This is a genomic window from Halalkalibacter oceani (genome assembly GCF_023715705.1).
GTDB lineage: Bacteria > Bacillota > Bacilli > Bacillales > Bacillaceae_D > Halalkalibacter > Halalkalibacter oceani_A.
The window spans coordinates 1-57,671 of record NZ_JAMBOS010000014.1; the positions used below are offsets into that span (position 1 = coordinate 1).

Here is a 57,671-nt window from a genome sequence, read left to right on the forward strand (position 1 = left end):
GCCTTTGAGGTCTGGCCAGTAGAAGAAGTACAAATGGCGAACCGTTCAGTGGCCCTTTAGGGTCTGGTCAGCAACAAAGGCTTCCAGCCGTAGAACAAACCACCCGTTCTCACGGGTGGTTTTGATTGTCGGGAAAAGAAATGAATAATTAATGATATGTATGGATGATTATTCATTTTGTGTTTTTCACTCGCAAAGCTTACATACAAGAAATGGATAGTTATACATCTTATAAAATCGTAAATAAATAAAAAAATGTTCAGATAATAATATTGTGTTATCGTGGTAATCGTCCGCTCGTTCTCCGGGAATACTACGATACACTCTTCATGCATATGGAATAACAGGAGGTGAGGGAAAGTGGACGATCAGCTGACGACAGCGACTTGGATTTTGTTATTTGTACCGATGCCATTATTAATCGTCTTATCACTTATCACATTACGAAGAGGAGGGAGAGAATAAGATGGAACTGGCAACGCTGTTAACCTTTATTGTTTATTTGGCCGGTATGCTGCTAATTGGCTTCATTGCTTACCGGATGACGAATAATTTATCAGATTATGTACTTGGGGGACGGCGTCTTGGCGGAAGTGTGGCGGCGTTAAGCGCGGGCGCTTCCGATATGAGCAGCTGGCTTTTGCTCGGCTTGCCGGGGGCGATGTATCTCGGCGGCATGACGGAAATTTGGATCGCCGTCGGACTGGCGATTGGGGCGTATTTGAATTGGCAGTTTCTTGCGGCACGCCTCCGTCAATATACGGCTGTCGCCAAAGATTCAATCACCTTGCCTGAATTTCTTGAAAACCGTTTCCATGATCGTACGAAGGCATTGCGGATTATTTCGGCACTCGTCATCCTCGTGTTCTTTGCTTTTTACACATCCTCGGGACTCGTCGGTGGCGCGCTCCTGTTTGAAGCTTCCTTCGACATGCCTTATACGCAGGCGTTATGGATTGGGGCGCTCGTCATTATTTCCTACACCTTTTTAGGCGGCTTTTTAGCGGTGAGCTGGACCGACTTCTTTCAAGGGATTTTAATGTTTCTCGCTCTCATTATCGTTCCGCTGCGGGCGATGGCTGAGATGGGTGGCTGGAATGAAACCGTTCAGGCCGTTGGCGCAATCGATCCATCGTATTTAGATGCCTTTCAAGGCACGACGGTGATCGGAATTGTTTCCCTGCTTGCCTGGGGGCTTGGCTACTTCGGACAGCCGCATATCGTTACCCGCTTTATGGCGGTGAAATCGGTACGCGAAATTCCGAAGGCGCGGGCTGTCGGGATGACGTGGATGGTGCTTTCCCTGTTTGGCGCCATTTTCACCGGCTTTGTCGGGATCGCTTATTTTTCAGCAAATGGCATCGCCGGTCAACCGCTTGCTGAAGGCAGTCATGAGACGGTTTTTATTGTATTTAGTCAGCTTTTATTTGATCCGTGGGTGTCCGGCTTTTTATTAGCGGCGATTTTGTCGGCGATCATGAGTACGATTGATTCGCAGCTGCTCGTATCATCGAGCGCGCTGGCGGAGGATGTTTATAAAGGATTTGTACGCAAAAATGCCTCCCAGCAGGAGCTTGTTTGGATCGGCCGCTTCGGCGTCGTGTTCATCGCCCTTGTAGCAGTCTGGCTTGCCTATCATCCCGAGAGTTCAGTGCTCGATCTCGTTGGCTATGCGTGGGCCGGCTTCGGAGCCGCCTTCGGTCCGGTGCTGCTGCTGGCGTTATTTTGGAAGCGAATGACGCGTAATGGAGCACTGGCGGGAATGATTGTCGGCGGTATGACGGTTATTATTTGGGCCGAGCTTGACACCTGGTTTAGAATTGAACGCGCCCACTATCCGCTGCTAGAGCTGTATGAAATCATTCCTGGCTTCGTCTTCGCCTCGCTCGCGATTATTCTTTTCAGCCTGCTCGACAAAGCGCCTTCTAAAGAAATCGAGGCAGAATACGAGCAAGCAAAAACACCGATTATTTAAGTCAGGGCTGGGACAAACAGAATCGTTCGAGAGGAACAAAAACTGTTCCCTGTTTTTTAATTTATGTAATGACTCAACGTATACCTGAGTCAAACAGCGTACTGAATTCCGGCCTCCTCTACTGGGCTTTGTTGCCTAGAGGGGCGGAATTTGGTATCATTAATGATATTGTCAATACGTTCGAATTTACGCGGAGGTGAATGAAGAAATGTCCCGAATCCAAGCAGATCAAGTAAAGCATGTAGCGCATCTGGCACGACTTGCGATTACTGATGAAGAAGCAGAAATGTTCACAAAGCAGCTTGATGCAATTATCTCATTTGCGGAGCAGCTGAATGAGCTTGATACCACTGGTGTTGAGCCGACTTCACATGTTCTCGATATGAAGAATGTCCTTCGTGAGGACAAGCCGGAAAAAGGCTTGCCGGTTGAAGAGGTATTAAAGAATGCACCAGACCATGAGGATGGCCAAGTACGGGTGCCGTCAATTATAGAATAGGTGGGGGGAAAAGCAAGATGGCATTATTTGACCATAAGATGTCAGAGCTTCATACGATGCTTCAAAAGAAAGAAGTGAAAGTCTCTGATCTTGTTGATGAATCATACAAGCGCATCACAGAAGTCGATGATAAAGTGAAAGCGTTTGTCACATTAAACGAAGAAAAGGCGCGCGCTTATGCTGCAGAGCTGGACGAGGCACTTAGCTCAGGCGGTGAACGTGGGCTTTTATTTGGTATGCCGATCGGTGTGAAGGACAACATCGTCACAAAAGGTTTGCGGACAACATGCTCCAGCCGCATTTTGGAAAACTTTGACCCGATTTACGATGCGACCGTTGTTCAAAAGCTTGCTGACGCTCAGGCGATCACGATTGGAAAGCTGAATATGGATGAATTTGCAATGGGTTCTTCAACGGAGAATTCCGCTTTCCAGGAAACGAAAAACCCTTGGAATCTCGATTATGTACCAGGCGGCTCAAGCGGCGGCTCGGCGGCGACCGTCGCCGCCGGAGAAGTGCCATTTGCCCTTGGTTCGGATACGGGCGGATCGATTCGCCAACCGGCAGCCTACTGTGGTGTCGTCGGCTTAAAACCTACATATGGACGTGTCTCGCGTTACGGGTTAGTAGCGTTTGCTTCCTCCCTTGATCAAATTGGACCGATTACCCGTACTGTAGAGGATAACGCTTATTTGCTGCAAGCCATCACTGGAATTGATCCGATGGATTCAACATCGGCGAATGTCGAAGTGCCTGATTTCCTTTCGGCTCTCACCGGCGATGTAAAAGGCTTGAAGATTGCCGTTCCTAAAGAATATTTAGGTGAAGGTGTTCAGGAATCCGTGAAGCAGTCGGTGCTCGATGCACTTAAAGTGCTTGAAGCTCAGGGCGCGACATGGGAAGAGGTTTCCCTTCCGCACTCGAAGTACGCGCTGGCCACCTATTATTTGCTGTCTTCCTCTGAGGCTTCCGCCAACCTGTCCCGCTTTGACGGGGTACGTTACGGCTATCGTACCGACAATGCAACGAATCTGATGGAAATGTACAAGCAGACGCGCGCCGAAGGCTTCGGTAATGAAGTGAAGCGCCGGATCATGCTCGGAACATTTGCCTTAAGCTCAGGCTACTATGATGCCTATTATAAAAAAGCCCAGCAAGTCCGGACGTTGATTAAAAAGGACTTTGAGGATGTATTTGAAAAGTACGATGTCATCGTTGGACCAACGACGCCGACACCTGCCTTTAAAATCGGTGAAAAGACAGATGATCCACTAACGATGTATGCCAATGATATTTTGACGATTCCGGTTAACCTTGCCGGTGTACCGGGAATTTCGATTCCATGCGGCTTCCAGGATGGACTTCCGCTCGGCCTGCAAATTATCGGCAAGCATTTTGATGAAAGCACCGTCTACCGCGTCGCCCATGCGTTTGAACAAGCGACAGACTATCATAAACAAAAACCGGCATTGTAAGGGGGGATAACGATGAATTTTGAAACGATTATTGGACTTGAAGTTCACGTTGAGCTAAAAACAGAATCAAAGATTTTCTCAGCCAGTCCGAACCATTTCGGTTCAGAGCCGAACACGAATACAAGTGTCATTGATCTTGGTTATCCAGGCGTATTGCCTGTATTAAACAAATCGGCAGTTGAATTTGCGATGAAAGCGGCGATGGCATTGAATTGTGAAGTCGCAACCGACACGAAGTTCGACCGTAAAAACTATTTTTACCCGGATAACCCGAAGGCCTACCAAATTTCCCAGTTTGATAAGCCGATTGGCGAGCATGGCTGGATTGAAATTGAGGTTGACGGTCAGAAGAAGCGCATCGGAATTACGCGGCTTCATCTGGAAGAGGATGCCGGCAAGCTGACTCACTCCGGTAACGGCTACTCACTGGTTGACTTTAACCGTCAAGGAACACCGCTCATTGAAATCGTCTCCGAGCCGGACATTCGCACTCCAAACGAGGCTTATGCTTACTTAGAGAAGCTGAAGTCGATCATTCAATATACGGGTGTGTCCGATTGTAAAATGGAGGAAGGCTCGCTGCGCTGTGACGCGAATATTTCTCTGCGCCCGGTCGGACAGGAGAAGTTCGGCACGAAGACGGAGCTGAAGAACCTTAACTCGTTTAACTTCGTCCGCAAAGGGCTTGAATATGAAGAAAAACGTCAGGAACAGGTCCTTCTTTCCGGTGGAATCATCGAGCAGGAAACGCGTCGCTACGATGAAGCCGGGAATAAAACGGTATTAATGCGCGTCAAGGAAGGCTCCGATGATTATCGCTATTTCCCTGAGCCTGATCTCGTGGCGCTTCACATCGACGAGGAGTGGAAGGAGCGCATTCGTGCCGAGATTCCTGAGCTTCCGGACGAGCGCAAGCAGCGTTATGTCGAACAGCTTGGTCTGCCGGCCTATGATGCGATGGTACTCACACTGACAAAGGAAATGTCTGATTTCTTCGAAGAGACGATCGCCAAAGGAGCGGATGCGAAGCTTGCCTCGAACTGGCTGATGGGTGAAGTTTCCGCCTACTTGAACGCTGAACAAAAGGAGCTTGCCGATGTCGCGCTCACGCCGGAAGGCTTGGCAAAAATGATTCAGCTGATCGAAAAAGGAACGATTTCATCGAAGATCGCGAAGAAGGTCTTTAAGGACCTGATTGAAGAAGGTGGAGATCCTGAACAAATCGTCAAGGATAAAGGCCTTGTTCAAATCTCAGATGAAGGCGAACTGCGCAAAATGGTCATCGAGGTTCTCGACCAGAATCAGCAGTCGATCGACGACTATAAGAACGGGAAGGACCGGGCAATTGGCTTCTTAGTCGGCCAGATTATGAAAGCCTCCAAAGGAAAAGCCAACCCGCCAATGGTCAACAAGCTGCTGCTTGAAGAAATCGCGAAACGATAAGAGAAAAGAAGGAGGCTGGGACAAAAGGTTGTTTTTTTACCTTTTTCCCAGCCTCTCTAAGCAATGAGCGGAACCGCCACGCTCTTTTAAAGCCCGTTGTGAGTGGGTTTCTCACAACGGGCTTGTGGCGTGTGAAGCCATTGCCAGTAGGTCCAAAGCTAGTTTTGTCTCAGGATCTTTTTTAAACGATAAGAAAGGATAAGATTTTTGGGCTGATTCGAGGAAGGGCGGCGGCTTCGCGCGTTACGCGGAGGGCTGAAGAAATCCCGTTTTCAACCCTCCGTAAAAGATGGTAACGGCTCCGCACGCCGCTTCTAAGAAAAGCCGCTCTGCGGTTTTCTTATTCATTTGTCGTTCCTCGTGAAAAGCGGTACAATAAGGACAGAAAAATAATGACAAAAAGTGGATCATGTTAACTTTTTGTAAGTAGGGGATGCGACATGAAACGAGCTAGGCTCATTTACAATCCAACCTCAGGGCGGGAACAGATCCGTAAAAATCTCGCCTATGTTCTTGACCGGCTTGAAGGAGCCGGCTATGAAACATCAGCTCACGCGACGACCGGGGAAGGCTGCGCCAAAAGGGCCGCCCGCAAAGCCGGTGAAAACGGCTATGACCTTGTCGTCGCAGCCGGTGGGGACGGAACAATGTTTGAAGTCGTCAACGGGTTGGCCGATTTAGAGGAGCGCCCGCTGCTTGGCCTCATTCCGGCCGGCACGACAAATGATTTTGCACGCGCTCTCGGCATTCCGCGCGATATTGAGAAAGCGTGTGATGTGCTGGCCGGCGAGCATATCGAACCGATTGATGTCGGGAGGATTGATGACCGCTACTTTATTAATATTGCTGCCGGCGGAACGCTGACAGAGCTGACCTATGAAGTGCCGAGCAAGCTGAAAACCGCGATCGGGCAGCTTGCCTACTATATTAAAGGGATCGAGAAACTGCCGCAAATCGCGCCGACAAATGTCCGGATCGAATATGACGGCAAGCTATACGAGGGTGAAATTATGATTTTTCTCGTATCCAATACGAATTCTGTCGGCGGATTTGAAAAGCTCGCCCCCGACGCCTCCCTTCAGGACGGGATGTTTGACTTTATTATCGTGGAGAAACTATCCTTTCCAGATCTCTTACGCCTCGCAACCTTAACTTTACGGGGAGAGCATCTTCATCATCCAAAAGTAAAATATGTCCAGGCTAACAGAATTAAGATTCAGGTTGAAGGAAAAATGCAGTTGAATTTGGACGGCGAATATGGTGGTATTTTACCTGCTGAATTCGTCAACATGTATCACCATTTTCACATGCTCACCCCTAAGGAAAGAAAGCTGAAGAAAAAGTAACCTGTTGCTTTCCTGCTTCTTTGAGTGATGGGCTGACTCCAAACCCCCGTTTTCCGGATTGCTGAAAGGAAAAATACCTTTTGGCAAAATGAAACGCAGCGGGGAAGCTGTCTGTAGAATAACGACTGGCGACCTTTTCGGGATAATTCGGGGCGTCTGCTTCGCGCGTTACACGGATGGCTGAAAGCGGGGTTCTTTCAAGCGATCCTTAAATGATTGTAGCGTCCCGAAAGCCACTTCTAAGAAAGGATGCTACGCGCTTTTCTTACGTGGTTATTTCATCAGGGATCGGAGTGGAGAAGAGGTAGCGTCCTTTACACGGGGCGACAGCTTTTTTCTTCTCCGGCCTATAAGCTGGAAAATAAAGCTGTGCAGCCTTCCAATGTAGCCTCGGGGATCAATGAGATGGAGAAACGCCAGTGCACCAATCCCTATCATATCAATGTCGAAACGAATAACATTTAATTGAAAATGGAGGGGGAGTATCATGGAGATTCAAGTAGTGACGCTAGAAAATCTTTATGTAGTCGGCTTCGCGTGGAGTGGTCCATATGCGAATTCGTCTGAAATTCCGCTTTTATTCTCGCAATTTGAGCAGCGTCTTGCTGAAATCGAAGCTCCTGTCACTATGGAATGGATTTATGCGCCATTTCATAGCCGTGAAACGGAATTCACCTATTACGTCACCTTGGCAGTTGATGAACTGCGGACGATGCCAAGCGGGATGACAGGCTTTCAGATTCCGGGAAAATCGTACGCGAAAGCAACGCATCAAGGCCCGGCTGCTGAAGTCACCGCCACTTACCGCACAATGTTTTCCTGGATAAGGGAGAACGGCTATCGGCAGAACCCGAGCGCATTAACGATAGAACGCTATGACCGCAGCAGAGACAACGCCTCGAAAGAATATCTTCAGTACGACATTTATCTTCCATTGCAGAAAAAAGACTAAAACCGGCAGGAAAGAAACCGCTCCTTGATTTGTGGTACAATAATGAGCAGAAATTTGACCAAAAAGGACGGACAAACATGATAAAACAACAGCCACCTGTACAAAAGAATCAACAGCTTACAGTGAAAATAGAAGATCTCACCCACGAAGGCGCGGGAGTAGCCAAGGTTGAGGGCTACACGCTCTTTGTTCCAAAAGCGCTCCCTGGTGAGGTCGTGCAAATAAAAGTTATCAAAACAAACAAAGGCTACGGCTTTGCCCGCCTGCTCAGCATCGAAACAGCCAGTCCGGATCGCGTCGAACCCTCCTGTCCCATCTATCAACAATGCGGCGGCTGTCAGCTTCAGCATCTGAGCTACGAGGCTCAGCTTCGCGTCAAGCAAAAGCAGGTCAAGGATGTGCTGGAACGGATTGGTGGGATTACCGGCATTCCAGTTCATCCGACGCTCGGCATGGACGAGCCATGGCGCTACCGCAACAAATCACAGGTTCCTGTCGGAGAACGGGAAGGCGGACTGATTGCCGGCTTCTATCAGGAGCGCAGCCATCGGATCATTGATATGGATGAATGCTTGATTCAGCATGAAGAAAATGACGCCATCATCCGTACAGTGAAGCAGATCGCCAAGGAGCTCGGCATTCGCGGCTATGACGAAGACAAGCACCGCGGTACGTTGCGCCATGTCGTCGCCCGCTACGGCAAACAGACCGGGGACATCATGGTCGTCCTCATTACGAGAGGCAAAGAGCTGCCAAAACAACAGCAGCTGATTGAGGCGATTAAAAGCAAAATCCCTAATCTGAAATCAATTGTTCACAACATCAATTCAAAGCGGACCAACGTCATTTTTGGCGACGAAACACGCGTCCTCTGGGGCGACGAATACATTTACGATTCGATCGGCGAGATCAAATTCGCGATTTCAGCGCGCTCCTTCTATCAGGTCAATCCCGAGCAAACAAAGGTGCTCTACGACAAAGCGCTCGAATACGCCGACTTAAGCGGCAGCGAAACCGTCATCGACGCCTACTGCGGCATCGGCACGATTTCCCTTTTCCTCGCCCAGCGCGCCAAGCACGTCTACGGCGTCGAAATCGTACCCGACGCCATTGCCGACGCCAAGCGCAACGCCCGGCTCAACGGCATCACCAACGCCGAATTTGCCGTCGGCGAAGCGGAGAAGATCATGCCCTGGTGGTACGCCCAAGGCATCCGGCCCGACGTCATCGTCGTCGACCCGCCGCGCAAAGGCTGCGACCCGGCCCTGCTTGAGACAATCCTCAACATGAAGCCGAAGCGCGTCGTCTACGTCTCCTGCAACCCCGCCACTCTCGCCCGCGACCTGAAGGTGCTCGAAGAAGGCGGCTACACGACGAAGGAAGTACAGCCGGTTGATATGTTTCCTCAGAGTACGCATGTGGAGTGCGTGGCGTTGTTAAGTTGGAATGGTACAAAAGGCGAGAGTGCTTGATGTACAAGGGGTTTTAGCGTGATACAGATTTGTGGGAATAGGTGTAACAGAGGCGGTTTTAGAGGGTTGCCGTAAATTTGCCGTAAATCTGCAAGGGAAGACAAGGTAATAGAGCAGAGGGAAAATGTCGAAATGCGTTTATGCGATGATATAAGTGCTCACACTCTGCACTCTTTCCTCAAAATATGTGTATTCTTGATTGGATTAATTTTAAAAGGGTAGTGAAAAGAGGATGAGAATACTTGTTTGCGAAGAACTGACTAATGACCTTCGTGTAAACATTGAAAAAATTAAAGATATGTCTGAACAATTGGAGAAAAATAACTACGAAGCATTTTTTGTCTACTCATTTGCTTTATTTGAAAGTAGTATTTGTGAGGCTTTACGGCGAATATTGGCTGCCTTTCCCGAAAAGCTAACGGATGAAAAACAGCCTAAACTTAAAAATTCTGATATTTTTAATAATATGTATTCTTCTAATTACATACTCGAAACTATCATTAATGCCGAAATCAAATCTATCTCTAAAGGTAATGCCCTTGCTCTCTTACAAACAGCACAAAATCTCATGGCTATTGAATTAACGTTTGATAGAGGAGCATTAGAGGATGTTTCGAAGTATAGGAATAGACTTGCACATGATAATACAATTTCTAACAGAGAGTATCTCCTAGGTAGAAAAACTGTGAAAGGTAACACCTTCTCTTTTGAGATAGCCAAAATCCTTATTGATACATTAACGCAAGTTTTGTCAGATTTCGAGGTATGCCTAAAAACAAAATACAAGAAATATACAAAGTTTAAACTTATTAAAGATTTATGGGAAGAAATCTTTAATACCCCTTTACTAAAGTTTGAAGATTGTATAGTCATTAGACAAGACGTATTTGATAAGAATAAAAGCGTAGTCGGAATAAATTTTGACCATCTAAAAACTGTAGTGAAGTCAATTTCTTCAGGTGAAAAATTCTTTTTATCTCTTTTATTACAGCAATATTCAAGTAATATAAACGATCAATACTTCAAGTTTAAAGATATACCAAGTCTAGCATCAAAATCTTCCAATACCAGAATTAATAAAATATTGCGCGTATTTGATATTTACCCCAACTTGTTTAACGGAGTAAGAATCGATGGTGCTACATAGTGTGTAGTCAACCGTTTTAGTTATGCGAAGTTCTGATTGTTGCGATATAGCTTGCTCGGGCCACACTTACCTATCAGTCGAATCTAGAGCGTCTTCGGCGATGGGGATTTGATTTGTTTGGGAGCGTGCATCGTTCACTGTTTGCTCGATGAAAAGCAGCGTATTGGTTGCTTAATTACTCGTTAAAGTAAAAGGGCATCATGGGGGCATAGATTTCATTTGAATAATGCATGATCGGCTATAATATTTGTGGTCTGATGCAAGATAAGAGGTCTCATCTCATATAAGTAAGTCTTCGGGAGGAAAGAATGATGCTGGTAAGAGGTAGTTTGGATAAGTATGATAGGGAGACTTCGCAGCATATTGTTGCGTACTTGGATATACTAGGAATTGCGGCAAGAATGAAAGAAGGGTACGATCGTCAAAAGCTTGCGATGAACAAGCTTCATAATCTGTATACTTTTTCTATGGATATATCGAGAGAAATTAAAATGGAAGGATACCGTGATATTCAGTTCAAGATATTTTCCGACAATATTATTATTGTTAAGAAGCTGTCGGAGCAGTTTGATAAACGATTGCTCGATATAAGAGCTTTACTGTCTTGTGTTTCAAATTTCCAATGCTTGGCGGTTAGTGATAGTGTCGGATGGCTCGTACGTGGTGGAATTACAATAGGCGAACTATTCGTAGATGAAACTATGGTGTGGGGTGAAGCGCTTCTTAAAGCATACGATCTTGAAAGCAATTCAGCAATATATCCTAGAATACTATTGGATTCAAAATTGCTTCAACATATCGGTTCAGATGAAGAATTGACCGAGTTCGTTCAACAAGACTTCGACAACTTACACTACTTGAATTATTTGTATATTCAGCATTTTGGAGGTCAGTTTCTGAAGAATGGCTTTCAAATGATGCTTGATGAACTAAATGGGAGATATTCGGAACGTATATATCAGAAACTGTGTTGGCATATGAATTACGTTAATAGAGAACTGGACAAGAAGAATGAGAAAAAGGATAAGAAGTGCCGGTTGCGTATTGAGTCATTGCATGAGGAGGCTAGGAATTGACTACTTCGCATTGGCACGGTCAAGAGACGCTGAGTCTTGATAAAGCAGAATAGTTGCGCTTACTTCAAGATAAAGATATCTTCGATGGGATGGGTTTCAAAATGGTTAATTTTGTATACACGCAGCCTAATTGCCAGTCAAACGCAACTGAAATAGGTAAAGCTTTGGGAGGAGTCTCACAGCAACAAGTGTGACTGCTTGGAATCGCAAAATTGCCAGAAGAATATATAATCAGAACAGTATGATGAAGTTTTAAAAAAATATAATGTAGCTGATATAAATCAATTGGCAAATATCCTTGCATCTCATCCATCTGCCGAGAGCGAAACTATCAGCATTTCAAAAGAACTGCTTGCTCAGTGGGGCATAGCATCAGAAGAAGAACTTCGCAAGGGGATGTCAAAAAATGTATTTGGATCTGGCCAAATTCATCACTCGACAAATAGAGGCGGACTACATGTTTGATATTAAGTTCAATTCGAAAACAGAAACCGTGGAATTAGTATATCCAAATGGAAATACAGAAGTTCTTGCTGAGGATTCTCCAACAGAACCAGTAGTGTCAGCCGATAAGAAAAAGGCAGTTTACATTTCCCCGTTAGAATGGGAAGAAAGGGGAAATTTATATATCGTCGATCTGCAAAGCGGAGAACAAGAAGTACTGGTTGCTCCAGAAGGAGATTACATTCCTAAAAATGCTATTTGGCAAGATAACAAACGAGTTTTAGTAATTATTGGGTATGGATCTGGAACTGTAAGGGTTGGTGGAAATATCTTTAGCGTAAACATTGAGACGAAAGAAAAAGTGAAAATAACTGATTATAACGATGGTCGTGTTCAAATCCTTGATTTTGAAATTAAAGACGGAATTTTAACGTACACTGGAATTCAATACACAGATAATGACTTTCAGGTAACGAAAACCTATTCAAATAGCATTTCGTTAGACTCATTAATGAGCTATTGACCATTCATGAAAGGTACAAGTAACTTGAAGCGTTTTTATTGTGTAATATACTTGTAAAGCAAGTTCGCACTTCATGTGAGTGCGTGGATTGAAATGATGAATTTGAGATTATCGTTTTATTTATAGGACCAAACTGTTGCGAGTTTCTCGGCAGTGTGGTTAATTTTTTTGTGGATTATTAATTTATTTGAATGAAAATTCAAACTATTTATTGCGGAAAGTAGAATCTTATAATGAATATGATGTTATGCTAGACTGTATAAAAATCATAAAAACTTAATCAATAGACACCATCTTCATTTAATTTTAATTTTATTCCTGTTGTACTATAATGTCACTATATGAGTACATACTAGAAAAGATGGGATGGTGTTATGAGAAACAAATTACTATCAACCCTTGAACTGGCTAAAAAATCGACGGTACCGCTTAGTGAATTGGAAGAGGCAGTCGATACTAGAAATACGTACGATGACTTTGCTGCCACGGTTCAAACATTAATTGATGAAGGGTTTTTGGCTGCTGTAAAAAGTCATGGCGTCAATTGGAAAGGGTTGCCGAATCGTTTCCGTATTCAAAAAGGAAAGCTGAAGCAGCCGTTAATTGAAGACATTCAAGAGGTGCAGTTTAAAGTGCATCCTGTCATAGATTTAAGACCTTACTTCTCTTCATCAAAAAAGAAATGGATGGAGGATAAGCCTGCGATATTGAAGATTGATCAGTATTTATCAAAGAATGGGCTGCCTGCTGCCTATGCGAACAGTTCGGAACGTTCCTATGAAATAATGAAGGATGAGAAATGGATTGATGAGAAGGGTGGGAGAGTGCTATTAGAAAAAATTAATATATTTGATAAGTTGAAAATTATGAAAACCCCAGATCCTCTCATGTTTGCGTTACATCCAAACGAACTACTCGCTAATAAACGTGGTCATAAACACTTCATCGTAGAAAATAAAGCTACTTACTCCAGTTTAGTAGATTCATTAACAAAGACCCATTTCACAACTCTTATCTACGGCTCAGGCTGGAAAATAGCTTCGAGTTTAGGTCAGTTTTCCTTACAGCTGGGCCTTACGGATAGGGAGATTCAACATGACTTCTATTATTTCGGCGATTTAGATTATGAAGGAATTCGGATCTTTTATCACCTTTATGAAAAATACAACGTGAAGCTTGCCACGGGTTTTTATGAAAGTTTGCTCCGTAAGCCTTTCTACAAAGGGAAAGGAACTCAAACTAGAAATGAAGCGGCGGTTCAGCACTTTTTGCAATATTTCAGGAAGGCTGACCAGAAGAAAATTGCAGCTATGTTCCAGGAAAATGGTTATTATCCTCAAGAAGCTCTAACGAAAGAAGAGTTACATCATATTTGGAGGAACTCGTTATGAACACACAATTGAAAGGGATAACGGAAAATTACCGTGAACGTATGCAGCGATTAGCGTTATTTGAACCATTATTCCGACTGGAAAATAAGCGGGAGAAGGATGAAAATAATCAACAGGTTGATTACTTCGGTTATGGTCTATTAACCCTTTTATTTTTCTTTGAAAATATGCTAATTCGAAATAAAAAAACGAGTATACAGGATTTGGCCCAGTATTTATATGAATTAAATCAAGGGAAACAGGCCCTCTCCCTTGAAGGCTTTGAAAAAATTGCCCGAAACGTAGTTGAAACGTTTCGACCACCTAGTGGAAAGCGCAATGAAAAATCTTTTTATAATTGGGAAACAAGGGAATATGAAAACGTACATTACTCGATCTTGAAAGCCGATCGAGCAGATGTGAACACGAATACTCAATATTATAAACTCGATGAACAAGGACTGGAACTCGTTTTTGCCACGAAAGAGTACTTTACTGAGTTTCAGCTATCTATTAATCAATTAGTCTTAAGGAAACAGCTTGAAAAAGGGGAATTTGTAGGAGCATTAAGGCAAATCGATGAAATGCATATCGATGTGGAATCGTTAAGAAATCGGATGACTGTCATCAAACATGAAATTCAAAGAAATATCATTTCAGATGAAACATATGAACGTTATAAACAAATGGTAGAGGATATAAATGCCCGTTTAACGAGAGAGAACGAAGAGTTTCGTGAATTACATACATTTGTAAAAGATACGAAGAACCGGTTAGCATACGATATGAACTCGGAAAAAGATCGAAAAGCATATGAACTGATTTTACAGATCGACCGTGAGCTAGGCGAAGTTCACCATATCCATACAATGCTTTTGAAGGAAAGCATTGATTTAAAAACGACAGCTCTGCATGCTGCACAAGAAGCATTGTATTATGTAGGGATTGACTCCTTTAACTTTAAGCAAGAGATCACCGCACCACTTGCAAGCAAGCCTTTACCGTTAGCCGCATCCAAACGCTTAATGGAACCATTTCTCACGATCGAGCAAAATGAGACATGGTCTCCCCTCGTTATTTTTTCAGAGCAACGAATAGAAACACAAGACGGGGTTGAGCGTACTGCCAGCTTTGATGATCTTTCAGATGAGGAGCTGCAGGAACTGGAAAATGCCAAGATTCGAAAACGATTTGGGGAGATTATGACTCTCGTACTAAAGGCAATGGAAGGGAAAGAAACGATAACATTAAAAGAAGTGGTTGAACGGATACGTGAAGAAGAGTTGGACTGGTTAAACAATCCGATTTTTTACCAATTATGGTATGTGATGCATCAACGCTCCCCAATCACCTATGAAAAAACAGAAGATCGGAATGAATCATTATTTGAAGAGGTTTTCGAATTAATTAAATATCAATATTCCTGTATCGAAGTAGAAGAATTACAAGAAATTATAAAAGCGACGGAGCGCTTTTCCATTCAAAACATGGTACTGCGTCTAAGAGTAGGTGGAAATGATGGATTATAGAGAAGAAGATGTGATAAAGGCCTTTCAGATATACGCAAAAATTAGTCGAAAGGGATATAGTGAGGGCGATGAGCTTAGACTGTATTTAGCAGAAGACAAAGTGCGGGGGTTGGTGGATCAATTTGCTAAAGAAGTCGATTGTACAATTTTCTCTGTTGGCGAACGTCTTTATTTTGTTCCTTTAGCACGTAATTCTCCTTTTCATATTTCTAATGACACGTTGAAGAAAACCTATTTTACGGGAAGAACAGTCAACGCAGATATTTATTTTATGTATGTGACGATCATTATCCTTGTTGGAGAGTTCTATGATAGCTACCAAACAACAGAGCCGACACGTGATTTCATTTCCATGAGTGACTGGTTGGAGCAAGTCAATGAGCGGCTGGAAACATTACAAACTATTGATGAAGAGGAATTAAAAGAGCTGGAAAAAGAATATGAATACAACTGGAGTGCGATTATTGAGAAATGGGCAGATATGGATGATTTAAAAGAGACTGCCAAGGCACAGACAGGAAGAACGATTAGTCGACTAAGCTTTCTCCATACAGTGAAACGTTTTTTAGTGGCCCAGGAATTAGTTCAAGAGATCGGAAATGATGAATTACAATTAACAGAAAAAGCGAAAGTGATCGTGCAAAGATATTTTATGGAGCTGGAGTATAACCGGGGAATTTTGGAGTTTATTTATTCGTTTGATCAACGAAAGGAGGAAATGTAGATGCCCTCGATTTCAAAAATCAGATTCACCAATGTTGTCTATGAAGGTGGAGCAAAACGTTATAATGACGATATTTTCCTTTTTGATAGCCATAATGGAGCGATTTTACTTGAAAATGGTGGAGGAAAGACGGTATTTATACAGACCGCGATTCAGGCCATTCTCCCTAATGCTGAACTTGCAGAACGTAAAATGAAGGATACTCTTTCCTTAGAATCATCGAGTGCCCATATTGCGATTGAATGGATTATCAATGAAAAGCCGAGGCGCTATGGACTCACCGCTGTTACCTTATTTATGGCGAAAGAAGGAGTAAAATCATATCGGTACACTTATGAGTATGAAGAAGGGGACAAGCATCGAATCGAGGAGCTGCCGTTTGTTAGACAGAGTGTAGATGGCAAGGTACGCCCGGCAAATCGGGATGAGATGAATGAATATTACACTACGATGAAGTCCTCTCATCCATTGAAAGCAAATACATTTGATACGGTAAAGGGCTATCATCAATATTTAGAGGAACGATTTAAAATCATTGCTTCGGAATGGAAAAAAATTGCGGTTATTAATAGCTCAGAAGGGGGAGTGGAGAGCTTTTTTGATGGCTGTAAAACGACTTCCCAGCTTGTTGACCAGCTGCTGATCCCGACAGTAGAAGAAGCGATTGCTGGCAAAGGCTCTATTGATTTTGTTCAAACCTTTGAGAAACAGCGTGAGCATTTTAAAGCACATAAACGGTTAAGACGAGTGATCGAAGAGAATAAACAAGTTGAAAAGCAAATTGCAAATTATGTCTCTTCCTTTAAACAATTAGATGAAGTTGAAAGACAACTAGAAGAACAAAAGGTAAATGCGAAAGCTCTATATCTTCATACGAAGCAAGAACAAGGAGAGACGAAAGCAACTTTATCAAAAATACAAACGAACATGGAAGAGTGGCAAGCTGAGAAGAAAGAGTGGGAACGAAGGGAGAAATCCTATAAAATCACACTTTTAGAGCAAAAAAGAGATGAAGCCTTTGAAAAATATAAAATGGACCAGGATGAATTAGAACAGCTGGGACAGGACCTAAAAGAAAAGAAAGCGCGACTAGCACAGCTTAGAGTTTCGAAGGTGAATGCGGAAATAACAAGAAATGAACAATTGCAAAGCCATTTTGTAGAGCAGTTAAGCTCGCTCGAAAGAGATGAAGAAACGCTCGATCTAGAAGAGCAATTAGCGGACAATACCGCTTATTTGAAAGGGTATTTCCTTAATGAGGAAGAGAAAATTCAAGAACATATAAAGCAAATAGAGTTGCAGCAAGGGAGGAAAAAGGATGAAATTGCTATAGAAGAAAAGGGATTACGTAGTCTCGAAAAGGAAGCAAGAAGCTGGCAACTAAAAGAAACGGATTACAATGGGAAGAAAGAGTTAGTCGAAAAAGATATGAAAGAGATTGCAAAAGAGATTTTGTCTAATCCTCTAAAAGAAAGAGTAGAGGATGAATTTCCAAAATGGGAGCATGATTATCAAAATTACGATAAAGAGATCATCTCTTTTGAAAGCCATATAAAAGATCTGGAGCAAACAAAACGTGAGCTTAAAAATACTTTGCCAAATGTCCAAGCTGAATACGAACATTTCCGCCAAGAAGCAATCACGTACAAACAACAAATAAACGTAATTGAAGACCAGCAAAACGAGATTTTATCTGAAGTGATTGTTCAAATACCTCAATGGCAGCATTACAATTCGATTTATGAAAAAGAAGAAACGATGATTGCTCAGCTTGAGGAAAAAGTTGAGAAGTTGTCAAGAGAAAAAGAAGAGCTGTTATTTAGAGAAAGACAAGCAACAAGGTTTGCAGATGACTATGCAAACAATACAACATTTACTGCTGACCCGAAACTCGAAATTTGGAAAAAACGTTGGCGAAATCAGTTTGCATATCTTGAACTGGGGGCTGATTTTGTTCAGCAGGCTGCCCGTTCGTTGGGAGGTGCGGTGGAGGATTATCATTCTATTTATCCGTATTGGGCAATTACGTTTATTGTAACTCAATCAGAAAAGACGAAATTACGAGAGAAGCTACTTTCCGTTGAAAGGGAGATGACCCATCCAGTCTATATTTGCACCGAGGAAGAAGCCCGGCTGCTCATTCGTGGTGAGAAAGAACCCAGTGACCAGCATATTTTTCCTCGTATTTGGAAGGAAAATCTATCTAATGAGAAGTTTAATCATTGGAAAATTGAGGTTCAAACGTTAGCCGATGAATCAAAGGGAGAACGGACGAAAAAAGAAACAGAGCTTCACAGCTGGAGAACGATTTTGTCAAAGGTTCGTGAATTTGTGATGAAGTACCCGTATGAACAGTATGCTGAGTTAAAAGAACAGTTTAAATCAGCTTCTGATGAAGAAGCGAAACAAAAAAGAGTATTACATGAACGAACTACACAAATTGAACAGAAAGAAAAAGAGACAGTGGACTATCAAAAGCGATTATCCGAAGCTAAAGATATCTATCAAGGTTTAGAAGCAAGGCTCTCGAAAGGAAGAAATTACTTTACGAAAAAGAAAGACTTTGAGTTTTTTAAGCAGGAACTTACAAAGATTCGAGAAGAAATGGATAAAGTATCTAGAAAGTTAGAACGAACAGAAAGACTTCTTTCAAATCTGAACGAAGAACTGAATGAAATAGAAGCTCAATTAGCTTTGGCTAAGGAGCCATTATATGAGTTAAAGGGCGATGCCTATTATAAAGAAGTCATTGACGCACAACCAAAATACGCGACGAAAAGCTTGGAACTTTTAGTAAAAGAACGCAAATCGCTGAGTAATAAGTTACAGGATAGGCAACAAGGAAGAGAAATATTAGAAAGTAATCTGCAAAATGCCAGGGAGAAGCTTAAGGAGCTAACGAAAGAAAAGACATTGTTACTACAACAATATGGAATCGTGGATGCAATCGAATTTCCAGCTCATGGCGATGAAGAAATCATCCGGCTTAGTCAGTTAATTAGGAAACAAGAAGAAAGAATGGAGTCATTGAAACCTAAAGTGGATCGACTTTGGGAAGAGTGGAATAAAGCAAAAAATGAATATGACCTTCGGAAAGGTGATTTTCATCAAATCTATCAGGAAATCGAAGTGTTTAAACAGTCTCTAACCCAGGTAAAGGAACAGCTTGAGATAGAGCGCAAAAGTTTGGAGGAAAGATATCAGTTTTTTACGAGTGAACTAAAGAGATATCAGACTGTAGAGAAGATCATTGAGAAAGCGATTGTAGAATTAGAGAAGCAAGATATGCGCTTTGCTTTTTTACATGAAAATATCCGTAAACATCTGTTAGAAGAGCAAATTAAAAACGATTATGCGTATAAGCGAATGGAGATGATTTCGGAGCTAGTGAAAACCCTCACCTCAATACAAGAGAAAGTGACGTCTCTGGAAAAAAGAAGAATTGAAGAAAAAGGACATTTCGTTAAATTTTGTAATAATAACATTATAGACATTAAACTACGAAATACATGTATCACAGGGATTGAACACAAAACGACATATGACGATGTGATCGAGTGGCAAGAAAAAATGAGCGATCGGATTTATCGCACCGTAAAGATTGCCGAGGAAGATATGAGGGAGCATGATAAGCAATTACAACAATTCATTTCCCATCTGCATCTTTATCTACAAACCATTGCAGATGAATTAAGGTTAATCCCAAAGCAGACGCGTGTGAAAGTGGAGGATAAAACAAAAGACATTTATATCTTCTCTGTTCCAGATTGGGATGAGCAAGAAGGGAAGGAAGCCCTCCGACATCATATCGATTGGATGGTGATACAGCTAGACAAAGATGAATATAAAGGTGATGAAGGACAAGAAGATGAGTCACTTATTCGCAAACAAATCGAAAAATGGCTTCATACGAAACAGCTACTGAAGAATGTGATGAAAGAAAAAGACATCAGTGTAAAGTGTAGAAAAGTAAGCAATGATGGGAAAGTGAGTGGTGCACTGACTAGCTGGGAAAAATCAAATGCCTGGTCCGGTGGAGAAAAATGGAGTAAAAACATGACCCTCTTTCTCGGGATTCTGAACTATTTAGCCGAAAAGAGGGTCCCCCTTCAAGGAAACCAAAAGCGTCATCGAACAGTCATTGTTGACAATCCATTTGGAAAAGCATCAAGTGACCATGTGCTGGACCCAGTATTCTTTATTGCCGAACAATTAGGCTTTCAAATGATCGCTCTAACTGCCCATGCTGAAGGAAAGTTTATTCGCAAATACTTTCCTGTTATTTATAGCTGTCGTCTTAGAGACTCGGCAAGCGGTGAAACACAGATCATGACCAAAAATAAAGAAATCCGAACCGCATTTTTTAAAGATAATGATCCTGAAGCAATGGTAAGATTAGGAGAACAGGAGCAGATGACGTTGTTTTGATTTATGGGAGAAGGACAGAAAGCAGAGGACATCCACCGCTCTTGAAATAGACTCCGCTTTCTGCGGGAAGCTGTTGTGCCTCCACGTGCTTGCTACTTGAGGGTCTCAACGTTGCTTTTCCTTAAGAGACTGAAAAAGATGGAAGATGCAATGCATTCCTTCACATCAACAAATGTAGTGGAATGTTTTTCGGCAGGAGCTAAGGTTGCAGCCGATTTAGGGGCTGAAGCGGGAATGGAAATTTATGATCAAGGTTAGTTGTTAGTCGATTTAAGTAGACAGTGAGAATAGCAAATCGGGGGAGTGACTGCGATGAAATTCGGAATGCGCAAACCGAGTCTTAAAAAGCGTATTGCTGCTAGGACAAGCATTAAAAGACAAGTCGTTCAACGAGCTGGTTTGAAAATGCCAAGAGGGTACGGTTGGTTGCGAAGTCCGAAAAGATATGCTTACAACAAGGTTTATCGGAAAACAAGTTTTGATATTTTTAAACTAATGAAGAAGCTGTTAAAAAGCAGGAAATAGTACAGTTGATTCATTTAGAGGCTCATCTGTTTGTAAATTCCTATAACGTTTTTTCTCAATACTATTCCGTGAGATTTGTTGTAACAGTGAGGGTGACTATAAAGGAGATTATTCATTAAGTGTGCGGATCGAAAAAGAGAATGGGGAGGCAGAGCCATTTATTGAAATACGCGACAACGAAAAATAGTTACCTAATGGCGAGTTAGGAATTTTATGGAAACTAAGTAAATATAAAGATGTACGGATGAGCGTGCAAGAGAGAGGTTGTTCCATAAGGGGCCACCTCTTTCTTGCTATTCTGATCGCCTTAGAATGAAACCTTTCTCTCCCCGCAGTCGTCAAAGGATTGGATAAAGGGGGTGGAGTGGTGGAGAAAGCAGAGAAGGATCGTTTGTTGGAAGAGTTGATGATCGCCTATGGGGATGAGCTGCTGAGGCTGGCCTTTGCATATGTGAGAGAGAAAGAGCTGGCAAAGGGTCTTGTGCAAAATACGTTTGTTAAATGTTATGAAAACCTTGAAGCGTTTCGCTATGAGGCGCAAATAAGGACCTGGCTTTATCGGATTGCGATTAATGAGTGCAAGGATTATCTGAAAAGCTGGCACTATCGCAAGGTGCAAGTAAAGGATATTCTGCTTCACTACCGTTTCACCACTTCTTCAGTGGAACAGAAGGTGATGAAGAATGCGAATGATCAAGAGCTGAGAGAGATGGTTTTCTCCTTGCCGCCTAAATACAGGGAAGTGATCAGTCTTTATTATTTTCATTCATTGAAAATTGGAGAAATCGCCGAGGTGACGCGGCTTCATGTAAATACGGTAAAAACCCGTCTCAGGAGAGCGAAGCAACAGCTGAAAAGCAAGCTGGAGGAGGGGGAAAACGATGGACAGAAGAAAGGATGAGCATGGGCTGCGCTTTACAGAGGAGGATCGCAAGAAAGTGTTTCAAAAAATTAAGGAACAGGAGGCCGGCAATGGTGATCAACCGGGGGGAACGCTTGCTGCAAGGCTGAAAAAGGCTGTTCCGCTTTCGGCATCGATCATTGTCCTCATTCTCTTCGCCGGGCTGCTTCTTTTAACCATCAACGAGAGCCTGTTTCCGCAAACCGGGCAAGCGCCCTCCTCAGAAGACGAGGCTTGGATTGAAGACATCGAAGAACTGTCCTTTATTTGGGCAAATGCGTTAAAAGAGCGGGACGGAAAGCCGCGTTATGAGATGATGTCTCCCGAAGCAAAAGAAAAATTTATCGAGGAACAGAAGACTGTTAGTGGAACGGACTGGAACTATGTCCTTTGCTGCTCAAGCCCATGGGTTGTGGAATTTGAGATAGAGCGGAAAGACGAGCATTCGGTGATGATCACATATCTCACGCAAACGAGCGAACCGCGTTACTACAAAAGTGTAGAAGTGATTTCTTTTCGTGAGGAGAATGGCAGGGCCGTAGTCGATGAGTATGAGACAGTGTTAGAAGATGAAGAGGTAATGGAAGCCGAATAAGTGCTCTTAAGCAAAGGGCAAAACCCGCAAAATCAGGCAACGGCTACGCTTATTACGAAAAAGCTGCTGAAAACGTACGATTTTCAGCAGCTTCTTCACAACGGATTTGTGTCTGCTTTTACGATCTGCTTGCCGTTTGTTCCTTTGCATCAAGGATCTCCCCGGAAGCCTGGCTCGCGCGCTTAATAAAGAAGGAGAGAACCAAACTAATAAAGCCGAGAAGAAGAATGGTGAAATAAGCGTCATTGATTCCCTGAATGGAGGCTTCCATTAGCAGGTGGCTTTCTTCTCCAGCATTTGCCGCGCCTGTTGTCATTTTTTCGAGGTGAGTATTTGTTCTGCTTGTCATAATCGTTACGAGCAAAGATGTCCCTATGGCGCCGGCTACTTGTCTAACTGTATTGGAAATCGCCGTGCCGTGGGCATGAAGGCTTTGCCGGAAGCTGATTTAGCCCTGAACCGGCATCAAAAACAGCGCCATCCCAATTCGACTGCCAGTATACAACAGAATAAGGAAGGCATAAGGCGTTGCATCGGTCAGGTCGGTATAGCCGAGCGTTGCATAAGGATAATGGCGAAGAGAGCAAGGGACGTGAATCCAAGCTGCTGAAGGCCGGAATTCAAATGGAGGTTTTCATCTGGTATGATTCTGCCGCTTTAATCGGAACGATCGTCGCCTGGCTGAAAAACGACATGCCGTACACCCCGGCCTTTTTAGCGAAACAAATTTATTTGATTCATAACCGGGCGTGGAACAAGGTCGAGGAAGGGTAACGAAGCAGGATAGTTGACTCGACCGAAATCTTTTTCTATAGTTGCTATAGCAACAAAGAAAATTGACCGCTGCCATATATTCTCAATTGATGATGAGTATAGAGGCGAAAGAGGGAGGAACAAACTACACATAATGTAGTCAATTATATCCTGTCTCTTTAGAAAGGACGGTCAAGCATGTCAGATCAAGCATTTATAGCTGAAACGATTATTAATGGTGAAAAAATAAGGTCGGAAAAGCAGGCCCCTCGTGAAAACCCGACCCGGCCGAGTGAGATTGTCGGTTACGCGCCGGTTAATACCCGTGAGGAGGCCGTCCAGGCGATAGAGGCGGCTTACGGCGCTTTTCCGGGTTGGACGGAAACGGCGATAGACGAGCGGATCGAGCGGATGAAAAGCGCGATTCAGAGGATGAAAGAGGCCGCGCCGGACATTGCGCATCTCTTATCAAAGGAACACGGAAAGCCGCTGTATGATTCGGAAGGTGAAATCGGTGTTTCACTTGCCTGGATGGAGTTTGCCTGCGAACATGCAAAAGAAGTATTGAAAAATGAAGTCCAAGAGCATGAGAGTGGGAAAACGATTATCGCCCGGGACGGGATCGGGGTCGTATCGGCGATTACACCGTGGAATTATCCGCTATCCTTGTCAACGATTAAAATTGCCCCGGCTCTTCTGGCGGGGAACACGATGGTGTTGAAGCCGAGTCCGTTAGCGCCTTTAGCTGTCAGCAAAGTCATTGAAATCATCGCCGGCGAGCTGCCAAAGGGTGTTCTGAATCTCGTGCACGGGGAAACGGATGTCGGTGTCGAATTGACGTCGAATCCGAAGGTGGCGAAAATTGCCTTTACGGGAGGAACGGAGACCGCGAAGCATATCATGAAAGCCGCTGCCGATACGATCAAGAAGATGACGCTTGAGTTGGGTGGAAATGATGCGGCGGTTGTTTTAGAGGACTTCGATGTTGAGGATGAGAGAGCAATGCGGCGCATTGTGATTTCCAACTTTTTAACGGCGGGGCAAATATGTATGATCGCCAAACGAATCTACGTTCACCGTTCCATTTATGACCGCTTTGTTGAGAAGTATATTGAAGCGGCGAATAAATGGATTCGAGTAGGTGACCCGTTTAATAAAGAGGTCACCATCGGCCCGGTGAACAATAAGAAGCAGGCGGAGTATGTCCAGAGCTTAATTGATGGTGCCGAGAGCAAAGGGGCAACAGTGATCAAGCTGGGCAGGATCGTAGATGAAGAGCTGTTCAATGAAGGCTATTTCATGCAGCCGACGGTCGTGCTGGAGGCGGATTATCATGATCCGATCGTGGTCGAGGAGCAGTTTGGCCCAACCGTCCCGATATTACCTTTTGATGATGACAGACATGCGATTGAGCTGGCAAATGATAGTATTTATGGACTGACGAGTTCAGTTTGGGGAGAAGAAGAGCACGCGATTAAGGTGGCGAAGCATATCCAGGCAGGGACGACGATGATTAATACAGCAGCTGTACAAGGGCTGGATGTCCGCTTTCCGTTCGGTGGTGTGAAGCAGTCGGGAATCGGGCGGGAATATGGAAAAGAAGGTCTTCTTGCTTATACGGATACGCATGTTATCAACATACCAAAAAACGGTGAGCTGCCATACATCCCTGAATAAAAAAAGGACGAAGCGTTACGGTTTACAAGCATGGAGAGAGCGCGGGGCTCTTTTCCATGCGGGTAGCGCCCGAAACGATTGTGATAATTTGAGGACTTTTGAGACAGCCCTTGATTCCTCTTTTAATGGCTGTTTTTTTGTTGGAGAAGAATTTGGAAAGAAGTGAAAAGGAATGGGGAAAACAAAGCTTTGGACGAAGGATTTTATTAGTATTTCATTAGCGAGCTTTTTTATCTTTTTAATTTTTTATATGCTGATGGTGACATTGCCGATTTATATTGTGGAGAGCCTGGCGGGCGGAGGTCAATCGATCGGGTTGAACGCCGCTTTATTCGTTATTGCCGCGATTGTCTTTCGGCCATTCGCCGGAAATTGGCTGCAATCAGTCGGACAAAAGAAAACGTTACTAATCGGTACTCTTATTTTTGTAGCAGGTTCATTTTTATACTTTTTTGCCTCGACGATTTTTCTTTTGTTGGTGCTGCGGATTTTGCACGGGGTCGGCTTTGGCATCGCGACGACCGCGACCGGGGGGATTGTCGCCACCGTTATCCCAAGGGAACGGCGTGGAGAAGGAATGGGCTATTATGCGACTTTCATGAATCTTGCCATGGTGATTGGCCCTTTTTTAGGTCTTTCTTTTATTCATTCGTGGGGCTACACTTTTTTAATGGTATTATGCGCCGTTTTTTCTTGTCTTGCCCTCATCTGTGCATTGCTTGTCAACGTAGCGGATAAAAGCGCGGCTTCCGCAGAAGTGGCCGCGGTCAAACAGCGGGTTAGTCTCGCTCAATTTTTTGAAAAAAGAACGTTCCCGATTGCGATTGTTGCTTTTGTTCTGGCATTTGTTTATTCAGGCGTCCTTTCGTTTATCTCGGTTTATGCCGAAGAGCTGAATCTGATTCAGGCTTCGAGCTTTTTCTTTGTCGTCTACGCAACCTTTCTGTTAATTTCCAGACCATTTACAGGACGCTGGTTTGATCTGTATGGAGAAAATAAAGTGATTTATCCATGCATCATCGTATTTGCTGTCGGCGTTTTGGTTTTGAGCCAAGTGGGATCAGGATGGATGCTCTTGCTCGCCGGAGGGCTGATTGGGCTTGGATTTGGTACGTTGTTTTCAAGCTTTCAGGCAATCGCCATTCAAGCTTCACCGCCTGAACGGGCAGGGGTTGCCACAGCAACGTTTTTTGTATTGTTTGATTCCGGGTTCGCCATCGGTTCATTTCTATTAGGTATTATGGCGACATATTTAGAATATGCCGATATTTATCTGGCCTGCTCAGTCCTTGTCCTATTATCAACGGGGCTCTATTATTTCTTTCATGGAAGAAAAGCCCGCCGGGAAAAAGCTGCTTTTTCTGGTACTTGAACAAATAGTAAAATTTTTCTTTTCATTTGAGCGGGACTTCTGTATACTGAGGGTAAATTGAATAAGCAATAACTGGGGGAGTCCAATGAGGTGGGCTGAGAAAGAAACACGTTGAAGTTTCTTGACCCTTGGGACCTGATCTGGCTCATACCAGCGTGGGGAAGTTAGCATACTAACAGCACATACATCTGTTTGCATGAGCCGGGTCCATTCGTTTACGTGATGGATCCGGCTTTTTAGATAGGCAGCGTCAGTCTGACGATGTCACGCGAAGAAGGCAATGCACAGCCTTCACGCCGTTGTGCCAGATCTCGTCCTTTCACACTTAAAATGTAAAGGAGAGATTTTTTTTATGTCGACATCTTCATTAAACGAAAAAAACATGTCCATTATGTCCAGCTTTGCCGGGAGTAAGAAGGTGTATGTCAATGGCTCCAGGCCCGATCTTAACGTACCGATGAGGGAGATTGAACTGAGTCCGACAACGGGCAGCTTTGGGGAAGAAGAGAACCCTCCTCTCCGTGTTTATGATACGAGTGGGCCGTATACCGATCCGGATTATACAGTGAATATGGAAAAGGGGCTTCCGGCGATTAGACGAGGGTGGATTGAAGAGCGTGGCGATGTGGAGGAATATGAAGGGCGTGAAATCAAGCCGGAGGATAACGGCTATCAGGACAAGGATGATCCAAGAGCGAATCACCGCGTCTTTCCAGGTTTAAAGCGGAAGCCGTTACGCGCGAAAAAAGGACAAAATGTCACCCAGCTGCACTACGCGAAAAAGGGAATCATTACACCTGAAATGGAGTTTATCGCGATCAGGGAGAATCTGAAGCCGGAATTTGTCCGAGAGGAAGTGGCAAGGGGGAGGGCGATTATCCCAGCTAATATCAACCACCCCGAAACGGAGCCGATGATCATCGGACGAAACTTTCATGTGAAAATTAACGCGAATATCGGCAACTCCGCTGTTTCTTCTTCGATTGAGCAAGAGGTTGAAAAAATGACCTGGGCGACCCGTTGGGGGGCCGATACGATTATGGATCTTTCTACAGGAAAAAACATTCATACGACCCGGGAATGGATCATTCGCAACTCGGCGGTTCCGGTCGGGACAGTGCCGATTTATCAGGCGCTGGAAAAAGTGAAAGGAGTCGCTGAAGATCTCACATGGGAGGTATACCGCGATACATTGATCGAGCAGGCGGAGCAGGGAGTCGATTATTTCACGATTCATGCTGGCGTCCTTTTACGCTACGTGCCGTTAACAGCGAAGCGCTTAACGGGAATCGTCTCGCGTGGAGGCTCAATCATGGCCCAATGGTGCCTCTACCATCATCAGGAGAATTTCCTGTATACTCATTTTGAAGAAATCTGCGAAATTATGAAGACCTATGACATTGCGTTCTCATTGGGAGACGGCTTGCGTCCGGGGGCAATCGCCGATGCAAATGATGAGGCGCAGTTTGCTGAATTAGAAACGTTGGGAGAATTAACGAAAATCGCCTGGGAGCACGATGTTCAAGTGATGGTCGAAGGACCGGGGCATGTGCCGATGCATTTAATAAAAGAAAATATGGAGAAGCAGCTGGAAGTGTGTCAGGAGGCGCCTTTTTACACGCTTGGCCCGCTGACAACCGACATCGCGCCGGGCTATGACCATATTACATCGGCAATTGGCGCGGCGATGATTGGCTGGTACGGAACTGCGATGCTTTGCTATGTGACGCCAAAGGAGCATCTCGGCCTGCCGAATCGCGATGACGTCCGCGAAGGGGTAATCACCTATAAGATTGCTGCCCATGCCGCGGACTTGGCGAAGGGCCATCCGGGGGCACAGAAAAGGGATGACGCGCTATCAAAAGCCCGCTTTGAATTCCGCTGGCGCGATCAATTTCATTTGGCACTTGATCCCGAACGAGCGCTGGAGTTTCATGATGAAACCTTGCCTGCCGAAGGGGCGAAGACAGCTCATTTCTGCTCGATGTGCGGGCCGAAATTTTGCAGCATGCGGATCTCTCAGGACATTCGCGAATATGCGAAGGAGAACAAGCTTGATACGAAAGAAGCGATTGAGCAAGGGATGAAGGAAAAGGCCGAAGAGTTTAAGCGGTCGAGCGGAAGTGTCTATCAATAAATTGGAGGCTGTCTTTACCGGTGCATAGAACTGGTGAAGGCAGCTTTTTTTGCCAGTATGGATGGGACTTTTTTTATCTATAAAGAAAAAAGGGATAAGACGTGGACAATGAAAATAGAATCAATTAAAATGAAATAGTTGAGTGATAATGATTATCATTATATTGATAAGGTGGTTTGAGCATGAGTACCGATTTAGCGAAACTGATTCGCGAACGACGTTCGATCAAAAATGGATACACAGATCAAGCCGTGCTGACAGAGCTTGTTAAGGAGCTTTTACGTGATGCTGTTTGGGCGCCAAATCATGGATTACGGGAGCCGTGGCGCTTCATTTATGTGCCGACAGAGGAGAAGGAGGAGTTTGTGGAAAAGCTGGTGAAAACATTTCCGGCTGAGATGCAAGAAAACAGACGGGCTTATTTCAGCAGTCCGGCGGCTTTTTTAATCGTCATCATGGAGGAAGATCCAAGACAAAAGCAATGGGACGAAAATTTCGGCGCGATCGGCGCCCTGATTCAGAACTTTCAGCTGCTTGCCTGGGAACGTCAGCTCGGCGTTGTCTGGAAAACGAACCCTCATATTTATGACCCGAAGGTTCGTCAGCTATTAGGGGTACAGCCCGGAGAAAAAATTGCCGGCTTTTTGCACCTTGGTTACTTCGATGAAATCCCGAAAGCAAGAGCGCGGACGACAATCGAAGAGAAGCTGACGGTTTATGAAGGAGAGCGTAAATAGGCTTTTAGAACGGCTTGTCATCTGAAAAAAACGCTGCTCCCCTCACAGGGAAACAGCGTTTTTTATATTCGCGGGAAGAGCGTTGGCTTCGCGCGCCACTTATAAGAAAGGACGCTATTCGTTTTTCTTAAGAAAAGAGCTGAATCAGGAAGCTCAAGAGAATCCCGACAATCCCGAAATCCGAGTCGCCGAAGGTTGTGCCTTCAAAGCCGAGCGATCCGAGAACCGGCAGGAGAAGCGCCGGTAAGAAGGAGATCAGCAGGCCGTTGGCAAACGCGCCGATCATCGCGCCGCGTCTTCCGCCGGTCGCATTCCCGAAAACCCCGGCAGCCGCGCCGGTGAAGAAGTGAGGAATCAGGCCGGGTACGATGATTTTAAGGCCGAACAGCGGCAGCAAAAACATCGAAATCAAGCCGGCAAGGAAGCTGAACAGGAAGCCGATAATAACCGCATTTGGTGCGAACGGGAAGACGGCTGGACAATCGAGAGCCGGTTTCGCGTCTTTGACGACTTTGTCAGCAATCCCTTTAAACGCCGGAACAATTTCAGCAATCAGCATCCGCACCCCGGCGAGGACAACATAGACCCCGGCGGCAAAGGTGATCGCCTGAATAAGTGAAAAGACAAGGAAATTGACGCCATCACTTAATTCGGTCTCGATATAGCCTTTTCCGGCGATTGGAGCGACGATTAAAAACAGGATCGCCATCGTCAGCGACATCGCCACGGAAGTGTCACGCAGGAAACCGAGTGATTTCGGTACTTTAATATCCTCTGTTGATTTCGCTTTGTCTCCGATTCTTTTGCCGATAAAGCCCGCGGTGAAATAGCCGAATGAGCCGAAATGACCGACGGCGATGTTGTCATTACCTGTGATTTCTCTCACATACGGCTGAATCATAGCAGGCAGGAACACCATTAACAGACCAAGGATAATGGAGCCGATAATGATAAGCGGCAAACCGGTGACTCCGCCAGTCGCAAACACCGCTGAAATTAAGCAAGCCATAAATAATGTATGATGACCAGTCAGGAAAATATATTTAAATGGTGTAAAGCGGGCGATGACGATGTTCATCAGCATCCCAAACAGCATGATCATTGCTGTTTCCCTGCCGAAGGTTTGCTGGGCAATCGCGACAATCGCTTCATTATTCGGGATGACTCCCTGGATGTGGAACGCTTTTTCAAACATCTGCCCGAAAATGTCAAGTGATCCGACTAATATGGTGGCGCCTCCATTAAGGATTAAAAAGCCCATGACGGTTTTTAACGTTCCGGAAATGACATCCGCAATCGCCTTCTTTTGCAATAAAAGACCTAACAGGGCGAATAAACCGACCAGGATCGCGGGCGTACCTAATATATCATTCATTATAAGATCAAACACTCTAAACCCTCCCTTATTAATGCCATTTTTATTTGTTTTTTTATTTTCATCCGGTTTTGTCTGAAGAGGAGAATTCCACTCCTCTTCAGCCTTTCGCGGAACTTACAGATGAGATTGCAGAGCGGCTTTTAATTCTTCCTGATCAAGGATGTTCGTTAAGCCGATGATCGTTCTCGTGCCATCATCCAAGTTAGAAATTAAATCCTTTGAGCCAAGATAAAGATCGGCCTGTTCTGATTTGGCTGTTGTCAGGTCAGTATGAGACACCTCTGCTTCGACACCTAACTCACTTAATACATTTTTGACATTCATTTCAACAATAAAGCTGCTTCCTAATCCGTTACCGCAAACAACTAAAATCTTTTTCATCTTTTCTTCCTCCTCGTATTATATATGTGAGTATTGATTAATAATCGGTAAAACTTCGTCGGCTGACTGAGCCGTTTGCAGCTTCTCGATGTTGTCGCGGTCCGACAGCATCTTTGATAATTGCGATAAAGCTGTCAAATGAGTATCATTGTCGATCGCCGCCAGGACAAACAGCAATGATACTTGATGCTCCGCCTTCTCTGAAAAAGAGCAGCTCTGACGTAATTGCAGGAAGCTCATGCCAAGCTTATTGACGCCGGCTTCAGGACGGGCATGAGGGAGAGCAATCCCTGGAGCGATCACAATATAAGGCCCCATTTGATGAACATTTTCAATCATCGTATCAATATATCCCTGGCTGATTGACTGGTCGGCCAGCAGCGGCGCGGCGGCCATTTGCAAAGCCTCCTGCCAGCTGTTTGCCGATTCGGCAAATTGGATTTTATCTTTGGTGAGTATTTCATTTAGCATCGGCCTTTGATCCACCTCATTTTTCATTTCCTTGTTGTTTTGTAAAAAGGTCTTTAGCTCTTGCAGAAGTTTGTCTCCATCAGTAATATGAGCGTGTTTCTCGACAATGCTCAAAATGGCTTCAGGATTTATCTGTCCCGGAACGGTCTCTCCCGCCTGGAACTGCTTCAGCAAGGACGCTTTCTCCGCATGACTTAAAATCGGATTGACGACAAACACCGCTACGCCTTTTTCGGATACCGGCGTTGTTGAAAACACAAAATCGATGCCTGAAAGGTTCGCGTTTTCATATTCGCGCGCCGTAAGGGCGTTGACAACATCAACGGTAGGTAGCAGGTCCTCCAGCTGTTTTTGTAAAATCCGCGAAGTACCGATCCCGCTTGAGCAGACGACAACTGCTTTTTTTCTGCTTTCCACTTTCACGCCTTCTTTATTGATCCAGCCGCCAAAGTGCATCGCAATATAGGCAACTTCATCGTCTGAGATCGGTTTGCCGAGAACATGTTCAAAGTGATGAACTACTTTTTTTGTCAGGACAAACAGATCAGGGTAGGAGTGCTGCATTGAAGAAGAGAGCGGGTTGTCGATACCGATACCATACTTGATCCTGAAGTAGGCCGGCTTTAAATGGATAAATAAATTCCGCTCCAGCTCTTCCCGGTTTTGAAAGAAGACACAGGCAAACTTTTGAAAATCATCAACCATTAATGTCACGATATGCTTCAGGTTGGCTGTGTCCTGATTCTCGACATCAACCAGCTGATAGTCGCTAATTTTTGCGCCGAGCAGAAACGTGGCAATATAGTGAATTTCATCTTCAGGAACGTTTAAATCGAAGACGGTTTCGAGTTGCTGGCAAATCTGCGAGGCGGCCTGATATTCCTTTGTCCGTTTAATAACATCCTTTTCCACCGGATCCATTTGAATATATCTGCCTCTGGAAAAGCGCTTGATGAGCAACAGGAGGTGGGCGCTCAATGCCTGCATGACTTCATCGGTATAGCGCACCCCTGTCAACGGCTCATACTCATGTAAAATGTGATAAATGACATCAAGCTCGGCGCTGTGGAAGGCATCTGACGCCGGCTGCTGTTGACCGATTAACTGAATTTCCGTTAAAAGTGCATCCCAGCTCTTATTCGTTAGAAGGTGGGACAAATAGCTAATGAGCATTTTCCGCTTGGCCTGTTCTTCACCAACCATATAATAGCCGGATGATTTGTGAAAATGTAATTCAACTTGAAAGTGGCCAAGCTGTTCCTTCAGCTGCTTCAGGTCAGCAAGTAACGTGCTCCTGCTCACATGAAGCGTTTCCATAAGATCGTGCAAGTAGATTTTAGCATCTCGGGTCAAAATCAAAATCGCGATCCAGGCCGCTCTTTCTTTTGGAGAAAATTCATAGTTTGTTTTTTTATCAAAGGTGGCGAGCTTTTTTTTAATCAGCGCGCTTTCTTTTTCGCTAATATAAAAGCCGGCAGACCGCACATAATCGAGCTGAGGCAGGTTCGCCTGTTCAAGCCAATCATTGATTTTTTCGATATCGTAATAGATCGTCCGTTTGGAAACATGTAGTTCCTCCATCAGCTCCTGTGGAGAGACGGGGGACGCGGCATGAACAATTTTTGTCATGATGGCAATGCAGCGTTGATCAAGAATCATCTGAGCGCGCTCTCCTTTCATAAGCAAAAGAAGGGATTCAACATTTTTTGCAAGCATTCACCCGGTAGAATGACGAAGAATATGGTTAGTATTATACGCTTATGATAAGCAATGAAAAGTCCGAATGTTGTAGGAAGGTTTTTGCAAGGGTTGGACTGGAAGGGGCCAGCTTTAGTGAGGGCAGGAAAAGGGACGGACCAAAAGGTTGGTAATCCTTTTGATCCGTCCCAGAAGCAGTTTTAGTTGGTTTTAATCCCCAAGAAGAAGCAGGGAAATTTGTGGAATATAGGCGATCATGAAAAGGTTTAGAATCACGACTGCTAAAAACGGTATAACGGCCCTGACTACATGATTAAAGGACAGATCACTTAAACTCTTGGCAACGAACAGATTTACGCCAAGCGGCGGGGTAAGCAGTCCAATTGCTAAGTTAACAACCATCATGACGCCGAAGTGGACGAGGTTAATATCGAACTGACCTAAAAGCGGCAGTAAGATAGGAACAAGAATGATAATAGCTGCGCCGAGTTCCAAGAATGTACCAACAAAAAGTAATAGCAGGTTAATGACTAGCATCAAAATAGCGGAGCTTGATGCAAAGTTGGAAATAAAGCCGGAGATGAGCATGGGAATTTGTTCAGTGGATAAAATCCAGCTCATAATATTAGCTGATCCAACAATAAGCAGAACCATCGCTGATGTCGCACCAGATTCGACAAAGATCGGCTTTAAATCAGAAAGCTTTGCATCGCGATAGACGAAATAAGAAACGATCAAGCCGTACACACAAGCAATCGCCCCTGATTCAGTAGGTGTGAAAGCGCCGCTATAAATACCGCCGAGAATAATAACCGGCATGAGAATACCCCAGATTGAGCTTTTTAAGCTCGTTAAGAAGCGTTTAAGGGAAGTAGGCTCTCCCCCTTTGTAGCCACGGGCTTTCGCAATGAAATAGGAATAAATCATTAAGGATACCCCAACAAGGATTCCTGGCAGAATTCCGGCAATAAAGAGGTCACCGATACTTGTGCTTGCGGCAATACCATACAGGATAAATGGAATACTTGGCGGGATCATAACGCCAATTGTACCGGCCACGGCCATTAAGGCGATAGTAAAGCCTTTGTCATAGCCGGCCCGTAACATAGCTGGAACCATGATACTACCAATGGCGACGACCGTTGCCGGCGCTGAGCCTGAAATAGCGGCAAAGAACATACAAGCAAGGATGGCGATCATTGCCAGACCACCTGTTGTCGAACCGACAACACTTGCGGCCAAATCAATCAACCGCCGCGAAATTCCACCCTTTTCCATGATTTTACCGGCCAATAAGAAGAAAGGAATGGCCATCAGCGGAAAGGAGTCTAGGCCTGTGAATAATCGCTGTACGCCGACAAAGGTTGGTAAATCACCAGCATATAGAATCGCCAGAATACCGGAAAAGGCAATCGAAATCGCTAAAGGCACGCTTAGCAATAGGAATATAATTAAGGTAATTGCCAGTACTAGGCTCATTCTACAAAACCTCCTCTCCCTGAAAGCGGATCCTCTTTATTTTGATTTTGCACGCTGAATTCTGATGATTGTGGATAGAAAAGCTCAAAAATAAGTAATAAAAGATAACGGATGGCCATCATTCCAATGCCGACTAGAACAGCCAGGTAAGCAAAATACATCGGCATACGCAAAGCCGGAGATAATTGACCTGAGTCTGCCAGACTTCCGATAAACGGAACTCCGATTGCCAATATCACAATACAAAACGCCAATGAAATAATATAGCTGATGACAACGATGACACGTTTGGCAGCAAGCGGCAAAAATGCTTCGAGGGCATCGACGCTAATATGGGAGCCTTTTTTGACGCCGAGACTTGCCCCGATAAAGGTCGCCCAAATCATAATATAGCGTGGAAGCTCTTCGCCCCAGCTTAATGTGAAGCCGAAGCCGTAGCGGAATATAACCCCGATAAAGACAAAAAACAGCATCGCAAAAAGTAAAAGAAAAACGAGATAGCTTTCTACGGATTCCATAATTGCGTCAAATCTATCGATTGCTTTTTTTAACTTCATGATAACCCTCCTTAAATAAACTTTAAGTTACGAATATGACCAGTTTTAAAAGGGTGACACGGGTTTATAGAATGTACGATTCGATAATCACCTCCAAAAAGGATAACGTTCAAGCATCTATGTAAGCGCTGACATTTGATTGGTAAACAAAGGCTGTGGAGTGATGGTCTGACCATTGACAGGGTTGTATGAGATTCATCCATCCAAGGCACTAAGTGAACAACGTCATTTTCATTTATTGTAGCTTTATCGAAAACAAAAAAGCAAGAAAAATCTAAAATATTAGACAAATAATGATACCATTGTAATAAGAATAGAATAACGAGGAAATGAAAGCCGCCCTTCACGTCCATCTTGGACGTGAAGGGACATCGGCTTCCTTGTTTATCTTGTTCGAGAATCAGCTTAGTTTAAGACGGCTGCTTCAGCTTCTTCGACTGCTGCCATGATTTCATTGTAAATATCTTCACCAGCTTCAGATTTAATTAAGTCATGAACGGATTGCGTAGCTTCCTGGAACGGAACGAGTTCCTCAGGTGTAAGCTCAATGATTTCCATTCCGGCTTCGATCATTGTCTCAATCGCACCATCATCCTGTTCGGTGCTCATTTGACGATTGTAATCTGACCATGCTGCCGCTTCCTCTTGAAGAATCGTTTGCAGATCTTCAGGAAGTGACTCAAACCATGCATTGTTCACGGCAAACAAGTGTGGATCATAGACATGTCCATCAAGTGTAGCGTATTTTTGTACTTCGTAAAAACGCATGCTGGCAATGTTCGTTACAGGGTTTTCTTGCCCGTCAACTACGCCCTGTTGAAGAGCGGAATAAAGCTCACCATACGCGATTGGAGTAGCACTTCCCCCTAAAGCTTCAACCATGGCCATGTGAGCCGGATTTTCCATCGTCCGGAATGAAATCCCTCTCATATCCTCAGGTGTCTGGATCGGGTTCGTGTTGTTTGTGAAATGACGAACGCCGTTTTCTCCCCATGCAAGCAGACGGAGACCGGTCTTTTCAAGCAGTAATTCCTTCATCTTCTCACCAAATGGACCGTCAAGCACTTCATAAGCGACATCTTTATTAACAAACAAGTAAGGGATCGAGAGAACCATAATTTCCGGGAATACGCCAGGGTATGGTCCAGTCGAGATGGAATGAGCTTCAATGGAACCTAATTGCGTACCTTCAAGAATTTCACGTTCACCGCCGAGCTGGCTCGCCGGATATGTTTCGACAACGATACGTCCATCAGTTGCCTCTTCCACACGCTTCTTGAATTCTTGTAAAGAGTTTTCTGTTTTATCGTCCTGGGCCGGGGCTGAATGAGCAATTTTCATAATAAATTCACCATCGACGGCTGCTTCACCTTCGGCTGCAGGAGCCTCGCCTTCGCCGCCGTCAGCCGGTGCGGAACCTTCTTCGCTGCCGCCGCAAGCTACTAGTACAAAAGATAAAACAAGCAGCATCATAAGCATCATTAATTTCTTCATAAAAGTAATACCTCCCATTTTTTCTAGGTTATTAAATTAATTCACTAATGTCAGCGCTTACATTAAAGGGACTAACAAAAGAAAGCGCTAACAATAGTTTGTTATAAAAAGCCTTGGTCGCCTCCCTTCAGGAAATTAAAAATAATAGATTATCAGCTTATAAATAAAACCCTCCAAAATCTGCACTCCTGATTGGAAATGTAATAATAACTTAATATTTGAAAAGAAACAGTAACGTTATTATAGCCGCAAACGATTAAGAAGGCAAGATAAAGGAGGGAATATTCCAAAAATTCACTAAGGTAAGTGTAGACTGTAAACAGTTTTCTGTTTTCTTAAGCGCTATTTTACATGGAAGTTCGACGCTAATCAAGAGGAAATTAATATATTAGACATTAAATTTGTAGAATAGCCGATTATGCAGGTGCATACTCGACTAAATACGACGGAAAGCGGCTGAATGATAGGATTTGTAGAAAGAGACAATTAGTTATAGGGAATTGTCTTTTTCTTTTTGGAAAGAAAGTATATAGCGAAAAGAACAAATTTAATTGGAGTTTATTTGTCTGTATGAACAATTGAATGCATGATAATTAGCTACTTCTTTGTCGTTTTCCATGGGAGAAAATGTCCCTAAACTATGGTTGGTAGCTAAAATGTTTGATAGTTTCAATAAAACAACTTTTCGTCTTGCCGGCTATTCGGTTTGTAAGCCATTCTATCGATTTGGACATGTAACAGGTGGGGAGAGCTGTAATGGTGGACAGGGAGAAAGGGAAAATCTATGAAAAATAGATGAAAAGCTAAAGGAAACTTGAACATGATTGCAACTTGAAGGATTCGGCTGAATCGCTCTATATTCATGTGAATACAATTAAATACCGGCTGAAAAAGATCAAGGAATTGACCGCATATGATGTGTTCCGGACAGAGGATAAGTTTTATTTGCAGCTTGGACTGAAAGTAGCGAGGGTGTTGGCAAAGTAAAGCCTCTCCCTATTCCAGAAAAGCGGATATCCCCAAGCTAAGCTTGCGGGACATCCGCTTTCGCATGTTTTGTTAGCAGAAAAAAGGAGGCAGCTCCGATTAGTGAGGTTGAAAAAAGAATCGCCCCCATCGGCACGGCTGTTGTCTCGTTTATCCCGACCAATGGAGAGACGATCGCCCCGACAACCAAGGGCAGCATCCCAAGCAGGGCGCTCGCGCTGCCGGCACGATGCCCCTGGTGCTCCATTGCCAGCGTGAATGAACTTGTCAGCACCATCCCCATCGACGTCATATAAACAAATATCGGTATGACGATCATGGCAAGTGGACCCCGGACGATCGTCATGATGATGAGAACAGTGGTGGAGACGAGGGCAATCAGCACGGCCGCCCGAAGTAGACGCCTTTCCTCAATAATGCCGCCAAAACGGCCAATAATGAAGCTTCCCATAATTAAAGCCAAGCCATTAATCCCAAATAAAATACTAAAGACCTGCGGCGAAACCCCGTAGATTCCCTGATAGACAAACGGGGTACCAGAGACGTATGCGAAGCTGCCTCCGTGAACGAAGCCGACGGTTAAGGCATAGCCAATGAAAGAGCGGTCTTTTAACAGGCTGCCAAGCGTTTGGAGGGAATGGCCTAAAGAGCTCGGGGTTCGTTTTTCAACCGCTAAGGTTTCAGGCAGTTTTAATGAGATGGTAATCGTAATAAAAAGTCCTAACAAGCCCAAAAAGATGAAAATCGTATGCCAACTTGCAAAGGGAAACAGGAGAATAATACCGCCGGCTATGGGCGCGGCCAGGGGAGCGACGGCATTAATCACCATGAGTAAAGCAAAGAATTTTGTCAGCTCTCTTCCGGTGAAAACGTCGCGGACAACAGCGCGGGAAAGAACAATTCCCGCCGAAGCAGTCAGCCCCTGCAAAAAGCGGGCGATTACTAAAGTGAGAATGTTTGGAGCGACGGCACAAAGAAAAGAAGAGACGGCAAACAAAAAAATTGAAAGAATGAGCGGCTTTCTCCGGCCCTGGCTGTCGCTGATCGGCCCGACGATGACTTGCCCGAGCGCCAGTCCGATCAGGCAGGCTGTTAAGCTAAGCTGTACAAGGGAGGCACTTGCTCCTAAGTCAGCAGAGATTTCCGGAAAGGCTGGCAAATACATATCGATATTTAGCGGACCAAGTATCCCGAGCATGCTGAGCAGGAGGACTAACGTGATTCGTTCTTTTCCAGTCGGATTATGAAGCAAAAGATACACACCCTTCTTATACAAACGAGGCGGAACGCTCTTTTTTATGATTGTTTTTTTGAAAAAGATGAAAAATAAGCGAACCAATTATACCACAAATGAATTCGATATTGCCGTTTCAGAATGTTTAGACGTATACTGGAAAAAATCGAACCGTAAGGAAGGTAGATGACTATTAACGTTATTGGAAGGCTATTATTCCCTAATCCTTACTTAAATGAAAAAAAGCTCAGACGAGAACTATCAGGCAAAACCGTTCTTATTACCGGGGCGAGCTCAGGTATTGGAGAGCAAACAGCCTATCTGTTGGCGGATATGTGCGCTCATTTGATTTTAGTTGCGAGAAGAAAGGAAAAGCTGATCTCGATGCAAGACGCCTTGAAGCAGCGGGCAACGAAGATAAGTGTGTATGCCGCCGATCTCCGCAATGAGGAGGAAATGAACGGCTTGCTTCACTATCTGCACCAGCTTCCAAACGGGCTGGATATCGTAGTTAGCAATGCAGGGAAGTCGATCAGGCGTCCGATAAAGGCTTCATTGGAACGCTATCATGACTTTACTCGGACGATGGCGATAAATTATTTTGCTCCTGTTCAATTGCTGTTGTCAGTTATTCCATTGCTGGAAAAAAATCAAGGTCATATTATTCATATTTCGACAATCAACGTTTTATTTATTCCGGTCCCTAACTGGGCGGCTTATCAAGCGTCGAAGATTGCCTTTGACACATGGTTCCGCTCTGCGGAGCCTGAGCTGAACGCAATGGGGATCCATACGACTTCCTTTTATTTACCGTTGGTCCGAACGCCAATGATCCTCCCGACTCCCCAGTATAAAAAGCTGCCGGCGATGTCAGCGGAACATGTCGCCAAATTAATTGCCCGTGCGGTCTACACAAAACAAAAGCGATACAGACCATGGTGGATGGCTGCCGGCGCACCGCTTGCTGTGCTCTTCCGGCCGCTGCTCGAGTCGTTTTTTCATGCACGGTTCGCGAAAAGGAGGGGGACGAGTTGAGGTTTTGGACGTTCCTTCGGGCTCTAGTCATGATGAGGCTGTTTTCCCCGTCCGGGTTAAGAAGATTGCTGCTCGCACTGCGCAGGGACGGAGTTAATATACTTGCGCTCCTGCGGGTAAATGCTGAAATAAATGGAGACAAGACCGCTGTTTGCGACGACAGGGAGGAAATCAGCTACAGGCAATTGGCGAAAGAAGTCGAGCAGCTTACCGTTATTTGGCAGGAACATTATCGGCTTGGTCCCAATCAGCGGGTAGGTGTCATATGCCAAAGCCATGCTTCCCTTGTAAGGGCGGTCTTTTCACTTACCTCAGCGGGAGCCGATGTCTATTTACTCAATCCAGAGATGCAGGCAAATCAGCTAAACGAGCTGGTGGAGCGGAAAGGCTTCGATCTGTTCATCGCTGATCGGAGCTGGAGCATCATCTCTTCCAGCGATAAGGTCGTGCTAGGCTACGAGCATTCTCATCTCCCTTCAATCGAGCAGCTTTTGAAAACGAAACCGGAAAAGAGACGAAGGCGAGCAAAGTCGAGGATGGGGAAAGTGGTGCTGTTAACGGGGGGAACAACAGGAACACCGAAGGAAGCCGGACATCAGCCTTCCCTGTTCAATTATGTACAGCCTTTTTTAACGCTCCTGATGAAGGTTAAGCTCCATCAGTATGAGCGGACATACATTGCTACTCCGCTTTATCATGGATATGGAGTCGCTGTATTGTTTATGGGAATCGTACTTGGAAAGACGATATTCATGCGAGAGAAGTTCCAAACGAGGTCGGCCTGCGAGCTGGTTCGGCAGCAGCAAGTCGAGGTGATAACGGTCGTGCCGTTAATGCTGCAAAAGATGCTGGCGGAAGACGGGGCATCTTTGCAATCCCTGAGCTGTATCGTTTCAGGAGGGGCAAGGCTCCACGCAGAACTGGCAAAAGAAGTTTTGCAAAAGTTAGGCCCTGTTTTGTACAATCTGTACGGAACATCGGAGGCTGGCCTAATTACAGTCGCCACGCCAGATGATTTACGGTATGATCCGCAAACAATCGGCAAGCCGGTAGGCGGGCGCTTCAAAGTCGTCAATTCTGCCGGCATGCCCGTCAACGAAGGCGAGACGGGGCAGTTTTGTGTGAAGCAGAGCTGGTCACAGAAGAAAGGAAACAAGCAGTGGATCGAAACAGGTGACATTGGCTATCGGGACGCAAAGGGGTTTTATTTTTTGTGTGGACGTACAGATGATTTGATCATTTCGGGCGGAATGAATGTATATCCAATTGAACTGGAGCAGGTTCTTATGCAGCATCCGCTCGTGAAAGACGTTGCTGTCATAGGGATAGACGACCCGCTGTTCGGACAACGATTGAAAGCTTTTATACAGCTGGAAAGGAAGAAAAGCCTCGACCAAGAGAAGCTAACGCTCTGGCTCCGGTCCAAAGTGGCTAAGTACCAAATGCCAAAGGAAGTGGAATTCGTCGATCAGCTTCCTTATACGGCGGTCGGAAAGCTCGACAAAAAAATATTGAAATAAGAATATTGACAATTTTTATGAAAATTGATAAATTATGAATAAGATTAATGCTTACCTTTGCGTACAGTCCATATGCAAATCGTGAGTATGGTCTCAATCAGCTATTTGAAACGAAAACCAACAAAATAATGACTGAATGATTTACAGTGACCCTATTACCCGTAGGGCAATGATGTAAATGATAGCCAGTGTATTATGTTCTGATTACATAATGCCTGGCTTTTTTTGTTGAATTCGTTAAATGGCGACTTTAACAGGAGAAAGGGGAAGAAGTAGATGAGTATGATGAAGCAGCAAGAAAAGTTGGTTACTGGCAAAGGATATGAGGTACGGGTTCACCCGCAAAGCAAGCGGATGTTCCATATCGAGATGAAGCCGGGCGTTGTTGGACGTTTTTTGGAGGAAGCAAGGAGAAATGATTTGTCGGTGCAAAGACTGGAGTACACCCCGTATGAACGGCATATGGTAGCCAGTTACCTTTTGCAGGAGGCCGGTACTGATCTCCAAGGCGTGGTCAGGCGCATTCTTCATGATCGACAGACAGGAGGGTTCACCATCGGTGTACAAGGAGAAAGTGCTGATTTAGATGAGTTTGTGATCTTTTCCACGGCTCTGGCTCATCTTGCCGGCTTGCCAAACCACGACGCGATGTCACAAAAATTCTATGCCCGCTTCTCTGTCAAAGATACAGATGAAAGTGACTCCTATTTAAGACAGGCGTACCGTTTATTTACCTTGCATACAGATGGGACCTTTGTCGATGAGCCGACGGATTGGCTGTTAATGATGAAGATGCAGGAGGAGCACGCGCGTGGCGGGGAATCAAGGCTGCTTCATCTTGACGACTGGAAAGAGCTTGAGCATTTTACGAGCCATCCATTGGCCTCTCATGAATTCACCTATAAAGCGCCGCCAAGTAAAAATGTCAGTCAGGAGATTAAAAGAACGACATTCTTTCAGCGGCAAAATAAGCCATGTATTTGCTTTATTGATCAATTTGTTCACTCTGAAACAATTGAGCAGGCCCGGTATTTAAAAGATTTGTCCGATTCAATGGAAAAGGACCCAAATGTCATCGAATTAACGTTGCCAGTTGGCGATTTGGTGATGCTGAACAATCTGTTTTGGTTACACGGCCGCGCACCGTTCGAAAAAGATCCGCTCCTGCACCGAGAACTGCTCCGTCAAAGAGGCCGCTTCGCCCAATAAAAAAACAAAAAAGCCGTCCGGAGTCTTTACGACTTTGGACAGCTTTTTTGGCTTACATTACTTTTGCTTTTTCAAGCTTTCTGGAATCTTCGGAGCGTGAGAAAAAGGACTTGATGCTTGCACAAATGCAGAAGAACAAACAGTTGTTGCTTTAGAGATGTACTTAGCTAGTTCTTTTTTCAAGATAATCACCTCCTTTATTAGTAAACGTATTTAATTTATGAGTCGCTGAAATCCCAAAAGGGGTCAGCAGTAAAGCCTGAAGTAAGGCCCCGGTTACAAAGCCAGGGGTTTGCAGCGTAAAGAAAAGAACAGGTGATAACGCAATACATGCTAACGCTGCTTTTTTCTTTTTAGCTTCCCACTCCGCAGAATGCTTCATCTGGTGAGGCTCATAATAAGGTGCAAAACGGATGATCAGCAGAAGCGCAGCTGCCGTGTAAAGCAGGATTAATGTATTTGTTACAGGTAGCCATAGAAAGAGAACAACAAGACAAAGGCTATTGATCGAGCAAGCTAGCGAACGATCTAAGTGAGCACCGCCAGTTAAAATTCTAATTACCATAAATGATAGAGCAACTTGAAAGGCAAGCCATGGCCTTCCAAATAAATAGCCAGCAAGTAAAATCAGCGAAAAGGTAATAAATAAATTAATTAAAATTGTAAAACCGAATACAAGAACATCATGGGGGGCGGTTTCTTCAGGGTTCATGTTTTTAATTTTAGATGCTGCGAGAGTTGCCCAATGCTCAATCATTTGCTCCTCCTTAGTTTTACATAAGCTTTTCACAACTAATAGATAGCACAAGCGGATTAAATGTAGACTCTATTACAGCTTTGTTCTTTTTAAATCCTATGATAGCATCATAAATTTTGCTATGGGTATTGCTTTTATCAAAGTCTATGTTGCTAGCAATCTCGTAAATAACATGATTTTTTGTAGAAGAGAGTTTAAAGTGAATTTGTTTGTCTTGATAGTGAGTTGTTTCATAAAGTGCGAAAAGTAGGTCATCGATTATATTACTTAAAAACTGAATGTGAGGTAGTGTAATGGGAACATGATCTGTTAAATCAATGGTTGTTGATATTGAAACACCTAATAAATTAGCTAGCTTACGCTTATTGATTAAAAAGACGTAAAGCAGTTCATCTTTTTTGCGAATAGTAGTCTCTATTTCAAGATTTTGATGTTTTTTGCTTTTAGGAAGAATATGTTTATTAAAATATTCTTTGCTTAACTCATAAGAGTTATTTTCAAATAATTTTTGCATCACTTTATACGAACTTCGTAAATCCTTTTGAATATTTTCAATATAGACAGATACTTGTTCTTCTTGATCAAAGTAAAATTTTTTGGCTTCAATGAGTCTCTTCTTTTGAAATTGATTATGCAAAATTAAATAAACTGCAAATATCATAAATAACACAATAATACTAAGTAGGATAAAAGCATATCTAAATCTTAGTTCATTAGCGACCATTACAAATGAAGCTAAACAAATAAAGAAATATGTTAAAAAGGAGTTTAAATAAATAATAATTTTTCCTTTTTTGTTCAATTCGTTTAATTTAAGATGGACGAAAAGCTCGGTTAAATGATATTTAAAAAAATATATTAGTAAAGATAGGGCAATGACAATAAAAAATGAAGTAAATTGCAGAGCATAAATCTTATTAGAAATTAAAACTTCAGAATAAACGATAGAATTAGATAAAAGTAATAAATCCAATTCTATTACAACGATGTGAACAAATGTATAAAATCCATAGCCCATACCGGTTAATAGTAAGGTCTCCAGACTCGACATTTTAAACAGAGGTTTAGCTATTAGAAAGATAAGGATCATCTGCAAAGCAATGACGATGGTGAGGTGTAAATTAGTATAATGTAACAATAATGAGATGATGCTCATTATGATAGAGAGAATGATGATTTTTTTTACGTATTGTCGATACCGGTAGCCGATAAAGACAAATGGAAATGTTAATAGAGCAAACCACTCAAGTGCTGAAATACAGAGCGTTAATAGAGGGTGCATCTTTCATTTCTCCTTTAAGCTGAGTACTAAGGGAGTGTTGTGAAATCGAATAGAAGCACACGACAACCTAGTAGAAATAATATGGTTTAGTTATAACCAAAAAACCGATAAACTTCAACAGTAAATGAGGTTATTGTTTATTTTTCAGAATATTTACAATAACCATTTTCTATATTTTATAACAAAATTCGGGCTTTGCAAGATAAATACTGAAAATTAATGATTTTTTGACAAAGGTTCTAATCTTTTTTTGTTTTTCGACATAACTCTCCTTTTTGAATGATACGAGACTGATAACTCTGTGTATCATTCATTCAGTACAATTTCAGGAAATTACTAGGAAGAAATGAATGAAAATTCGGGATTTTGCATGATTAATATTTTTGTTAGCGAAATTTTATGGTATAGTTTTCTCTATCATTTTATTTTCATAAAATGATAGAGAAACGAAGAGGAGGAGATGACAGATGAAAAAATTACTCACACTGTGGATGGCGATGATACTTGCCTTGACGGTCATCCTTCCAGCTGAAGCGATACAAGCTGCTGGTAGTACAGAGAGTGCGCAAGTAGAGGGATCCGTCGAACTTGATGTTAGCCAATCTCTCTTAGCAATAACGGAAAAAAGAACGATACAGGTTCGCGTTGATTTCGGAGAACGTGTTGACCTGGATGGACTGGAATGGTCATTTGGTGGAAAAGCCTTATCTGACTGGCAGCAATGGAACAGTGATGCCGGTGAGTATTCGGGTGATTCCTACATAACGATCGTGGAGGAGCCTGCCTATGTCGGAGATTCTACGACAATTGAAGCAGAAATCCAATTCGGTCTTCCTTATGGAACAACGGATTTATCACCAAGAAACATCCGCGTTCTTTATCCTGAACTGATCGGGGTATACGATTTAGCGGTACATGATCCGGAAACAGATCAGGTTGCGTCAGCCGAAATGAAGCTGAACGTTTATGATGAATTCCGGACATATGAGGAAATCAAGCCGGAGATCGACCGGGTCTTCGCTGAAGCGGATCGTGATCGCTATTTAGAATATAAGAAGCTTGGTGAAAGCGCAGAAGGCCGCGATATTCATTTTGTTGTGCTGGCAAGAGATCAGCAGGCGGTAGAGAAATATTTGGATGAAACATTGCCGACGGCGCTGGAAGACCCAGCTGAGATTTTAGAAAAATTAGAGAATGGCACAATGGGTGATTACCAAATTCCGATTTGGTTTAACAATATTCATCCGGACGAAGTGGAAGGGATCGACGCGCAAATCGAGTTATTTAACAAACTTGCGCTCGAGGATGAAGTGACGTTTCAGACGACAGATGAAAACGGGGCTGAGCAGACCGTTACGTTAAATGTCGATGACGTGCTTGATCATGTTATTATTTTGTTCAACTTTACGCATAACCCGGACGGGCGTGTAGCAAATACGAGAGCAAATGCCAATGGTTTCGATTTGAACCGGGATAACGCCTATCAAACTCAGGTTGAAACAATTGCTGTAAATGAGGAAATTGCAAAATGGACGCCGCTTTCCTTTATTGATATTCACGGATATGTGAAAGGATTTTTAATCGAGCCGGCTACGCCGCCGCACAATCCAAACTTTGAATATGATTTACTGGTCGATAATATGGTTGGACAGGCACACGCGATGGGGCGTGCCGGAGTAGCCAATTCAGATATCGAGTCCTACCTCATTCCACTTTTTGACTATGAAAACGGCTGGGATGATATGACTCCGGCATACACGGCTATTTTCACGATGCTTCATGGTTCTCTCGGGCATACGGTGGAAGTTCCGGATTTAAGCCAGGATTCATTATATGCCGCCGTACATGTGGGACTGGGTGCGATTGATTATGTTGTAAACAATAAAGATCAGTTATTTAAAGATCAGCTGACGTTGTTCAAACGCGGAGTAGAGGGCGAGGATAACCGCGCCGTCGATCCATGGTTTGTCAATCAGGCAGGAGAAGAGATTGGACGTATTCGTGGGGAACATGAGAACTTCTTCCCTGAATATTATGTCATTCCTGTTGATGAGCAGCTGCAAAAGAATGTATTAGAAGCAACGAATATGGTCGAATACCTTCTGAGAAATGGAATTAAAGTAGAAGAAACAACAGAGGAAGTCAGCGTGAACGGCGTTACGTACCCGGCCGGTACTTATGTCGTGCCGATGAAACAGGCGAAGCGCGGCTTTGCCAATGCGATGCTTTATCCAGGTGAGGATATTTCCGACTGGGAAGCAATGTATGATGCAATTGTCGTAAACTTCCCGGCACTGCGCGGCTTTGACAGCATTGAAGTGCGTGAAGAAAATGCCTTTGCGGATGCAACAGAAGCTGTTGAGTCAGTCACAAAACCGGGTACCGTGATTCAATCTTCGGTTTCTCATTACTTCATTGGGAATTCGAATAATGATGCGATTAAAGTGGTTAACCAATTGCTTGCAGACGGCAAAACAGTTGAGCAGGTAACAAGCGGAGAATACGCTGGTGATTTCCTCGTTCAAACAAGCGATTTACTAAGCTATGTCAATGATTATACGCTTGCGGTAGAACCGGTGGAAGAAACGGTCGAAACACGGCAGCTGGAGCAGCCTAAGGTTGCTGTAATTGGTTCAGCCCAAAGCAAATTTGTTGTCGAGGAGCTTGGCTTCCAGGTCGTTGAGCTGGACGAAGCAAATGTTATCGTCGATGACGCAGGAGCGATTAATCCTGACACCATTAGCGGTAAAGCTTATGTCGGAATTGGCGGACGTTCTTTGAATGCTGTCAAGGAGGCGAACCTGCTTGATGGATTTAATTTTGCGACTACCGCGCTTTCTCACGAAGGTCTTGTTCATTCGGATGTGACGTCGCATCTTTATACAGCTGGTTATGATGCCAAAGAGCAGTTGTATGTGACGACCGGATCATGGATTACAGCAGTACCGGAGGAAGGCGAGATTCTTGCCCGCGTTGCAGATGACGCAGAATTTTTTGTTGCCGGCTGGTGGCCTGGACATGAAGAAGCACAAGGAGAAACGCTTGCTTTTACAACAACTTATGAAGAGCAGCCTTTCACATTATTTGCGAATGACTTAACTTATCGAGCCCATACTGGTCACAGCTTCCGTTTACTGTCAAACAGCTTGTTTGCGGCAGAAGCCAGTGGAAAATCTGCTCCGGAAGAAGCACGATTCCCTGATGTGCCTGCGGGCCACTGGGCTAACGAAGCGGTTGAAACTCTTTGGCAGCAGGGAATTATCAGTGGGCATGCTGATGGAACATTCAAGCCAGGTCAGGCATTATCCCGCGGTCAGGGAGCCGGACTGCTGACAACAGCCTTGCAGCTGGAAAGCCCTTCGACGATAACGGAAGTGCCGTTTACGGATTTGAATGTCGATGATTATTATGCTCGGGTTGCCTGGGCTGTGGAGAATGCCGGGATTATGAATGGTAAGTCAAATGGCCGCTTTGCAGCAAACGACCCATTAACTCGGGAACAAATGGCCTCGATTCTTGTACGAGCTTTTGATCTTGAGAATACAGGTGATACGGTAAATCTTTCCGATAGCGATCAGGCAGCGGGTGTTCACAAGGATGACATTGTGATTCTTGCTCAGCACGGGCTGACAAATGAAACGGTCTATCGTCCAAAGGATACCGTGACACGCGCAGAATTTGCGACGTTCTTGTATCGGGTAGTAGCAGGACTGGAATAAGAGCAAAGGAAGTGGATGGGCCGTGCCAAAAGGTAAGAAAACAACCTTTTGGTACGGCCTTTTTTCTCGCTGTTGTGCTGCGGGGGAAGGTATGGTATAAGTGGAAGCACAATCATAAGAAGGAGACGAACATGGCTAATTTTAAACTGACTGTCCAGTATGACGGCAGCCGCTACAAGGGCTGGCAAAGACTCGGAAAAGGAGAGGCGACCATTCAGGGAAAGCTGGAAGAAGTGTTATCGAGGATGAGCGGCAGTGAGATTGAGATCATCGGAGCGAGCCGTACTGACGCGGGCGTCCATGCTCTTGAGCAAATTGCAAATGTCAAGCTTGATCACGCCACTGAGGCGGAAATCAAAGCGTATGTAAATAAATATTTACCGCAGGATATAAGTGTTTCCCGTGTCGAGACTGTGCCGGAACGCTTCCATGCGCGCTATCATGTCAAAGACAAAACGTATTTGTACCGGATTTGGAATGAAGAACATCCGCATCCTTTTATGCGCAAATACAGCATGCATGTAGAGCAGAAGCTGGATTTGCCGCTCATGCGCCAAGCCTCCCAGGCTTTTTTCGGTGAGCATGACTTTACAGCCTTTTCAAATGCCAAATCAAAGAAGAAATCAATGGTCCGTCATATTTACGCGATTAAAATTGAAGAGACGGCCGGCGTCGTTGATATCCGGATCCGCGGCAACGGCTTTCTCCATAATATGGTGCGGAAAATGGTTGGTCTGCTGATTGAAGTCGGCCTTGGCAAAAAGGACGTAGATGATGTGACAGCAATTTTGCAGGCCAAACAACGCTACCCGGGCCTGATGGCCGAAGCGCAAGGGTTGTATTTAGAGGCGATTAGTTATAAATACAGAGAGTAAGTCTCTCCAAGCGAAGTATGATAAAGACGTAAGTATGAAAAGATGACAATAAGAGGAAAGGCTTGCCTTCCCTCTTTTTTACGTCCAGAGTTTAAAGGCGTTCTCCTGCTGCAATCTCAACAAAAGCAGCTACAGAAATAAATTCCCGGCAGATCATCTGACAAGATAGCTGTGAACGAGTTGTTTTTGTATTATTCTAATAATTACATAAACGACGTTAAGGATTCACTTCTATCAGTAAAGGAGAGATGGTCATGAAACGAAGTAATGAGTATAAGCTGCAAAATTATTATTTAGCGGAAATCGATACAGTCGAAAAGGGGAAGTCCGTCTTGAAAATGGACAGATGGAGCTGGGATATTTATATTGCGACAAATGAAAATAAGGAGTATCAGGGAAAGGCCGTCGCTCCGGGCAAAGGAATTGAAATCCCGTGGACGCCGCTCGGAAAGGACTTTCTGGAAGAAATGATGGGGATCTGTCAGCGGAAGATGATCAGCTAGGAAAAAAGAAAAACTGACTGAAGAAACGTGAGGGGCCTAAGATGGCAACCTTCGCGTTTTTTTGTGGGCCGACATAGGATAAAGACGCCATGTTGTTTTTAAAAGAAAATATTTGTCATAGCAGAGAATGGCAAATCGTATACTTTTTATAGCTTTATGGTTAGTATTTGCTTTGTTTGGCTGGATTTCATTTACGATCGTATACGATGAAGCGGGGAGTTGAGGCTGGCTGAAAATGAATGCGCTTACTTTTTGGAGGAGAGTTATTACACATTAAGGAGGAGCTAAAATGGAAAGCGGAGGAAGGCGTCTGATTGCCGGGATGAATCCGGCTGTTTTTGCGATTATTTTTGTCGTAGTTATGGGCGGTGTCTATTTGGAAATATTGCCGAATAACATGCTGGTCGGCTTCGTCATTCCGATGGTGATTGGCGGGCTGTTTATTTGGCTGGGAGAGAAAATCCCAGTTTTCCGCACATTTGGCGGACCATCATTGCTGTGTATTATTGTCCCGGCTGTTTTTGTCTATTTGGGTCTCTTTCCGCAGAGCGGGGTTGAGATTGTTAAGGATTTTTATAATGGATACGGCTTTATCGATTTGTTTATTGCTGCTTTAATTGTCGGCAGTCTGCTGAGCATGGACCGCCAGATTTTGATGAAAGCAGGAGTGCGCTTTTTTATCCCTCTGCTGGCGGGTGTCATCCTGACTTTTGTCGTCGGTGGATTGGTCGGTCATTTGACAGGCTTTGGCTATAAAGAAGCGATTCTCTTTGTTATCGCTCCGATCATGGGCGGCGGTATCGGCGCGGGGGCCGTTCCAATGTCGGAAATTTATGCGTCCGGGGCCGGCGGCGATCCTGCTGAGTATTTATCGATGCTCGTTCCGGCGATTATGGTTGCGAACGTGCTATGTATCTTCGTTGCGTCTATTTTAAATGGTCTTGGTAAAAAGAACAAAAACATGTTTATAAAAGGATTTTCAGGAGAAGGAGAAATTCTTCGTAACGCCAAGAAAAATGAAGCTGCTGAGCCTGCGGACACAGCTGAGAGTAAGGACACCACAACCTACTCGAATCTGGCTGTTGGCCTGATGATGTCCGGAGCTCTATACATTTTTGGCTATTTCATCGCGATGCTGTTCCCGAGTATTCATGCTTATGCCTGGATGATCATTGCGACTGCTCTTGTAAAAATCTTGAACGTCACTCCGGCTGTGATTGAAAAGGCCGCCGGGGACTGGTTTGATTTTGTCTCGAAAATGCTTCTGCCTTGTATGCTCGTGGCCACAAGCATTGGGTTGATTGACATGCATCAAATTATCGAGGTTGTGACGAATCCTGCTTATTTAGGACTGACAGCGTTGACCGTTTTGCTTGCAGCGCTTGGAGCGGGGATTTTTGGCTGGCTGGTTGCGATGTACTTTGTCGAATCAGCTATCGCCGCCGGGCTTTGTATGGCTGATGTTGGCGGGTCGGGGGACGCTGCTGTTCTTGGAGCGAGTGAAAGACTGCAGCTTATGCCATTTTCTCAAATCTCTTCCCGGCTGGGAGGCGTGATCATTTTACTGATCATGTCGATACTCGCTCCTCTGTTTTTATAAAAGGGAAAGCAAGACTACTAGATGGAAAGGGATGGTGGAATGAATTTTCAAATCACGACATTACCTGGGGATGGAATTGGACCGGAAATCGTTAAAGAAGGCATTAAAGTTATGAAAGCGGCAGAAACGATTGTCTCAGGCTTTACTCTCGATTTTCAACATTTTGCAGCCGGGGCCGGGCATTATCTGAAAACCGGGAATGTCTTCCCAGATTCGACTTATAAGGCCTGCCGGGATAGTCACGCGATTTTTCTCGGGAGTATGGGAATTCCCGAGGTCGTGGAAAAGGATGGGACGGAAGTGCAAGGGCAGGTTATTCTGCGTCTGCGGTTCGAGCTGGATCTCTTTGCCGGGGTGCGACCGGTTAAATTGTATCCGGGTGTGAGGACACCGCTTGAGAATAAGCAGGATATTGATTTTGTTATTGTCCGGGAGAATACAGAAGGGTTATTTTCTTCCTTTAGAGGCGGCAGCCAGATCGTCAATGAAGTGGTGGCCGATACGATGATGATTAGCCGCAAAGGAACAGAAAAGATTGCCGATTATGCGTTTCAGCTTGCCGAAAAGCGACAGGGACGGGTGCTTGACGGCAAAAAAATCGTAACCTGCTGCGACAAAAGCAATGTTTTCAAATCGCTAGCTTTTTTCCGTAAAGTGTATGATGAAATCGCTGAGAGGTATGAGGGTACTGTCGAGAAAGATTATGCTTATATGGACGCGATGACCCTGTGGTTGGTGCAAAAGCCGCAGCATTATGATGTGATTGTCTCAGAAAACATGTTTGGTGATATATTGTCTGATTTGGCGGCCGCTTTAGTCGGAGGCATGGGCATGGCTCCATCCGGTGATATCGGCTACCGTCATGCCATGTTCCAGCCGGCTCACGGCTCAGCTCCGACGATAGCAGGGAAAGGGATCGCCAACCCGGTCGCCACCATCCTGTCCGGAGCGATGATGCTGAAATGGCTTGCTGACCAGCATCAGCATCAGGAAGCAGGAGAAGCAGCCCGTTTAATCGAGCGGGCCGTGGCAGCGACATTGAGTCAAGGCATCCAGACGAGCGATCTGGGCGGGACGTATACGACTGCCGACTTTGGAAATGAGGTAGTTAGTCAAATGGAGAAAATCAGTCTATAGTGGATAGACAAAACGTGGAGTTGGAAGCAGCCAAAAGGTTAACGCAGGCAGAGAAAATCGCCTTGAAGCTAAGGGATATGATTATTCTTCAGCAAATAAAGCCTAATGAAAGAATTAACCAGGACAGCATCAGCAAGCAACTTGGAGTAAGCAAAATTCCGTTGCGTGAGTCATTGAAGATTCTTGAAGCGGAAGGTCTTGTCTACTCTGTTCCTTATAAAGGTGCGTTCGTTGGAAACATTACGATTGAATACGTGCAGGAAACTTACTATTTACGGTCGGTTCTTGAAGGGATCTCGTGCGCCCAGGCAACGCCGTTTTTTGACCAGGCGTCGTTAACGAAGCTTCGCCAGTTTCTCATTCAGGCGGAAGCTGCTCTTGAAAAAGAGGAGCTTGAACGGTTCATCCGTGAATCAGAGGGCTTCCATGATTTTATCCATGGAATGTCGGGTTATAAGCGGGTAAGCATGATGATCCAGCAGCTAAACACACGTTCTCTCGTCCTGCGCTTTTACCCTGAGGAGCAATGTTATTTATCGTTAAAGGAGCATACTTTTATTTATGAACGAATAGAGGCGGGCGATTCAGAGGGCGCGGGTAATGCGATGAGAATGCATGTCCAGCGCTCTGGGATGGATACGGTTAAAGAATTACGGTCTACATTGGCTATTCGGAGTTAATGGACTGGTGGAAGGGCGACGAATAACAAAACGATGGTTATGGGCAATTGTTTCGAGCTTGAGAAAAGGGCGTCTTTTACCTTTCATTCAAGCTCGCTTATTTTTTTCAAAAAAACATTCGTATCTGATTGACATGTGCTGGAGGTTCCATACAATATAAGTAAGATTAGCACTCTAAAGAAATGAGTGCTAACAAAAGAAGCAGAGGAAGGAGATCTTTTTATGGAGAAAAAGCAGTTTCAGGCAGAATCGAAACGATTGTTGGAAATGATGATTAATTCAATTTATACGCAAAAGGAGATCTTTTTGAGAGAGCTGATCTCGAATGCCAGCGACGCGATTGACAAGCTTTATTATAAAGCGCTGACGGATGAGGAGTTGAGCTTCAATCAAGAGGATTATTACATAAAGGTCAGTGCGGATAAGGATAAGCGGCTGCTGACAATAACAGATACAGGGATCGGGATGTCAGAAGAAGAGCTGGAGCAGAACCTTGGAACGATTGCAAAAAGCGGCTCGCTGGCCTTCAAACAGGAAAATGAAAGTAAAGACGGGCATGATATCATCGGCCAGTTCGGTGTTGGCTTTTATTCAGCTTTTATGGTGGCTGATGCGGTAACTGTAAAGACGAAGCAGCTTGGCAGTGAACAAGGCTTTAAGTGGGAGTCAAATGGAACGGACGGCTATACGATCGAACCTTGTGAAAAAGAGACGGTCGGCACGGAAATCACTTTGAAAATCAAGGGAAATACCGAAGACGACAATTTTGATGAATATTTAGAATCATATCGTTTACAAGCAATCATCAAAAAATATTCCGATTTCATCCGCTATCCGATTAAAATGGATGTTACCGTTCAGAAGCCAAAAGCGGATAATGAAGAAGAATTAGAGGAAGTAACCGAGGAACAGACGATTAACAGCATGGTTCCGATTTGGAAGAAAAACAAAAGTGAATTGACGGATGAAGACTATGAAAACTTCTATCACGAGAAGCGTTACGGTTTTGATAAGCCGGTGAAGCATATTCATATTAGCGTGGACGGAACGTTGCGCTATAACGCGATTCTCTTTATTCCGGAACGGACGCCGTTCGATTTTTATACGAAGGAATATGAAAAGGGTCTTGAGCTTTATTCCAATGGCGTGCTGATTATGGAAAAATGCGCCGATCTTCTACCGGACTATTTCAGCTTTGTAAAAGGGATGGTTGACTCTGAGGATTTGTCGCTCAATATTTCCAGAGAAATGCTCCAGCATGATCGTCAGCTGAAAATGATTGCGAAAAATATGACGAGTAAAATCAAAAGCCAGCTTAAAAGTTTGCTGAAAAATGAGCGGGAAAAGTACGAGACGTTCTATGAATCATTCGGCAGACAGCTGAAATATAGCGTCTATAGTGATTTTGGTCAGCATAAAGATGAGCTTCAGGATCTTTTGCTGTTCTATTCCGGAAATGAAAAGAAGCTGATTAGCCTGGACGAGTATGTCGAAAAGATGCCGGAAGAGCAAAAGTATATTTATTATGCTACGGGAGAGTCACATAATCGGATTGAAAAGCTGCCGCAAACCGAGCTTGTCGCGGAAAAAGGCTTCGATATTCTTTACTTTACAGATGACGTCGATGAATTTGCGATTAAAGCGTTAGCCTCCTATAAAGATAAGCAGTTCAAATCGGTTTCGAGCGGAGATCTCGGGCTGGAGGATGCAGAGGAGGAAGCAAAAACAGAAGCCGAGCAGGAGGAGCATAAAGCATTATTTGAACATATGAAACAGACACTTGGCGATAAAGTCAAGGACGTCAGATTATCAAAGCGCCTCCGCTCTCATCCGGTCTGTCTCACAGCAGAAGGCGAATTATCAATAGAGATGGAGAAGGTGCTTCAGGCGATGCCGGATAATCCGAATGTAAAGGCAGAGAAAGTACTTGAAATTAATGGTGACCATGATATTTTCTCTTCCTTAAAAGAAGCCTACGAACATGACAAAGAGAAGCTGGAGCTTTATACAAACTTATTATACAATCAGGCGCTGTTGATCGAAGGCCTGCCAATTGAAGATCCAGTTGAATTTACGAATAATATGTGCAAAGTGATGGCGTAAAGAGGGGCTGTGGCAAGAGGTTTTTTTAACCTTTTGCCACAGCCTTTTATCTGAAACGGAGCGGGATAAATGGCGTAGCGCAAAAAGGAGGAAGGTAATATTGTATCGTAAGCATGTTCGAGTCTGATATAGAAAGGATGAAGGCATGCTTAACATGAAAGGAGTGAGTGAATGAATGTCGATTAATAATGCTATTCAGAATGGCAGCTTTGAAACGAGTGGTTTTTCGCCGTGGTTAATTAGTAATTGTACTCGGACGATGGCTGCCTCTCATTCAGGAAGCTACGCAGCTCAGCTGGCCGGCGGGAATGTCAACTCGTTTATTACCCAGTATGTCCCTGCCACCGCCGGAGAGTCTTATGAGGTTCTCGTTTCTCTGGCCAAAGAAGGGGACTCACCATCACCGCCGATTTCACTGACGGTTGCTTATTATGATAACTCTTTTACTTTTCTGGGATATGGTCTTATTACAAACATTCCAGTAAATCGTCTGCCAAACGTTCAGGAAGAGAATTGGATAGAAGAGTATCAGACGACGTCAGCTGCCCCTTTAGGAACGACGCAAGCGCTTATTTTGATAAATAAGTTGCCACAGACGGGCAGTCCGCCTGTCATCGTTGATGATGTTGCATTGCTCGCTGCCTCGTCATCTGGAGGAACTGTCGGTCCTACCGGTCCAGCAGGTCCAACTGGACCAGTGGGAGCCACCGGAACAACAGGTCCAGCGGGAGTCACTGGGGCGACAGGAGTAACCGGAGCGACCGGAGTAACGGGAGCCACCGGGGCGAGAGGAGTAACGGGAGCAACAGGAGCCACGGGAGCAACCGGGTCAACCGGAGTAACGGGAGTAACGGGAGCCACCGGGGTGACAGGAACGACAGGAGCCACGGGAGCCACCGGAGCAATCGGAGTAACGGGAGCCACCGGAGCGACCGGAGCCACCGGAGCGACCGGAGTAACCGGAGCCACTGGGGCCACCGGAGCGACCGGAGCGACCGGAGCGACCGGAGCAACCGGGTCAACCGGAGTAACCGGAGCAACGGGAGCCACCGGAGCGACCGGAGTAACCGGAGCAACGGGAGCCACCGGAGCGACCGGAGTAACCGGAGCAACGGGAGTAACGGGAGTAACGGGAGCAATCGGGGCAACCGGAGCGACTGGAGCCACTGGAGCCACGGGAGCGACCGGAGTAACAGGAGTTACTGGTCCCACCGGTCCGGCTGGTGGTCCTGCCGGTCCAACGGGAGCGACTGGGCCGAGAGGGGCTACAGGACCCACTGGGGGAATAGGACCGAATCCATTTGAGGTTTATGTGCAAACAGGTTCAACCGGGGGAGATGGCACACAGGCTAATCCGTTTGGAACAATCCAGGAGGGATTCGCTGCGGTGGCGCCGACTGGGGTCGTTCATGTATTAGCAGGTACCTACCCGATTACTGAAACGGTGAGGGTTAATAAACAAGGAGTGACACTGCGAGGCTATCCCGGAACCATTATTCAACTGCAGGCCAATGTGATCCCGTTTGTCGTGACTGGAACGGGTGTTACGATTGAGGGATTCACAATGACAAGCGATGTTCCATACCCACGGGAGTTTATTCAAATTGGAGGAAGTAATCATTGTATTTCTGGCAATACCATATTTGGCCCGCCTCAGGAAGGACCATCAACGGATTGGGTAGTCAATCGCGCCTTTGTGACTCAGGCCAATAACATAACTAATCTGTTAGTCGATAATAATATTTTTTATTCACTGCGCCAGCCTTCGTATTTAAATCCGAATACGACCGGTCACATCGTCAACAATATTGTCTACAATACGAGGGGATTTGTCGTTGACAGAGCTGTCTTTGTTTTTTCCGGTAATTCGTGGGGGAATCCCGAAAATGCAGTCGACATTGCTTTACTTGAAGGGTCGGTTACCGGTCCGCCGTATGATCCATTGACTGAGCTGTCGGCCAGTAACAGCGCTGCTTCCATTCAGGATAGCCGCTAGCGATAAAATGACTAAATAAAAGCATGGCAGTCATACGAGAGAAGACTGCCTCGTTACGAATCTTTGCCTATCGAGTCAGGTTTCGCATACGTTTAAAGCCCGGACCAAAAGGTAACTTTCACCTTTTGGTCCGGGCTCTTCATTGATCATCCAGCTTCTGCTGCCGTTATTTTATTGTGGAGCCGGTTGTTCCAGTGCCGGATCACCAGCCGGGTCTGTCGCCGGGTCGCCGGCAGGGTCCTCAGTTCCTCCGCAAGCCGTCATCACCAGTGTAATTCCTAAAGCCGACATAAGTAATAGTAGTTTTTTCTTCATTGTTTATTCCCTCCTTGTTTTTGTTACTTTTCTATACCATGCTTGCTTTGTATTAAAACCTATATCCAAAAGAAAAAAGGGCTTCCGGAATGAAAAAAGGAAGAAAAGACTAGTATGAAAAAACTGGGCAATCTCTCGTAATCCTTGAGGGATAAGGAGTT

The 57,671-nt window shown here is 44.5% G+C and carries 45 protein-coding genes, 1 pseudogene and 1 riboswitch; of the genes and pseudogenes, 34 read left to right on the forward strand and 12 right to left on the reverse strand.

Annotated features, from left to right (window positions below; genetic code table 11):
- The first annotated feature begins 466 nt into the window (after positions 1-466).
- The 17 genes from putP to M3212_RS13475 all read left to right on the forward strand — a co-directional run bounded on the left by putP (position 467) and on the right by M3212_RS13475 (position 22,424).
- Positions 467-1,975: a sodium/proline symporter PutP gene (gene putP / locus M3212_RS13395; RefSeq protein WP_251194479.1), complete on the forward strand. Its 1,509-nt coding sequence runs from the start codon at positions 467-469 to the stop codon at positions 1,973-1,975.
- A gap of 208 nt (positions 1,976-2,183) precedes the next feature.
- A complete protein-coding gene (gatC, locus tag M3212_RS13400; RefSeq protein ID WP_251194480.1) occupies positions 2,184-2,474 on the forward strand; it encodes an Asp-tRNA(Asn)/Glu-tRNA(Gln) amidotransferase subunit GatC in 291 nt (96 codons plus the stop codon).
- Positions 2,475-2,491: 17 nt separating this feature from the next.
- Positions 2,492-3,949 (forward strand): Asp-tRNA(Asn)/Glu-tRNA(Gln) amidotransferase subunit GatA, encoded by a 1,458-nt coding sequence (gene gatA, locus M3212_RS13405; protein ID WP_251194481.1) that lies wholly within the window; start codon positions 2,492-2,494, stop codon positions 3,947-3,949.
- Positions 3,950-3,961: 12 nt separating this feature from the next.
- Positions 3,962-5,392, forward strand: coding sequence for an Asp-tRNA(Asn)/Glu-tRNA(Gln) amidotransferase subunit GatB (gatB, locus tag M3212_RS13410; RefSeq protein ID WP_251194482.1), 1,431 nt, complete (start codon positions 3,962-3,964; stop codon positions 5,390-5,392).
- 440 nt (positions 5,393-5,832) lie between these two features.
- Positions 5,833-6,738, forward strand: a complete 906-nt coding sequence (locus M3212_RS13415; protein ID WP_251194483.1) for a diacylglycerol kinase — start codon at positions 5,833-5,835, stop codon at positions 6,736-6,738.
- Positions 6,739-7,225: 487 nt separating this feature from the next.
- On the forward strand, positions 7,226-7,690 hold the full coding sequence (locus tag M3212_RS13420) for a GyrI-like domain-containing protein (RefSeq protein WP_251194484.1): 465 nt from the start codon (positions 7,226-7,228) through the stop codon (positions 7,688-7,690).
- Between the two features lie 77 nt (positions 7,691-7,767).
- Positions 7,768-9,162, forward strand: a complete 1,395-nt coding sequence (rlmD, locus tag M3212_RS13425) for a 23S rRNA (uracil(1939)-C(5))-methyltransferase RlmD (protein ID WP_251194485.1) — start codon at positions 7,768-7,770, stop codon at positions 9,160-9,162.
- Positions 9,163-9,394: 232 nt separating this feature from the next.
- Positions 9,395-10,309: a hypothetical protein gene (locus tag M3212_RS13430; protein ID WP_251194486.1), complete on the forward strand. Its 915-nt coding sequence runs from the start codon at positions 9,395-9,397 to the stop codon at positions 10,307-10,309.
- Between the two features lie 308 nt (positions 10,310-10,617).
- Positions 10,618-11,385 carry a hypothetical protein gene (locus tag M3212_RS13435; RefSeq protein WP_251194487.1) on the forward strand — a complete coding sequence of 256 codons (768 nt, stop codon included), beginning with the start codon at positions 10,618-10,620 and terminating at the stop codon, positions 11,383-11,385.
- 457 nt (positions 11,386-11,842) lie between these two features.
- Positions 11,843-12,352, forward strand: a complete 510-nt coding sequence (locus M3212_RS13440) for a DUF4652 domain-containing protein (RefSeq protein WP_251194488.1) — start codon at positions 11,843-11,845, stop codon at positions 12,350-12,352.
- A 374-nt stretch (positions 12,353-12,726) separates the two neighbouring features.
- Positions 12,727-13,743 (forward strand): Wadjet anti-phage system protein JetD domain-containing protein, encoded by a 1,017-nt coding sequence (locus M3212_RS13445; protein WP_251194489.1) that lies wholly within the window; start codon positions 12,727-12,729, stop codon positions 13,741-13,743.
- Positions 13,740-15,251, forward strand: coding sequence for a replicative DNA helicase (locus M3212_RS13450; RefSeq protein ID WP_251194490.1), 1,512 nt, complete (start codon positions 13,740-13,742; stop codon positions 15,249-15,251). Before M3212_RS13445 ends, M3212_RS13450 begins: the two co-directional genes overlap by 4 nt.
- Entirely contained in the window at positions 15,241-15,975 is a 735-nt protein-coding gene (locus M3212_RS13455) for a DUF6063 family protein (RefSeq protein ID WP_251194491.1), read from the forward strand. The genes M3212_RS13450 and M3212_RS13455 overlap by 11 nt, the downstream gene beginning before the upstream one ends.
- A complete protein-coding gene (locus tag M3212_RS13460; RefSeq protein ID WP_251194492.1) occupies positions 15,976-20,403 on the forward strand; it encodes a hypothetical protein in 4,428 nt (1,475 codons plus the stop codon). It abuts the gene before it with no gap.
- A 312-nt stretch (positions 20,404-20,715) separates the two neighbouring features.
- Positions 20,716-20,928 carry a hypothetical protein gene (locus tag M3212_RS13465; protein WP_251194493.1) on the forward strand — a complete coding sequence of 71 codons (213 nt, stop codon included), beginning with the start codon at positions 20,716-20,718 and terminating at the stop codon, positions 20,926-20,928.
- 367 nt (positions 20,929-21,295) lie between these two features.
- Entirely contained in the window at positions 21,296-21,829 is a 534-nt protein-coding gene (locus tag M3212_RS13470; protein ID WP_251194494.1) for a sigma-70 family RNA polymerase sigma factor, read from the forward strand.
- Complete coding sequence (locus tag M3212_RS13475) at positions 21,810-22,424, forward strand: hypothetical protein (protein WP_251194495.1); 615 nt, start codon at positions 21,810-21,812, stop codon at positions 22,422-22,424. The genes M3212_RS13470 and M3212_RS13475 overlap by 20 nt, the downstream gene beginning before the upstream one ends.
- 118 nt (positions 22,425-22,542) lie before the next feature.
- On the opposite strand, the gene M3212_RS13480 is transcribed toward M3212_RS13475, so the two are convergent.
- Positions 22,543-22,788, reverse strand: coding sequence for a hypothetical protein (locus tag M3212_RS13480; protein ID WP_251194496.1), 246 nt, complete (start codon positions 22,786-22,788; stop codon positions 22,543-22,545).
- Positions 22,789-22,952: 164 nt separating this feature from the next.
- On the opposite strand from M3212_RS13480, the gene M3212_RS13485 reads away from it, so the two are divergent.
- The 5 genes from M3212_RS13485 (at position 22,953) to M3212_RS13505 (ending at position 29,100) form a co-directional block, all read left to right on the forward strand.
- Positions 22,953-23,198, forward strand: coding sequence for a TetR-like C-terminal domain-containing protein (locus M3212_RS13485; protein WP_251194497.1), 246 nt, complete (start codon positions 22,953-22,955; stop codon positions 23,196-23,198).
- Positions 23,199-23,375: 177 nt separating this feature from the next.
- The gene (locus tag M3212_RS13490) at positions 23,376-24,854 is read left to right on the forward strand and encodes an aldehyde dehydrogenase family protein (RefSeq protein WP_251194498.1); all 1,479 of its coding nucleotides are present in this window, start codon (positions 23,376-23,378) and stop codon (positions 24,852-24,854) included.
- 172 nt (positions 24,855-25,026) lie between these two features.
- Positions 25,027-26,226 carry an MFS transporter gene (locus tag M3212_RS13495; protein ID WP_251194499.1) on the forward strand — a complete coding sequence of 400 codons (1,200 nt, stop codon included), beginning with the start codon at positions 25,027-25,029 and terminating at the stop codon, positions 26,224-26,226.
- A 64-nt stretch (positions 26,227-26,290) separates the two neighbouring features.
- Positions 26,291-26,405, forward strand: a riboswitch (TPP riboswitch).
- Positions 26,406-26,578: 173 nt separating this feature from the next.
- The gene (thiC, locus tag M3212_RS13500) at positions 26,579-28,363 is read left to right on the forward strand and encodes a phosphomethylpyrimidine synthase ThiC (RefSeq protein WP_251194500.1); all 1,785 of its coding nucleotides are present in this window, start codon (positions 26,579-26,581) and stop codon (positions 28,361-28,363) included.
- A gap of 182 nt (positions 28,364-28,545) precedes the next feature.
- Entirely contained in the window at positions 28,546-29,100 is a 555-nt protein-coding gene (locus M3212_RS13505) for a nitroreductase family protein (protein WP_251194501.1), read from the forward strand.
- Between the two features lie 127 nt (positions 29,101-29,227).
- Here M3212_RS13505 and M3212_RS13510 read toward each other — a convergent pair whose 3' ends face one another.
- From M3212_RS13510 to dctP, 6 genes are all read right to left on the reverse strand, one after another.
- The gene (locus M3212_RS13510) at positions 29,228-30,490 is read right to left on the reverse strand and encodes a PTS ascorbate transporter subunit IIC (protein WP_251194502.1); all 1,263 of its coding nucleotides are present in this window, start codon (positions 30,488-30,490) and stop codon (positions 29,228-29,230) included.
- Between the two features lie 102 nt (positions 30,491-30,592).
- Positions 30,593-30,859: a PTS sugar transporter subunit IIB gene (locus M3212_RS13515; RefSeq protein WP_251194503.1), complete on the reverse strand. Its 267-nt coding sequence runs from the start codon at positions 30,857-30,859 to the stop codon at positions 30,593-30,595.
- A gap of 18 nt (positions 30,860-30,877) precedes the next feature.
- Entirely contained in the window at positions 30,878-32,989 is a 2,112-nt protein-coding gene (locus tag M3212_RS13520) for a BglG family transcription antiterminator (RefSeq protein WP_251194504.1), read from the reverse strand.
- 249 nt (positions 32,990-33,238) lie between these two features.
- Entirely contained in the window at positions 33,239-34,507 is a 1,269-nt protein-coding gene (locus M3212_RS13525; protein ID WP_251194505.1) for a TRAP transporter large permease, read from the reverse strand.
- A complete protein-coding gene (locus M3212_RS13530) occupies positions 34,504-35,064 on the reverse strand; it encodes a TRAP transporter small permease (protein ID WP_251194506.1) in 561 nt (186 codons plus the stop codon). Before M3212_RS13530 ends, M3212_RS13525 begins: the two co-directional genes overlap by 4 nt.
- Before the next feature lie 405 nt (positions 35,065-35,469).
- Entirely contained in the window at positions 35,470-36,558 is a 1,089-nt protein-coding gene (dctP, locus tag M3212_RS13535; RefSeq protein ID WP_251194507.1) for a TRAP transporter substrate-binding protein DctP, read from the reverse strand.
- 825 nt (positions 36,559-37,383) lie between these two features.
- On the opposite strand from dctP, the pseudogene M3212_RS13540 reads away from it, so the two are divergent.
- A pseudogene (locus M3212_RS13540) lies at positions 37,384-37,545 on the forward strand (helix-turn-helix domain-containing protein); the annotation flags it as partial.
- Positions 37,546-37,582: 37 nt separating this feature from the next.
- On the opposite strand, the gene M3212_RS13545 reads toward M3212_RS13540, so the two are convergent.
- On the reverse strand, positions 37,583-38,797 hold the full coding sequence (locus M3212_RS13545; RefSeq protein ID WP_251194509.1) for a Bcr/CflA family efflux MFS transporter: 1,215 nt from the start codon (positions 38,795-38,797) through the stop codon (positions 37,583-37,585).
- A gap of 168 nt (positions 38,798-38,965) precedes the next feature.
- Between M3212_RS13545 and M3212_RS13550 the strand changes: the two genes are divergently transcribed.
- The 3 genes from M3212_RS13550 to glaH all read left to right on the forward strand — a co-directional run bounded on the left by M3212_RS13550 (position 38,966) and on the right by glaH (position 42,543).
- Positions 38,966-39,814, forward strand: coding sequence for an SDR family NAD(P)-dependent oxidoreductase (locus tag M3212_RS13550; RefSeq protein WP_251194510.1), 849 nt, complete (start codon positions 38,966-38,968; stop codon positions 39,812-39,814).
- Complete coding sequence (locus M3212_RS13555; RefSeq protein ID WP_251194511.1) at positions 39,811-41,334, forward strand: AMP-binding protein; 1,524 nt, start codon at positions 39,811-39,813, stop codon at positions 41,332-41,334. The genes M3212_RS13550 and M3212_RS13555 overlap by 4 nt, the downstream gene beginning before the upstream one ends.
- Before the next feature lie 276 nt (positions 41,335-41,610).
- A complete protein-coding gene (gene glaH, locus M3212_RS13560; protein ID WP_251194512.1) occupies positions 41,611-42,543 on the forward strand; it encodes a glutarate dioxygenase GlaH in 933 nt (310 codons plus the stop codon).
- A gap of 57 nt (positions 42,544-42,600) precedes the next feature.
- Here glaH and M3212_RS13565 read toward each other — a convergent pair whose 3' ends face one another.
- From M3212_RS13565 to M3212_RS13575, 3 genes are read right to left on the reverse strand one after another with little or no spacing between them, the layout of a single operon-like run.
- Entirely contained in the window at positions 42,601-42,726 is a 126-nt protein-coding gene (locus M3212_RS13565; protein WP_251194513.1) for an AgrD family cyclic lactone autoinducer peptide, read from the reverse strand.
- A complete protein-coding gene (locus tag M3212_RS13570; RefSeq protein WP_251194514.1) occupies positions 42,707-43,300 on the reverse strand; it encodes an accessory gene regulator B family protein in 594 nt (197 codons plus the stop codon). The genes M3212_RS13565 and M3212_RS13570 overlap by 20 nt, the downstream gene beginning before the upstream one ends.
- 16 nt (positions 43,301-43,316) lie before the next feature.
- Positions 43,317-44,582, reverse strand: coding sequence for a hypothetical protein (locus M3212_RS13575; protein WP_251194515.1), 1,266 nt, complete (start codon positions 44,580-44,582; stop codon positions 43,317-43,319).
- Positions 44,583-45,049: 467 nt separating this feature from the next.
- Here M3212_RS13575 and M3212_RS13580 point away from each other — a divergent pair, with 467 nt between their 5' ends.
- The 8 genes from M3212_RS13580 to M3212_RS13615 all read left to right on the forward strand — a co-directional run bounded on the left by M3212_RS13580 (position 45,050) and on the right by M3212_RS13615 (position 57,195).
- The gene (locus M3212_RS13580) at positions 45,050-48,301 is read left to right on the forward strand and encodes a M14 family metallopeptidase (RefSeq protein ID WP_251194516.1); all 3,252 of its coding nucleotides are present in this window, start codon (positions 45,050-45,052) and stop codon (positions 48,299-48,301) included.
- A 131-nt stretch (positions 48,302-48,432) separates the two neighbouring features.
- Positions 48,433-49,176, forward strand: a complete 744-nt coding sequence (gene truA / locus M3212_RS13585; RefSeq protein ID WP_251194517.1) for a tRNA pseudouridine(38-40) synthase TruA — start codon at positions 48,433-48,435, stop codon at positions 49,174-49,176.
- A 254-nt stretch (positions 49,177-49,430) separates the two neighbouring features.
- On the forward strand, positions 49,431-49,679 hold the full coding sequence (locus M3212_RS13590; protein WP_251194518.1) for a hypothetical protein: 249 nt from the start codon (positions 49,431-49,433) through the stop codon (positions 49,677-49,679).
- A gap of 289 nt (positions 49,680-49,968) precedes the next feature.
- Positions 49,969-51,279, forward strand: coding sequence for a 2-hydroxycarboxylate transporter family protein (locus M3212_RS13595; protein WP_251194519.1), 1,311 nt, complete (start codon positions 49,969-49,971; stop codon positions 51,277-51,279).
- A gap of 39 nt (positions 51,280-51,318) precedes the next feature.
- Complete coding sequence (locus tag M3212_RS13600; protein WP_251194520.1) at positions 51,319-52,416, forward strand: isocitrate/isopropylmalate dehydrogenase family protein; 1,098 nt, start codon at positions 51,319-51,321, stop codon at positions 52,414-52,416.
- Positions 52,416-53,096, forward strand: a complete 681-nt coding sequence (locus tag M3212_RS13605) for a GntR family transcriptional regulator (protein WP_251194521.1) — start codon at positions 52,416-52,418, stop codon at positions 53,094-53,096. Before M3212_RS13600 ends, M3212_RS13605 begins: the two co-directional genes overlap by 1 nt.
- Positions 53,097-53,318: 222 nt before the next feature.
- Positions 53,319-55,199, forward strand: coding sequence for a molecular chaperone HtpG (htpG, locus tag M3212_RS13610; RefSeq protein WP_251194522.1), 1,881 nt, complete (start codon positions 53,319-53,321; stop codon positions 55,197-55,199).
- A gap of 175 nt (positions 55,200-55,374) precedes the next feature.
- Positions 55,375-57,195, forward strand: coding sequence for an NTTRR-F1 domain (locus M3212_RS13615; protein WP_251194523.1), 1,821 nt, complete (start codon positions 55,375-55,377; stop codon positions 57,193-57,195).
- Between the two features lie 171 nt (positions 57,196-57,366).
- Here M3212_RS13615 and M3212_RS13620 read toward each other — a convergent pair whose 3' ends face one another.
- Positions 57,367-57,510, reverse strand: a complete 144-nt coding sequence (locus tag M3212_RS13620) for a hypothetical protein (protein ID WP_251194524.1) — start codon at positions 57,508-57,510, stop codon at positions 57,367-57,369.
- Positions 57,511-57,671 lie beyond the last annotated feature (161 nt).

Coding starts and splice junctions, on each gene's coding strand:
- putP (WP_251194479.1), top strand. CDS start 467: ATGGAACTGGCAACGCTGTTAACCTTTATTGTTTATTTGGCCGGTATG.
- gatC (WP_251194480.1), top strand. CDS start 2,184: ATGTCCCGAATCCAAGCAGATCAAGTAAAGCATGTAGCGCATCTGGCA.
- gatA (WP_251194481.1), top strand. CDS start 2,492: ATGGCATTATTTGACCATAAGATGTCAGAGCTTCATACGATGCTTCAA.
- gatB (WP_251194482.1), top strand. CDS start 3,962: ATGAATTTTGAAACGATTATTGGACTTGAAGTTCACGTTGAGCTAAAA.
- M3212_RS13415 (WP_251194483.1), top strand. CDS start 5,833: ATGAAACGAGCTAGGCTCATTTACAATCCAACCTCAGGGCGGGAACAG.
- M3212_RS13420 (WP_251194484.1), top strand. CDS start 7,226: ATGGAGATTCAAGTAGTGACGCTAGAAAATCTTTATGTAGTCGGCTTC.
- rlmD (WP_251194485.1), top strand. CDS start 7,768: ATGATAAAACAACAGCCACCTGTACAAAAGAATCAACAGCTTACAGTG.
- M3212_RS13430 (WP_251194486.1), top strand. CDS start 9,395: ATGAGAATACTTGTTTGCGAAGAACTGACTAATGACCTTCGTGTAAAC.
- M3212_RS13435 (WP_251194487.1), top strand. CDS start 10,618: ATGATGCTGGTAAGAGGTAGTTTGGATAAGTATGATAGGGAGACTTCG.
- M3212_RS13440 (WP_251194488.1), top strand. CDS start 11,843: ATGTTTGATATTAAGTTCAATTCGAAAACAGAAACCGTGGAATTAGTA.
- M3212_RS13445 (WP_251194489.1), top strand. CDS start 12,727: ATGAGAAACAAATTACTATCAACCCTTGAACTGGCTAAAAAATCGACG.
- M3212_RS13450 (WP_251194490.1), top strand. CDS start 13,740: ATGAACACACAATTGAAAGGGATAACGGAAAATTACCGTGAACGTATG.
- M3212_RS13455 (WP_251194491.1), top strand. CDS start 15,241: ATGGATTATAGAGAAGAAGATGTGATAAAGGCCTTTCAGATATACGCA.
- M3212_RS13460 (WP_251194492.1), top strand. CDS start 15,976: ATGCCCTCGATTTCAAAAATCAGATTCACCAATGTTGTCTATGAAGGT.
- M3212_RS13465 (WP_251194493.1), top strand. CDS start 20,716: ATGAAATTCGGAATGCGCAAACCGAGTCTTAAAAAGCGTATTGCTGCT.
- M3212_RS13475 (WP_251194495.1), top strand. CDS start 21,810: ATGGACAGAAGAAAGGATGAGCATGGGCTGCGCTTTACAGAGGAGGAT.
- M3212_RS13490 (WP_251194498.1), top strand. CDS start 23,376: ATGTCAGATCAAGCATTTATAGCTGAAACGATTATTAATGGTGAAAAA.
- M3212_RS13495 (WP_251194499.1), top strand. CDS start 25,027: ATGGGGAAAACAAAGCTTTGGACGAAGGATTTTATTAGTATTTCATTA.
- thiC (WP_251194500.1), top strand. CDS start 26,579: ATGTCGACATCTTCATTAAACGAAAAAAACATGTCCATTATGTCCAGC.
- M3212_RS13505 (WP_251194501.1), top strand. CDS start 28,546: ATGAGTACCGATTTAGCGAAACTGATTCGCGAACGACGTTCGATCAAA.
- M3212_RS13515 (WP_251194503.1), bottom strand. CDS start 30,859: ATGAAAAAGATTTTAGTTGTTTGCGGTAACGGATTAGGAAGCAGCTTT.
- M3212_RS13520 (WP_251194504.1), bottom strand. CDS start 32,989: ATGATTCTTGATCAACGCTGCATTGCCATCATGACAAAAATTGTTCAT.
- M3212_RS13525 (WP_251194505.1), bottom strand. CDS start 34,507: ATGAGCCTAGTACTGGCAATTACCTTAATTATATTCCTATTGCTAAGC.
- M3212_RS13530 (WP_251194506.1), bottom strand. CDS start 35,064: ATGAAGTTAAAAAAAGCAATCGATAGATTTGACGCAATTATGGAATCC.
- dctP (WP_251194507.1), bottom strand. CDS start 36,558: ATGAAGAAATTAATGATGCTTATGATGCTGCTTGTTTTATCTTTTGTA.
- M3212_RS13550 (WP_251194510.1), top strand. CDS start 38,966: ATGACTATTAACGTTATTGGAAGGCTATTATTCCCTAATCCTTACTTA.
- glaH (WP_251194512.1), top strand. CDS start 41,611: ATGAGTATGATGAAGCAGCAAGAAAAGTTGGTTACTGGCAAAGGATAT.
- M3212_RS13570 (WP_251194514.1), bottom strand. CDS start 43,300: ATGATTGAGCATTGGGCAACTCTCGCAGCATCTAAAATTAAAAACATG.
- M3212_RS13575 (WP_251194515.1), bottom strand. CDS start 44,582: ATGCACCCTCTATTAACGCTCTGTATTTCAGCACTTGAGTGGTTTGCT.
- M3212_RS13580 (WP_251194516.1), top strand. CDS start 45,050: ATGAAAAAATTACTCACACTGTGGATGGCGATGATACTTGCCTTGACG.
- truA (WP_251194517.1), top strand. CDS start 48,433: ATGGCTAATTTTAAACTGACTGTCCAGTATGACGGCAGCCGCTACAAG.
- M3212_RS13590 (WP_251194518.1), top strand. CDS start 49,431: ATGAAACGAAGTAATGAGTATAAGCTGCAAAATTATTATTTAGCGGAA.
- M3212_RS13595 (WP_251194519.1), top strand. CDS start 49,969: ATGGAAAGCGGAGGAAGGCGTCTGATTGCCGGGATGAATCCGGCTGTT.
- M3212_RS13600 (WP_251194520.1), top strand. CDS start 51,319: ATGAATTTTCAAATCACGACATTACCTGGGGATGGAATTGGACCGGAA.
- htpG (WP_251194522.1), top strand. CDS start 53,319: ATGGAGAAAAAGCAGTTTCAGGCAGAATCGAAACGATTGTTGGAAATG.
- M3212_RS13615 (WP_251194523.1), top strand. CDS start 55,375: ATGTCGATTAATAATGCTATTCAGAATGGCAGCTTTGAAACGAGTGGT.
- M3212_RS13620 (WP_251194524.1), bottom strand. CDS start 57,510: ATGAAGAAAAAACTACTATTACTTATGTCGGCTTTAGGAATTACACTG.